This window comes from Kitasatospora sp. NPDC058184, from assembly GCF_042883725.1.
GTDB lineage: Bacteria > Actinomycetota > Actinomycetes > Streptomycetales > Streptomycetaceae > Kitasatospora.
Map to the genome: position 1 here is coordinate 111,443 of NZ_JBHVVE010000013.1, position 57,671 is coordinate 169,113.

The 57,671-nt window shown below is 73.7% G+C and carries 39 protein-coding genes and 1 pseudogene (2 of these 40 running past the window's edge); 15 read left to right on the plus strand and 25 right to left on the minus strand.

Annotation, left to right across the window (positions count from 1 at the left end):
* Together ACFVXH_RS24165 and ACFVXH_RS24170 are read left to right on the plus strand one after the other, a co-directional pair.
* Positions 1–986: the 3' portion of a M4 family metallopeptidase gene (locus ACFVXH_RS24165; RefSeq protein ID WP_074000728.1), read on the plus strand. Its footprint begins 34 nt before the window's first position; 986 of the gene's 1,020 nt are visible here — the last part of the coding sequence; the start codon falls outside the window, past its left edge; it ends in the stop codon at positions 984–986.
* Positions 987–1,110: 124 nt separating this feature from the next.
* On the plus strand, positions 1,111–1,377 hold the full coding sequence (locus ACFVXH_RS24170; protein ID WP_049651101.1) for a protealysin inhibitor emfourin: 267 nt from the start codon (positions 1,111–1,113) through the stop codon (positions 1,375–1,377).
* A 57-nt stretch (positions 1,378–1,434) separates the two neighbouring features.
* Here the strand turns inward: ACFVXH_RS24170 and ACFVXH_RS24175 are convergent, their stop codons facing one another.
* The 15 genes from ACFVXH_RS24175 to hrcA form a co-directional block, all read right to left on the minus strand.
* A complete protein-coding gene (locus ACFVXH_RS24175) occupies positions 1,435–2,139 on the minus strand; it encodes an alpha/beta fold hydrolase (RefSeq protein WP_074000727.1) in 705 nt (234 codons plus the stop codon).
* A 123-nt stretch (positions 2,140–2,262) separates the two neighbouring features.
* Positions 2,263–3,192: a GTPase Era gene (era, locus tag ACFVXH_RS24180; protein WP_049651090.1), complete on the minus strand. Its 930-nt coding sequence runs from the start codon at positions 3,190–3,192 to the stop codon at positions 2,263–2,265.
* A gap of 70 nt (positions 3,193–3,262) precedes the next feature.
* On the minus strand, positions 3,263–3,439 hold the full coding sequence (locus ACFVXH_RS24185) for a hypothetical protein (protein WP_158077653.1): 177 nt from the start codon (positions 3,437–3,439) through the stop codon (positions 3,263–3,265).
* Between the two features lie 160 nt (positions 3,440–3,599).
* Positions 3,600–3,953, minus strand: a complete 354-nt coding sequence (locus ACFVXH_RS24190) for a cytidine deaminase (protein WP_049651100.1) — start codon at positions 3,951–3,953, stop codon at positions 3,600–3,602.
* A gap of 28 nt (positions 3,954–3,981) precedes the next feature.
* Entirely contained in the window at positions 3,982–4,533 is a 552-nt protein-coding gene (locus ACFVXH_RS24195) for a DUF4383 domain-containing protein (protein ID WP_387827074.1), read from the minus strand.
* Positions 4,534–4,571: 38 nt separating this feature from the next.
* Positions 4,572–4,808: a hypothetical protein gene (locus tag ACFVXH_RS24200; RefSeq protein ID WP_063780135.1), complete on the minus strand. Its 237-nt coding sequence runs from the start codon at positions 4,806–4,808 to the stop codon at positions 4,572–4,574.
* A 33-nt stretch (positions 4,809–4,841) separates the two neighbouring features.
* Positions 4,842–6,167, minus strand: coding sequence for a hemolysin family protein (locus ACFVXH_RS24205; RefSeq protein WP_049651087.1), 1,326 nt, complete (start codon positions 6,165–6,167; stop codon positions 4,842–4,844).
* A gap of 19 nt (positions 6,168–6,186) precedes the next feature.
* Positions 6,187–6,681: an rRNA maturation RNase YbeY gene (ybeY, locus tag ACFVXH_RS24210; protein ID WP_049651086.1), complete on the minus strand. Its 495-nt coding sequence runs from the start codon at positions 6,679–6,681 to the stop codon at positions 6,187–6,189.
* Positions 6,682–6,695: 14 nt separating this feature from the next.
* The gene (locus tag ACFVXH_RS24215) at positions 6,696–7,721 is read right to left on the minus strand and encodes a PhoH family protein (protein WP_380775337.1); all 1,026 of its coding nucleotides are present in this window, start codon (positions 7,719–7,721) and stop codon (positions 6,696–6,698) included.
* 316 nt (positions 7,722–8,037) lie between these two features.
* Entirely contained in the window at positions 8,038–8,961 is a 924-nt protein-coding gene (locus ACFVXH_RS24220) for a ribonuclease Z (protein ID WP_049651084.1), read from the minus strand.
* Between the two features lie 6 nt (positions 8,962–8,967).
* Positions 8,968–9,321 carry a histidine triad nucleotide-binding protein gene (locus tag ACFVXH_RS24225; protein WP_049651083.1) on the minus strand — a complete coding sequence of 118 codons (354 nt, stop codon included), beginning with the start codon at positions 9,319–9,321 and terminating at the stop codon, positions 8,968–8,970.
* A 151-nt stretch (positions 9,322–9,472) separates the two neighbouring features.
* Complete coding sequence (locus tag ACFVXH_RS24230; RefSeq protein ID WP_380744173.1) at positions 9,473–12,718, minus strand: PDZ domain-containing protein; 3,246 nt, start codon at positions 12,716–12,718, stop codon at positions 9,473–9,475.
* Positions 12,719–12,870: 152 nt separating this feature from the next.
* A complete protein-coding gene (locus ACFVXH_RS24235) occupies positions 12,871–13,620 on the minus strand; it encodes a 16S rRNA (uracil(1498)-N(3))-methyltransferase (RefSeq protein WP_117487725.1) in 750 nt (249 codons plus the stop codon).
* An 87-nt stretch (positions 13,621–13,707) separates the two neighbouring features.
* The gene (gene dnaJ / locus ACFVXH_RS24240; RefSeq protein ID WP_049651911.1) at positions 13,708–14,844 is read right to left on the minus strand and encodes a molecular chaperone DnaJ; all 1,137 of its coding nucleotides are present in this window, start codon (positions 14,842–14,844) and stop codon (positions 13,708–13,710) included.
* A gap of 75 nt (positions 14,845–14,919) precedes the next feature.
* A complete protein-coding gene (gene hrcA, locus ACFVXH_RS24245; RefSeq protein ID WP_049651912.1) occupies positions 14,920–15,954 on the minus strand; it encodes a heat-inducible transcriptional repressor HrcA in 1,035 nt (344 codons plus the stop codon).
* A gap of 287 nt (positions 15,955–16,241) precedes the next feature.
* On the opposite strand from hrcA, the gene htpX reads away from it, so the two are divergent.
* The 3 genes from htpX to ACFVXH_RS24260 are packed head-to-tail and all read left to right on the plus strand — an operon-like array spanning position 16,242 to position 18,635.
* On the plus strand, positions 16,242–17,162 hold the full coding sequence (gene htpX, locus ACFVXH_RS24250; protein ID WP_049651913.1) for a zinc metalloprotease HtpX: 921 nt from the start codon (positions 16,242–16,244) through the stop codon (positions 17,160–17,162).
* A 29-nt stretch (positions 17,163–17,191) separates the two neighbouring features.
* Positions 17,192–17,776 carry a hypothetical protein gene (locus ACFVXH_RS24255; RefSeq protein WP_049651914.1) on the plus strand — a complete coding sequence of 195 codons (585 nt, stop codon included), beginning with the start codon at positions 17,192–17,194 and terminating at the stop codon, positions 17,774–17,776.
* Positions 17,777–17,807: 31 nt separating this feature from the next.
* Positions 17,808–18,635 (plus strand): DUF3097 domain-containing protein, encoded by an 828-nt coding sequence (locus tag ACFVXH_RS24260; RefSeq protein WP_387827082.1) that lies wholly within the window; start codon positions 17,808–17,810, stop codon positions 18,633–18,635.
* Between the two features lie 109 nt (positions 18,636–18,744).
* On the opposite strand, the gene hemW is transcribed toward ACFVXH_RS24260, so the two are convergent.
* Both hemW and ACFVXH_RS24270 read right to left on the minus strand, forming a co-directional pair.
* Positions 18,745–19,974 carry a radical SAM family heme chaperone HemW gene (gene hemW, locus ACFVXH_RS24265; protein ID WP_387827085.1) on the minus strand — a complete coding sequence of 410 codons (1,230 nt, stop codon included), beginning with the start codon at positions 19,972–19,974 and terminating at the stop codon, positions 18,745–18,747.
* A 59-nt stretch (positions 19,975–20,033) separates the two neighbouring features.
* The gene (locus ACFVXH_RS24270; RefSeq protein ID WP_387827088.1) at positions 20,034–21,956 is read right to left on the minus strand and encodes an AMP-dependent synthetase/ligase; all 1,923 of its coding nucleotides are present in this window, start codon (positions 21,954–21,956) and stop codon (positions 20,034–20,036) included.
* Positions 21,957–22,266: 310 nt separating this feature from the next.
* Here ACFVXH_RS24270 and ACFVXH_RS24275 point away from each other — a divergent pair, with 310 nt between their 5' ends.
* A complete protein-coding gene (locus tag ACFVXH_RS24275) occupies positions 22,267–24,000 on the plus strand; it encodes an ABC transporter ATP-binding protein (RefSeq protein ID WP_387827091.1) in 1,734 nt (577 codons plus the stop codon).
* Between the two features lie 185 nt (positions 24,001–24,185).
* Positions 24,186–26,084, plus strand: coding sequence for an ABC transporter ATP-binding protein (locus ACFVXH_RS24280; RefSeq protein WP_387827245.1), 1,899 nt, complete (start codon positions 24,186–24,188; stop codon positions 26,082–26,084).
* Between the two features lie 85 nt (positions 26,085–26,169).
* On the opposite strand, the gene lepA is transcribed toward ACFVXH_RS24280, so the two are convergent.
* Positions 26,170–28,038 carry a translation elongation factor 4 gene (lepA, locus tag ACFVXH_RS24285; protein WP_063780165.1) on the minus strand — a complete coding sequence of 623 codons (1,869 nt, stop codon included), beginning with the start codon at positions 28,036–28,038 and terminating at the stop codon, positions 26,170–26,172.
* 330 nt (positions 28,039–28,368) lie between these two features.
* Here lepA and rpsT point away from each other — a divergent pair, with 330 nt between their 5' ends.
* Together rpsT and ACFVXH_RS24295 are read left to right on the plus strand one after the other, a co-directional pair.
* On the plus strand, positions 28,369–28,638 hold the full coding sequence (rpsT, locus tag ACFVXH_RS24290; protein WP_030309778.1) for a 30S ribosomal protein S20: 270 nt from the start codon (positions 28,369–28,371) through the stop codon (positions 28,636–28,638).
* Positions 28,639–28,902: 264 nt separating this feature from the next.
* Entirely contained in the window at positions 28,903–29,751 is an 849-nt protein-coding gene (locus tag ACFVXH_RS24295) for a hypothetical protein (RefSeq protein WP_387827096.1), read from the plus strand.
* A 24-nt stretch (positions 29,752–29,775) separates the two neighbouring features.
* On the opposite strand, the gene holA is transcribed toward ACFVXH_RS24295, so the two are convergent.
* Positions 29,776–30,774: a DNA polymerase III subunit delta gene (gene holA, locus ACFVXH_RS24300; RefSeq protein ID WP_074000721.1), complete on the minus strand. Its 999-nt coding sequence runs from the start codon at positions 30,772–30,774 to the stop codon at positions 29,776–29,778.
* A gap of 74 nt (positions 30,775–30,848) precedes the next feature.
* Here holA and ACFVXH_RS24305 point away from each other — a divergent pair, with 74 nt between their 5' ends.
* Positions 30,849–31,142: a hypothetical protein gene (locus ACFVXH_RS24305; RefSeq protein WP_049657893.1), complete on the plus strand. Its 294-nt coding sequence runs from the start codon at positions 30,849–30,851 to the stop codon at positions 31,140–31,142.
* An 18-nt stretch (positions 31,143–31,160) separates the two neighbouring features.
* Here the strand turns inward: ACFVXH_RS24305 and ACFVXH_RS24310 are convergent, their stop codons facing one another.
* The 4 genes and pseudogenes from ACFVXH_RS24310 to ACFVXH_RS24325 all read right to left on the minus strand — a co-directional run bounded on the left by ACFVXH_RS24310 (position 31,161) and on the right by ACFVXH_RS24325 (position 50,445).
* Entirely contained in the window at positions 31,161–32,321 is a 1,161-nt protein-coding gene (locus tag ACFVXH_RS24310; RefSeq protein WP_387827100.1) for an acyl-CoA dehydrogenase family protein, read from the minus strand.
* Positions 32,322–32,370: 49 nt separating this feature from the next.
* Positions 32,371–39,297 (minus strand): annotated as a pseudogene (locus ACFVXH_RS24315) (amino acid adenylation domain-containing protein); the annotation flags it as partial.
* Positions 39,298–39,383: 86 nt separating this feature from the next.
* Entirely contained in the window at positions 39,384–48,902 is a 9,519-nt protein-coding gene (locus ACFVXH_RS24320; protein ID WP_387827103.1) for a type I polyketide synthase, read from the minus strand.
* A gap of 553 nt (positions 48,903–49,455) precedes the next feature.
* Entirely contained in the window at positions 49,456–50,445 is a 990-nt protein-coding gene (locus tag ACFVXH_RS24325) for an alpha/beta fold hydrolase (RefSeq protein ID WP_387827106.1), read from the minus strand.
* 180 nt (positions 50,446–50,625) lie between these two features.
* Here ACFVXH_RS24325 and ACFVXH_RS24330 point away from each other — a divergent pair, with 180 nt between their 5' ends.
* On the plus strand, positions 50,626–51,195 hold the full coding sequence (locus ACFVXH_RS24330) for a helix-turn-helix domain-containing protein (RefSeq protein ID WP_387827248.1): 570 nt from the start codon (positions 50,626–50,628) through the stop codon (positions 51,193–51,195).
* A gap of 215 nt (positions 51,196–51,410) precedes the next feature.
* Here the strand turns inward: ACFVXH_RS24330 and ACFVXH_RS24335 are convergent, their stop codons facing one another.
* A complete protein-coding gene (locus ACFVXH_RS24335; protein WP_387827109.1) occupies positions 51,411–52,736 on the minus strand; it encodes a tetratricopeptide repeat protein in 1,326 nt (441 codons plus the stop codon).
* A gap of 191 nt (positions 52,737–52,927) precedes the next feature.
* On the opposite strand from ACFVXH_RS24335, the gene ACFVXH_RS24340 reads away from it, so the two are divergent.
* From ACFVXH_RS24340 to cyaB, 4 genes are all read left to right on the plus strand, one after another.
* Positions 52,928–53,419 (plus strand): ATP-binding protein, encoded by a 492-nt coding sequence (locus ACFVXH_RS24340; protein WP_380741703.1) that lies wholly within the window; start codon positions 52,928–52,930, stop codon positions 53,417–53,419.
* Between the two features lie 97 nt (positions 53,420–53,516).
* Complete coding sequence (locus ACFVXH_RS24345) at positions 53,517–55,679, plus strand: B12-binding domain-containing radical SAM protein (protein ID WP_387827112.1); 2,163 nt, start codon at positions 53,517–53,519, stop codon at positions 55,677–55,679.
* A gap of 10 nt (positions 55,680–55,689) precedes the next feature.
* A complete protein-coding gene (locus tag ACFVXH_RS24350; RefSeq protein ID WP_387827115.1) occupies positions 55,690–56,760 on the plus strand; it encodes an aldo/keto reductase in 1,071 nt (356 codons plus the stop codon).
* Positions 56,757–57,311 (plus strand): class IV adenylate cyclase, encoded by a 555-nt coding sequence (gene cyaB, locus ACFVXH_RS24355; RefSeq protein ID WP_387827118.1) that lies wholly within the window; start codon positions 56,757–56,759, stop codon positions 57,309–57,311. Before ACFVXH_RS24350 ends, cyaB begins: the two co-directional genes overlap by 4 nt.
* A gap of 348 nt (positions 57,312–57,659) precedes the next feature.
* On the opposite strand, the gene ACFVXH_RS24360 is transcribed toward cyaB, so the two are convergent.
* Positions 57,660–57,671 carry the 3' end of a ComEC/Rec2 family competence protein gene (locus ACFVXH_RS24360; protein WP_387827121.1) on the minus strand. The gene runs 2,667 nt beyond the window's last position, so only the last 12 of its 2,679 coding nucleotides appear in the window; its start codon lies beyond the right edge, outside the window; the stop codon is at positions 57,660–57,662.

The following is a 57,671-nucleotide window of genomic DNA, read 5'->3' on the forward strand; positions in this document are numbered from 1 at the left end:
CGCCGTTCGTCCTGGACCGCCTCGCCGAGGCCGGCCACGAACCCGCCGTCCACTCCCTGGCCCTCGACGCGGCGCACCGCGCGGCCCGCCTCTCCCCGGCCCCGCCCGTCGCCGCCCCCGGTCTCAACCGGGTCGTCTACGACGCCGGCCACGGCCAGCGGCTGCCCGGCCGCTCCGTGCGCACCGAGGGCCGCGCGGCCTCCTCCGACAGCTCCGTCAACCACGCCTACGACGGCCTCGGCGCCACCTTCGCGCTCTACGCCGACGTCTTCGGCCGGCACTCGATCGACGACCGCGACCTGCGGCTGGACGCCAGCGTCCACTACGGCCGCGACTACGACAACGCCTTCTGGAACGGCCACCAGATGGTGTTCGGCGACGGCGACAACGTGGTGTTCGGCGACTTCACCGCCTGCGTCGACGTCATCGGCCACGAACTCACCCACGGCGTCACCCAGTTCACCGCCGGACTGGACTACCAGGACCAGCCCGGCGCGCTCAACGAGTCGGTCTCCGACGTCTTCGGCTCGCTGGTCAAGCAGTACGCGCTGCGCCAGGCCGCCGCCGACGCCGACTGGCTGATCGGCGCCGGACTGCTCGCCCCGGGCGTCCAGGGCGTGGCGCTGCGCTCGATGAAGGCGCCCGGCACCGCCTACGACGACCCGCGGCTCGGCAAGGACCCGCAGCCCGCGCACATGCGGGACTACGTGGACACCTCCCAGGACAACGGCGGGGTGCACATCAACTCCGGCATCCCCAACCACGCGTTCTACCTGCTGGCCACCGCGCTCGGCGGCTCGGCCTGGGAGCGCGCGGGCCGGATCTGGTACGACGCGCTGACCGGGCGCACGCTGCCCGCCGACGCCGACTTCACCGCCTTCGCCCGGGCCACCGTGGCCGCCGCCAGGTCCCGCTACCCCGACGACCGGTCGGTCGTGGACACCGTCACGGCCTCCTGGGCGCAGGTCGGGGTCAGCCCGGGGTGAGCGGGGCCGCGGACGGCCCCGGGAGTACGCCTGAAGGGTGGTTGAGACCGGGTTGAGGCGGGCTTAAGGTCACGGTCCGGGAAAAGCCCGGCAAACCCCCTCCCCGGGTAGCACCATGGACACCATGCGTATCCAGGTGACCCGGACCGGCGGCTTCGCGGGGATCGTCCGCCAGGCGGAGATCGACACCGCCGACCGCACGGACGCCCCGCACGTGCACGCACTCGCCCGCGAGGCCGTCGCGGGCGGGCTGCGCGCGCCCTCGTACGGGGTGCCGGACGGCTTCCACTACGAGATCACCGTCGACGGCCGGTCGGTGTACTGCGCCGACCCGAAGCTCACCGACTCGCAGCGCGAGCTGGTCTCCCTGGTGCTGCGCGAGGGCGCGTAGCACCAGGGAGCCCGCGGTCGGGGCCTTACAGGGCCTGTCGGGCGGCGGCCCCCGGACTCAGAGCCAGCCGTCGAGCGCCGCCAGGAAGCCGGCCGGGTCGTCCCGGTGGACGGTGTGGCCCGTGCCGGGGACGGTGCGCACCTCGAAGCCGCGGGCAGTGAGCTCCTCGGCGCTCGCCGCGTCCACCAGCATGCTGCCGTCGGCCAGGACCACCAGCGAGGGCACCGCCGGCCCGGCCGGCAGGTCCGAGCGCTGGTCGGCCAGGGCCAGCGCCGAGTCCTCGTCCCAGGCGGCCGCGGCGGCGATCTCGTCGTCCACGTCGGCCGGCTCCCAGGTCGGGCTGAGCGCCACGACCTGCTCCCGGGTGAGGTGCCGCAGCTGCGCCATCACCCGCGGGTCCATCCCGGTCTGGACGAACCGCCAGGCCGGGTCGACGTACACCGCGCGAGCCGGCTTCAGCCGCTCGACCGCGTCCGCCAGGACGATCCCGCCCAGCGAGTGGCCGATCGCGAGCTCGACACCGGCCGGCAGGCTCTCCAGCAGGTCCTCGGCGTACGCCGCCAGGGGGTAACGCTCCAGCGCGGTGGCGCCGGTGCCGCGCGGGCTGGCGCCGTGCCCGCGCAGGTCCACGGCGAGCACCCGGTAGCCCCTCCCCGCCAGGGCCGGGCCGACCAGCCGCCAGGTGCGGTGGTCGGACATGATGCCGTGCACCAGCACGGCCAGCCGGTCCCCGCTGCCCCACTCTCGGGTGTGCAACTCCATCGCGGTGTAACCCTTCTGACGTCGCGTACGGCCGGACCACGGCGAAGGCCCGCCCGGACGCACAACGTCCGAACGGGCCCCAGGCCTCCCGGCGGCCCGAACTCCCTCGTCGGGAGCCCGGGTTCAGAAGCCGAGCTTGCGCAGCTGCTTGGGGTCGCGCTGCCAGTCCTTGGCGACCTTGACGTGCAGGTCCAGGTAGACCGGCGTGCCGAGCAGCGCCTCGATGTGCTTGCGGGCGGTGGTGCCGACGTGCTTGAGCCGCGCGCCCTTGGCGCCGATCACGATCGCCTTCTGGCTCTGCCGCTCGATGTAGACGTTGGCGTGGATGTCCAGCAGCGGGCGGTCCGCCGGGCGGCCCTCGCGCGGGAGCATCTCCTCGACCACCACGGCCAGCGAGTGCGGCAGTTCGTCGCGCACGCCCTCCAGCGCGGCCTCGCGGATCAGTTCGGCGACCATGATCTGCTCGGGCTCGTCGGTGAGGTCGCCCGCCGGGTAGAGCTGGTCGCCCTCCGGCAGCAGCTTGGTGAGCAGGTCGGCGACCAGTTCGACCTGCTTGTCGCCGACGGCGGAGACCGGGATGATCTCGGCCCACTCGAAGCCCAGCTCGATGCCGAGCTGGTGGATGGCGATGAGCTGCTCGGCCAGGCGCTTGGAGTCGACCAGGTCGGTCTTGGTGACGATGGCGACCTTCGGGGTCTTCTTGATCCCGGCGATCTCCTTGGCGATGAACTTGTCGCCGGGGCCGATCTTCTGGTCGGCGGGCAGGCAGAAGCCGATCACGTCGACCTCGGCCCAGGTGGTGCGGACCAGGTCGTTGAGGCGCTCGCCGAGCAGGGTGCGCGGCTTGTGCAGACCGGGGGTGTCGACCAGCACGAGCTGGGCGTCCGGGCGGTGCACGATGCCGCGCACGGTGTGCCGGGTGGTCTGCGGGCGATCGGAGGTGATCGCGACCTTCGTCCCCACCAGGGCGTTGGTCAGGGTCGACTTGCCCGCGTTGGGCCGGCCGACGAAGCACGCGAACCCGGAGCGGTACGAGGAGGAAGGGGCATTCATGGGCTCCATTCTCCCTGATCACCGGAGCCCCGCCGTCCGGGCCCACCCCGCGGGGGTGTCCGGGGCGCGCTCAGCCCTTCTTCCCGGCCTTCCCGCCCTTGCCGGAGGTGGGGATCAGCGAGACCACCACCAGCACCAGCAGGAAGCCGAGCGAGCCGTACAGCCAGAGCTCGGACCCGGTCTCCTGCCATTTGCCCAGCCCCATCACGAACAGCACCAGCCCGGCGAAGAACGCCACCGCCCCCATGCCCCAGTCCCCTCACCGAGTCCACTCCCCCGGTGAGATTATCTGCAAGGCCTGGGCTCCAAGACCATGCCGTCCGACAGCGTCGTACGGGGCACGCGGCGGGGCCGCCGAAGGCCCGCCAACGGCCCCCGGCGGCCCCGTACGGGCCCCTCGACGGGCCTCAGCGCGCCTCGGCGGACACCCGCAGCGTCCCGTCCGGCCCGGCCAGCAGCACGGGCGTCCCGGCCCCGCCCAGGTCCCGTACGGCCGCCAGGTCCGTCTCGGCCGGCTGCTCCGCCTCGCTCACCACGGCCGCCGCCTCCAGCGACCGGGCACCGCTGGCCACCGCCATCGCCACCGCCGTCTGCAGGGCGCTCAGCCGCAGCGACTCCAGCGCGACCGTCCCGGCCACGTAGGTGCGCCCGGTCTCGTCACGCACCGCGGCCCCCTCGGCCACGCCGTTGCGGGCGCGGACCGAGCGGGCCAGGGTGATGATCTTCTTGTCTTCGGGGTCGAGCTCGACGATGTCACTCATGCCGCCGAGCATAGGCACCCGGCGCCGTTCAGTGGCCGACCGGGTGGGTGGGCCCCGGGTTCGGCTTGAGGACCTTGACGAAGGTCTTCGCGGCGCCGCTCGGCCGAGCCTCCTCGCGCTCGATCCGCTGCCGCCAGTACGGGTTGTCGTGCGGCAGGTGGCCGCTCACCCGGCCGTACATGCCGAAGGTCGTCAGGACGATGCCGAAGACGAACGCGAACAGCACGTTCGACATCCGGAAGTTGAGGATGTTGGCGTCCGGCCGCCCGAGCACCGTCAGGCCGTAGAAGCCCGACAGGACGAACAGCACGCCCACCGCCATGTTGAGGTTGGACGCGAAGTTCCCGCCGACCACCGCCCCCAGCACCAGGACCGCGCCCGCCACGATGGACAGGATGCTCAGCGCCCCGTTGGTCGACAGCCCGGCGATCCGGTCGCCGTGGGTGGCCAGGAAGCCCGGCTCGCCGGCCAGCCCCAGACACCCGAACACGATCAGGAAGACCCCCCCGAGCCCCGCCCCGACCCGCCACACCATGGCGAGCCGACGGTCGACGGTGGGCAGTTCGTCTTGCAGCTTCATGGCGACCTCCAGAGCTCGGCCATGGTCCAGCCGGGTGCCTAGCTGTAGGGATGGCTCCCCTGCATGTGCGGCACCTCGTGCATGTAGAGCGAGCCGCACTGCTGGCAGCAGCGCAACCCGGTGCCCCACTCCTCCTCGGGCCGCGTCTCGGCGTCGTCGGACATGGTCCGGCCGCAGAGCGCCACCGACAGGTCCTCGTCCCGCACCACGTGCCAGGACTTGACTCCGCCGGCCGCCCCCTGCGGGCCGTACTCCGCGCGAAGTTTGTGCGTCATGCCCTCCATGGTCGCTCGGCGACCGCCCACCCGCTACTCGCCCGCCGGCTCCTCGGCGTCCTCGGTGCGGCGGACGGGGGCGGCGACCATCGAGCCGATCCGGTTGCGGCGGCCCGCCGAGGACTCGGCGGTCAGCAGGATGCCGGACAGGCCGCCCTCCACCGGGTCGGGCAGCGGGATCTCGCAGGAGGAGCCGGGGATCGGCACCCGGCCCAGGTGCTTGGCCAGCAGGCCGCCGACGGTCTCGACGTCCTCGTCCTCCAGCTCGATGCCGAACAGCTCGCCCAGGTCCTCCACCAGCAGCCGGGCGGTGATCCGGTACGAGCCGTCCCCGAGGTCCTCCACCGGGGCGATCTCCCGGTCGTACTCGTCGGTGATCTCGCCGACGATCTCCTCCAGGACGTCCTCGATGGTGACCAGGCCGGCCGTGCCGCCGTACTCGTCGATCACGATCGCCACGTGCGAACGGCGCTGCTGCATCTCGCGCAGCAGGTCGCCGGCCGGCTTGGAGTCCGGGACGAAGACGGCCGGCCGTATCACCGCGCCGACCTCCTCGGACTCCGCCTCCCGGTTGATGTGGGTGCGCCGCACCAGGTCCTTGAGGTAGACGATGCCGACCACGTCGTCCTCGTTGTCGCCGACCACCGGGATCCGCGAGAAGCCCGAGCGCAGCGCCAGGGTCAGCGCCTGCCGGACGGTCTTGTGCCGCTCGATCATCACCAGGTCGGTGCGCGGCACCATCACCTCGCGCACGATGGTGTCGCCCAGCTCGAAGACCGAGTGCACCATCCGGCGCTCCTCGTCCTCGATCAGGTCGTCCTTCTCGGCGAGGTCCACCAGGGCCCGCAGCTCCGCCTCCGAGGCGAACGGACCCTCCCGGTAGCCCTTGCCCGGGGTCAGCGCGTTGCCGAGCAGGATCAGCAGCCGCGGGATCGGGCCCAGCACCGCGGCCAGCGGCAGCAGCACGAAGGAGGCCGCCGTCGCGGTGGTGAGCGGGTGCTGGCGCCCGATCGTGCGCGGCGAGACCCCCACCGCGACGAAGGACACCAGCACCATCACGCCGAACGCCAGCAGGACGGCCTGCCAGGTGGGCGTCACGTTGCGCACGCACACCACGGTGACCAGGACCGCCGCCGCCATCTCGCTGGCCACCCGGATCAGGGTGGCCAGGTTGAGGTAGCGGATCGGGTCGGAGGCGACGGTCAGCAGCCGCGCGGAGCCGCGCCGACCGCTGCGCACCGCCTCCTCCGCCCGGAACCGGGAGACCCGGGAGATGCCCGCCTCGGCGCACGCGGCCAGCCAGCCGAGCACGACCAGCAGCACGGCACCGAGGATGAAGCTCGTACTCTCACCACTCACAGGGGTTCGGGCTCCGCGCTCAGTGGGTGGTGGGGGCCGGGGAGATGCCGCCGAGGCCCCGGCCCGTCCGCCAGTCGTCCAGGATGCGCTTCTGGAGGGCGAACATCTCCTCCTCTTCCTCCGGCTCCTCGTGGTCGTAGCCGAGGACGTGCAGCACGCCGTGCACGGTGAGCAGTTGCAGCTCCTCGTCCATCGAGTGCTTGGAGGGGGCCGCCAGGCCCTGCTGCTCGGCGACCTCGGGGCAGAGCACGATGTCGCCGAGCAGGCCCTGCGGCAGCTCGTCGCCCTCCTTGCCGGGACGCAGCTCGTCCATCGGGAACGACATCACGTCGGTCGGGCCGGGCAGGTCCATCCACTGGATGTGCAGCTCCTCCATCGCCGCACTGTCCACCAGGATCACGGACAGTTCGGACTGCGGGTGGATCCGCATCTTGTCCAGTGCGAAGCGGGCGACGTCGAGGATGGCTTCCTCGTCGGCCTCCCAACCGGACTCGTTGGCGATGTCGATCGACATGACGGGCTGTGTGCTCAGCTTTCGGTGCGATGGGACTGGCGGGGTGCGCGGGGCGCCGTGGCCTTGCCGGGGCGCCGCTGGGCGGGCTTGCGGTCCGCCGGGGCGGCCTCCTCCGCCTCCTGGCGGGCGTCCCAGCGCTCGTAGGCGTCCACGATCCGGCCGACCAGCTTGTGGCGGACCACGTCGGTGCTGGTGAGGACGGAGAAGTGGATGTCGGGCACGTCGGCCAGGATGTCCTGGACGACCTTGAGACCGCTGCGGGTGCCGCCCGGGAGGTCGATCTGGCTGGTGTCGCCGGTGACCACCACCCGGGAGTTGAACCCGAGGCGGGTGAGGAACATCTTCATCTGCTCGGGCGAGGTGTTCTGGGCCTCGTCGAGGATGATGAAGGCGTCGTTGAGGGTGCGGCCGCGCATGTACGCGAGCGGGGCGACCTCGATGGTGCCGGCCGCCATCAGGCGCGGGATGGAGTCCGGGTCCATCATGTCGTGCAGCGCGTCGTACAGCGGGCGCAGGTACGGGTCGATCTTCTCGTAGAGGGTGCCGGGCAGGAAGCCCAGCCGCTCCCCCGCCTCGACCGCCGGGCGGGTCAGGATGATCCGGTTGACCTCCTTGGCCTGGAGGGCCTGGACGGCCTTGGCCATCGCCAGGTAGGTCTTGCCGGTGCCCGCCGGGCCTAGGCCGAAGACGATCGTGTGCTTGTCGATCGCGTCGACGTAGCGCTGCTGGTTGAGGGTCTTCGGGCGGATCGTCCGGCCCCGGTTGGACAGGATGTTCGCGGTGAACACCTGCGACGGCGCCGGGCTGTCCGGGTCCTGGCTGCGGATCATGGCGATGGAGCGCTCCACGGAGTCCTCCGTCAGCGGCTGGCCGGTGCGCAGCACCAGCATCATCTCGGTGAAGAGCCGCTGCACGAGGGCGACCTCGGCCCGGTCCCCGGTGGCGGTCACCTCGTTGCCGCGGACGTGGATGTCCGCGGCGGGGAAGCCCTGCTCGATCACGCGCAGCAGCGAGTCCGCGGTGCCGAGCAGGGTGACCATCGGGTGCTTCTCGGGGATCACGATCCGGGCGCTCACACGGCCGTCGTCGGTCGTTTCGGGGCGCGACTGTCCGTTGGTACGGGTCTGCGATGTGTCACTCATAGGTCGGCGCTGGGGCCTGCCTCATCCCATCCGTGGTCTCGGGTGCCGCTGGGTGTCTCCGGGGCACCAGGGTACGCCGCGAGCGTGATCGCCGTGGCGGGCGGCGGGGCCGCACCCGACGATGCTCCGGCAGATCGCAGGCCGGCGCGAGCCCATTTTTTTCACCGGGGACACTGCCGGGACTCTCCCGTGCCGCTCCGGTTCCCCGGGCCGGTCACGACGGGCGGCGGGCCGGCACCGGTACCCGGTCGAGGTCGGCGGCCAGCACCAGCTCCCCGTCGAAGTGCTTGCGGGCGTCGGCCAGGTGCTGGCCGAGGTCCGGGTAGCGCTGCGAGAAGTGGGTCAGCACCAGGGTGCGCACCCCGGCCTCGGCGGCGGCCTTGGCGGCCTGCCCGGCGGTGAGGTGGCCGTGCTCCTCGGCGAGCCGGGCGTCGGCGTCGGTGAAGGTCGCCTCGACGACCAGCAGGTCGGCGCCCTCGGCGAGCGCGTACACGCCCTCGCACAGCCGGGTGTCCATCACGAAGGCGAACTTCTGGCCCGGCCGCGGCTCGCTGACCTCGGCCAGGGTGACGGTACGGCCGTCCACCTCGATCGCGCCCTCGTGCTGGAGCCGGCCCACCGCCGGGCCGCGCACGCCGAGGGCGGCCAGCCGCTCCGGCACCAGCCGCCGACCGTCCGGCTCGGAGAGCCGGTAGCCGAAGGACTCCACCGGGTGGTCCAGCCGGACGGCGTCCAGCGCGAAGCGGGCGCCGGGCGCGGGCAGCGGTCCGGGCTCGTCGATCGGCCGGGGCCGCAGCACGGCCGTCTCGTGGTAGGCGGTGGAGTGCCGCAGCCGCTCGAAGTAGACCTCGCCGGAGGCCGGGAAGTAGACGTCGACCGGGTGCGGGACCCGGTCGAGGTTGATCCGCTGGATCACCCCGGCGAGGCCCAGGCAGTGGTCCCCGTGGAAGTGGGTGACCGCGATCCTGGTGATCTGGGTGGCCGTCACCCCGGCGTGCAGCATCTGGCGCTGGGTGCCCTCGCCGGGGTCGAACAGCAGGCCCTCGCCGTCCCAGCGCAGCAGGTAGCCGTTGTGGTTGCGGTGCCGGGTGGGCACCTGGCTGGCGGTGCCGAGGACGACGAGTTCGCGCTGGGACACCTGCGGTCAGACCATGCGCTCGGTCATCGACATGCCGCCGAGCACGTGGACGTGCGCGTGGAAGACGGTCTGCCCCGCGCCGGCACCGGTGTTGAAGATCAGCCGGTAGTCCTCGATGCCCTCGTCCGCGGCCACCGCGCCCGCCTCGGCGAGCAGTTCGCCGGCGGTCTCCGGCTCGGCGGCGGCCAGCGCGGCCGCGTTCGGGTAGTGCGCGTGCGGGATCACCAGCACGTGCACGGGAGCCTTGGGGGCGATGTCGCGGAAGGCGAGGGTGCGCTCGGTCTTGCGCACCACGGTCGCCGGGATCTCGCCCGCCACGATCTTGCAGAACAGGCAGTCGGGCTGCGGCTCGCCGGCCATGGCTCTCTCCTCGGGATCGGTGTGTCGGGTGGTGGGGCCGTACGGGCGCAGCCTAGCCGAGCCGGGCGACGGCCTGCTGGCGCTTCCGGCGCCCCGGGGCCGCACCCGCGGGGCGGGACGCCGGACCGGCCGGCGTCCCGCCCCGGAGCCGCTACGCCCAGGGCAGCGGCGGCGCGGTACGCGCCGGGGCCCCGGCGAGCTTCGCCAGGGCGAGCCGGACGCCCTCGGACAGCTGCGGGTCCTCGCCGGCCGCCCAGTGGTGCGGGGCGAACGGCACCTCGACGTCCGGGTCGACGCCGTGGTTCTCCAGGCCCCAGCCGTACTTCTCCAGCCACAGCGCGTACTTGGGCTGGGTGACGAGGGTGCCGTCGACCAACCGGTAGCGGCTGTCGATGCCGATCACCCCGCCCCAGGTGCGGGTGCCGACCACCGGGCCGATGCCGAGCACCTGGATGGCGGCGCTGACCACGTCGCCGTCCGAGCCGGTGAACTCGTCGGCGAGCGCGACCACCGGGCCGCGCGGGGCGTCCGCCGGGTAGGGCACCGGGTGGTCGGTGTCCCGGATGACGTCCCAGCCGATGATCCGGCGGGCCAGCTTCTCGATCACCAGCTGCGAGGTGTGGCCGCCCCGGTTCCCCCGGACGTCGACGACCAGGCCCTCCCGGGCCATCTCGGTGCTCAGGTCGCGGTGCAGCTGGGCCCAGCCGGCCGTCTGCATGTCGGGGATGTGCAGGTAGCCCAGCCGCCCGCCGGACAGCTCGCGCACCGCGGCCCGCCGCCCGGCCACCCAGTCGTGGTAGCGCAGCGCCTCCTCGTCGGCGAGCGGGACGACCACCGGGTGGCGCCGGTCGGTGCCGTCCTTCCCGGCCACCGTCAGCTCGACCGGCTGCCCGGCGGTGCCGGCCAGCAGCGGGGCCGGGCCGGTGACCGGGTCCACCGGGCGGCCGTTGACGGCGAGCACCGCGTCGCCCGGGCGGATCGCCGCGCCGGGCGCGGCCAGCGGCGAGCGGGCCCTGGGGTCGGAGGACTCCCCGGGCAGGATCCGGCCGATCCGCCAGTGCCCGCCGTCCCGGACGAGGTCGGCGCCGAGCAGGCCCTGGCGCCGGGCGGGCTCGGTGTACCGGCCGTACGGCATCACGTAGGCGTGCGAGGTGCCGAGTTCGCCGTGCACCTCCCAGAGCAGGTCGACCAGTTCGTCGTGCGAGCCGACCCGCTCGACCAGCGGCCGGTAGCGCTCCAGCACCCCGTCCCAGTCGACGCCGGAGAGGTCGGGGCGCCAGAAGTTGTCCCGCATCAGCCGGCCGTTCTCGGCGTACATCTGCCGCCACTCGGCGGCCGGGTCGACGGTGATCCGCAGCCGGGCGAGGTCGACGGCGGCCTCCTCGTCGTCGCCGCCCTTGTGGTCCGCCGGGACGACCCTCAGCTCGCCCTGGTCCAGCACGGCGACCCGGGTGCCGTCCGCGCTGACCGAGAAGTCGTCCACGCCGTGCACCAGCTGCTCGACCCGGCGCTTGCGCAGGTCGAAGCGCTCCAGCACCGGACGGGGCCGGTCGTCGTCCAACGAGGCGGCCTCGTCGCCGAGTTCGCCCGTCAGCGGGGCCCTGGTCCAGAGCACGCCGTCCTTCGCGGCGGCCAGCTCCTCGAAGCGGCCGCCCTCGACCGGGAAGGGGATGATCCGGTCGGCGATGCCGTCCAGGTCCACCCTGGTCACCGGCGCGGCGTCGGCGGCCGCCGCCTCGCCGTCCGCCTTCCGGGCCTTCGGCTCGTCCTCCTCCCCGCCGAGCGGGCGCCCGGCCCGCTGCGGCCCGAACGGGGAGGGCGTGTCGGCGGCCAGCGTGACCAGGTAGGGGCGGCAGCCGTTCGGGAAGGACAGGTCGAACACGTGCGCGTCGTAGACCGGGTCGAAGTTGCGCACCGACAGGAAGGCCAGGTAGCGGCCGTCCGCGGTGAAGGAGGGCGAGGTGTCCACGAAGCGCGGCTGGGTGACCTCGCCGACCGTCCGGGTCGCCAGGTCGGCCAGCACGATCTGGCGCAGCGAGTGCGGGCCCATCCCGCGCACCGGGCGCGACCAGGCCAGCCAGGCCGAGTCCGGGCTGAAGGCCGGGGTGCCGGGCTCGCCGTCGGCGCTGCGGTCCAGCTCGTGCACGGCGCCGTCGGCGAGCGTCACCAGCAGCACCCGGCCGTCGTGCGCGCCGAGCGCGGCCTGCTTGCCGTCCGGGGAGACCGTCAGCGCGTTGACCCGGCCGAGCCGCCCCGCGGCCAGCCGGCGGCGCTCGGCACCGTGCAGGTCGGGGGCGAACTCCAGGGCGTCCCCGCCCTCGGCGTCGGACACCCAGAGCACGCCCTGGGCGCCGTCCTCGCCGGGCACCACCCGGGCCAGCCGCCCGCGCACGCCCGGGGTCTCGTCCAGCACCCGGGCCGGGCCCTCGCGGTGGGTCAGCCAGTGCACACCGCCGCGCACCACCACGGCGCTGCCCCGGCCGGTGCGGTCGGGGGCGACGGAGTCCAGCCAGTGCGCGGCGGGCACCGGGCGGGGGCGGCGCCCGGCCCGCGGGCCGGCCAGCCGGACGTCCAGCCGGCGCGGCTCGGCACCCGCCAGGTCGTCCAGCAGCCAGAGGTCCCCGGCCCGGTGGAAGACCACCCGGGTGCCGTCGGTGCCGGCGCCCCGGGCGTAGAAGCCGTCCGGGTCGGTGCTGTGGCGGCGCAGGTCGGTGCCGTCCGGGCGGCTGGACCACAGCTCGCCGACGCCCTCGTGGTCGGACAGGAAGGCGATCCGGTCCCCGACCCACAGCGGGGAGTCCAGCTGCCCGTCCAGCTCCGCGTGGACCCGGGCGAACTCCTCCCGGCCGAGCCACAGCTTTCCGGCCCGCCCGCCCCGGTACCGCTTCCACCAGGCCGGATCGCGGCCGTTGACACTGCTCAGCAGCACCCGGTCACCACCCGGCTCGAAGGCGAGCCCGCCGACCGGCCCGTACGGCAGCCGCTGCGGCTCGCCGCCGTCCAGCGGCACGGCGTGCGCCCAGGTGCGGCGCAAGCTGGCCTCGCCGGCCCCGGTGGCGGCGATCGGACGGCCGTCGGCGGTCCAGCCCAGCACCCGGGTCTGGTGGCTGCCCCAGTGGGTGAGCCGGCGCGAGGGGCCGCCGTCCACCGGCACCACGTGCACCTCGGGGGCGCCGTCCCGGGTGGAGGTGAAGGCGAGGTGCCGCCCGTCCGGGGAGAACCTCGGGTGGTGGACCGGCAGGTGGTCCGCCGTCAGCCGCCAGGCCCGGCCGCCGTCCAGCGGGGCGAGCCAGAGGTCGTCCTCGGCGACGAAGGCGAGCAGGTCGCCGTGCAGGTGGGGATGGCGAAGGTAGGCGCCCGCCGAGGAGTTCGGGGAGGTGCTCTGGGAGTCCGTCACCCGGCCAGCCTAGGCAGGTACACGGACCGTCCGCGCCGTTTTTCCCAGACTCCCGGCACCGTCCGCGGGCGGCCGTGCCGCGGTCGCCGCCGGGGTGTACGGGGGCGCGCCGAGGGGCGCGCCGACGGCCTGCCGGGGGTGCGCCCGGGGTACTACGACCAGCGGCCGGTGCGCCCGAGCAGCAGCGCGCCGGCGGCCACCCCGGCGGTGGAGGTGCGCAGCACCGAGGGGCCCAGCCGGTACGGCCCGGCGCCCGCCCCGGCGAAGGCCGCCAGCTCCTCCGGGGAGACCCCGCCCTCCGGGCCGACCACCAGGACGATGTCCCCGCCCTCCGGCAGCACGGCGTGCGCCAGCGGTTCGGCGCCCTCCTCGTGCAGCACGGCGGCGAACGCGGCCCCCGCCAGGACGGGCGCCAGCTGCCGGGTGGTCATCGGCTCGCGGACCTCGGGGAAGCGCAGCCGGCGGGACTGCTTGCCCGCCTCCCGCGCGGTGGCCCGCCACTTGGCGAGCGCCTTGGCGCCGCGCTCGCCCTTCCACTGGGTGATGCAGCGCGAGGCGGCCCACGGGATCACCACGTCCACGCCGACCTCGGTCATGGTCTCCACGGCCAGCTCGCCGCGGTCGCCCTTGGGCAGCGCCTGGACGACGACGATCCGCGGCGCGGGCTCCGGCTCGCGGCGCACGGCGGCGACCCGCACGTCGATCGCGTCCTTGCCGAGCACCTCGGCGACCGTGCCGTCCACGCCGAGCCCCTGCCCGTCGGCCAGGGTCACCGCCTCGCCCGGCTCCAGCCGCTTCACCGCGGCCGCGTGCCGCCCCTCCGGGCCGTCCAGGCGCACCACGGCCCCGGGCGCGGCGGCGGCGATCCGCTCGGTCTCGACGACGAAGACGGGCGCGGTCATGACGGGGAACCTCTTTCGTGCGGAAGTGGGACGGACACGCGAAAGGGGTGCCGGGGTCATTGCCCCCCGGCACCCCTCCGCGGACGGCTACCGGCCGTTGAAGGCGTCCTTCAGCCGGGAGAAGAGGCCCTGCTGGCCCGGCGCGAACTGGCCGGACGGCCGCTCCTCGCCGCGCAGCACCGCGAGGCGGCGCAGCAGCTCCTCCTGCTCGGGGTCGAGCTTGCTGGGCGTCTTCACCTCGACGTGCACTATCAGGTCGCCACGGCCGCCGCCGCGCAGGTGGGTGATGCCCCGGCCGTGCAGCGGGATCGACTGGCCGGACTGGGTGCCGGGCCGGATGTCGACCTCCTCCAGGCCGTCCAGGGTCTGCAGCGGCACCTGGGTGCCGAGCGCGGCCGCCGTCATCGGGATGGTGACGGTGCAGTGCAGGTCGTCCCCGCGCCGCTGGAAGATCGTGTGGGTGGTCTCGGCGATCTCGACGTACAGGTCGCCGGCCGGGCCGCCGCCGGGGCCGACCTCGCCCTCGCCGGCCAGCTGGATCCGGGTGCCGTTGTCGACACCGGCCGGGATCTTGACGGTCAGCGTGCGGCGGGCGCGCACCCGGCCGTCGCCGGCGCACTCCGGGCACGGGGTCGGCACGACGGTGCCGAAGCCCTGGCACTGCGGGCAGGGGCGGGAGGTCATGACCTGGCCCAGGAAGGACCGGGTGACCTGGGAGACCTCGCCCTTGCCGCGGCACATGTCACAGGTCTGCGCCGAGGTGCCGGGGGCCGCGCCCTCGCCGCTGCACGTGGTGCAGGTGACGGCGGTGTCGACCTGGAGCTCCTTGGTGGTGCCGAAAGCAGCCTCCTCCAGGGTGATCTCCAGCCGGATCATGGCGTCCTGGCCCCGGCGGGTGCGCGAGCGCGGGCCGCGCTGGCCGGCCGCGGCGCCGAAGAAGGCGTCCATGATGTCGGAGAAGCCGAAGCCCGCCGCGCCGGCACCGAAGCCGCCCGCGCCGCCGCCCGGGGACAGCGGGTCCCCGCCGAGGTCGTAGACCTGGCGCTTCTGCGGATCGGAGAGCACCTCGTAAGCGGCGTTGATCTCCTTGAACCGCTCCTGCGTCTTCGGGTCCGGGTTGACGTCCGGGTGCAGTTCGCGCGCCAGGCGCCGGAACGCCTTCTTGATCTCGTCCTGCCCCGCATCCCGTCGGACGCCGAGTACCGCGTAGTAGTCCGTGGCCACCAAATGCTCCGCTTGTTCCGCCTGTAGTAGTGCTGCGACTGGTCACCGCCGTCGGATTTCCGACGGCGGCCTTTGCTAGGACTCGGCCAGGATCTGGCCCACGTACCGCGCCACCGCTCGCACCGCCCCCATTGTGCCCGGGTAGTCCATCCGGGTCGGACCGATCACACCCAGTTTCGCCACGCTCTCGTCGCCCGAACCGTAGCCGACCGAGACGATGGACGTGGAAGTCAGCCCCTCGTAGGTGTTCTCCCGCCCGATCCGGACCGTCATCGCGGCGTCCGCGGTCTCACCCAGGAGGCGGAGCAGGACGACCTGCTCCTCCAGGGCCTCCAGCACCGGCTGGATGCTGAGCGGGAAGTCGTGCCCGAAGCGGGTCAGGTTGGCCGTGCCGGCCAGCATGATCCGCTCCTCGTTCTGCTCGGCGAGCGTCTCGAACAGGGTCGCCAGGACCGTGCTGACGGTCGGCCGCTCGGCCGGTTCGAACTGCGCCGGCAGCTCCTCCAGCAGCCCCGGGACCTCCGGGAGGCGCCGGCCGGCGGCCCTCGCGTTGATCCGGGCCCGCAGGTCCGCCAGCACCGTCTCGCCGACCGGGCCCGGGCAGTCGACCATCCGCTGCTCGACCCGGCCGGTGTTGGTGATCAGCACCAGCATCACCTTGGCCGGGGCCAGCGCCACCAGCTCGATGTGCCGGACGGTGGAGCGCGTCAGCGAGGGGTACTGCACCACCGCGACCTGCCGGGTCAGCTGGGCGAGCAGCCGCACGGTGCGCGCGACCACGTCGTCCAGGTCGACCGCGCCGTCCAGGAAGTGCCGGATGGCCCGGCGCTCGGGGGCGCTCATCGGCTTGATCTCGGCGAGCTTGTCGACGAAGAGGCGGTACCCCTTGTCGGTCGGGATGCGGCCGGCGCTGGTGTGCGGCTGGTGGATGTAGCCCTCCTCCTCCAGCGCCGCCATGTCGTTGCGGACGGTCGCCGGCGAGACCCCGAGGTTGTGCCGTTCCACCAGGGCCTTGGAGCCGACCGGCTCCTCGGTGCCCACGTAGTCCTGCACGATCGCGCGGAGCACGGCGAGCTTGCGTTCGTCCAGCTGGCGGACCTCACCGGCCATGGGGCACGCACCTCCGTCTTCGCACGTTGTCCGACTGTGTCCCTTGCTGCTGCGGGCCGCTCCGAAGACCCTTGCCCTGGCACTCTGAACACGCGAGTGCCAAAACCGTACCTGCCAGTGTAAGGCCCGGGTCCTACGGCAGGAACGGCCGGACCGGGGTGATCCTCCCCGCAGTTCCGCTCACGGCCCGCGGGGCCCCGGCGGTTCGATCCTCCCGGCGCCGGGGTGGTGCCGAGAGGCCGTCCGGGTGGCAGCATCGAAAGCGACGGCGAATGGAGGAGCAAGCGATGTCGAGCTCGGGCCAGCACACCCGTTTCGCGCCGGACCGCGGCCTGACCGGCCGCATGGTCGCGACGATGTTCGTGATCGGGCTGCTGTACGTCGGTTTCACCGGCCTGCTGATCGCGCTGCTGCGCGGCGCCTGGCCACTGATCGTCCTGATCTCCGGCGGGCTGTTCGTGGCCCAGTTCTGGTTCAGCGACAAGATCACCGAACGGGCGATGGGCGCCCGCCAGGTGTCCCCGGAGCAGTTCCCCCAGCTGCACGGCACCATCGACCGGCTCTGCGCCCTGGCCGACATGCCCAAACCCCGCGTGGCGGTCGCCGACAACGACATGCCGAACGCCTTCGCCACCGGCCGCAACCCGCAGAACGCGGTGGTCTGCGTGACCACCGGGCTGCTGCGCCGGCTGGAGCCCGAGGAACTGGAGGGCGTCCTCGCCCACGAGCTGTCGCACGTCGCCCACCGGGACGTCGCGGTGATGACGATCGCCGGCTTCCTCGGCGTCCTCGCCGGGGCGATGACCCGGATCGCGATGTACGGCGGGTTCATGGGCGGCGGGCGCAACAACAACGACCAGAACGCGGCCGTGCTGGCGCTGATCATCCCGCTGGTGTCGGTCGTCGTCTACGCGATCAGCTTCCTGCTCACCCGGCTGCTGTCCCGCTACCGCGAACTCGCCGCCGACCGGGCCGCCGCCCAGCTCACCGGGCATCCCAGCGCCCTCGCCTCGGCGCTCACCAAGGTGACCGGGCAGATCGCGGCCATCCCCAGCAAGGACCTGCGCCAGGCCCAGCCGTACAACGCCTTCTACTTCGCCCCCGCGCTGAGCGCCCGGGAGGCCGCCTCGCAGCTGTTCTCCACCCACCCGAGCCTGGAGAAGCGGCTGGAGCAGCTGGCGAAGATCTCCGAGCAGCTCGGCCGCTGAGTCTCAGTTTTCGACCCGAGAGGACCGCCGTGGGAATCCTGGACGCCCTGTTCGGCCGCACCAAGCCCGTCAAGCCCGACCTCGACCAGCTGTTCGGCGTGCCGTCCGCCGCGCTCACCCTGGAGGCCGGGGCCGGGTTCACCCCCACCGGGCTCGGCTCGGTCTGCTTCGCGGCCGTCGAGGGCGCCGCCTTCGTCCAGGTCCAGCAGCAGGTCCGGGCGCTGCTGGACGCCGACACCGAGCGCGGCGGCGTCCCCGTGGAGGCCTCCAAGGACGGCTACGGCTATTCCTGGCTGCTCGCCCGGCACCGCCCCGAGGAACTGCCCGAACTGGTCAACGACCTGCACGCGGTCAACAGCGAACTGGAGGCGAACGGCTTCGGGCCGCAGCTGCTCTGCTCGCTCGTCGGCTTCCGCGACCCGGACGGGCGGTCGCTGGCCCTCGTCTACCTCTACAAGCGGGGGACGTTCTACCCCTTCGCCCCGATGCCCGGCGGCGGGGAGCGGCGCGACAGTCCGCTGGAACTGCAGGTCAACGCGATGCTGGGGAACGACCTGCGGCTGGAGAAGGACCTGAGCCGCTGGTTCCCGGTCTGGGGCGCGCCGGGCCTCTGACGCGCCGTCCGCCCTCCCTATGATCACCCGTATGCGCAGCCGCCAGTACGGACCCGACCTGACCCCGCCGTGGAAGAAGCAGGCCCCCGCCCCGGAGGTGCCCGCCGAGCGGGACCTGGTGGTCGAGGAGGCGGCGACCGGCTATTGCGGGGCCGTGGTGCGCTGCGAGAAGACCGCCGAAGGCTTCACCGTCACCCTGGAGGACCGGTTCGGCAAGCACCGGGTGTTCCCCCTGGTGCCGCGCGGCTTCCTGCTGGAGGGCCGGGTCGTCACCCTGGTCCGCCCGGCCGGCCCGGCCCCCGCCCGCACCCCGGGCCGCACCGCCTCCGGCTCCGTCGCCGTCCCCGGCGCCCGCGCCCGGGTCGCCCGCGAGTCCCGCATCTACGTCGAGGGCCGGCACGACGCGGAGCTGGTCGAACGGGTCTGGGGCGACGACCTGCGGATCGAGGGCGTGGTCGTCGAGTACCTGCGCGGCATCGACGACCTGCCCGCGATCGTCGCCGACTTCGCCCCCGGCCCCGGCCGCCGCCTCGGCGTCCTGGTCGACCACCTGCTCCCGGGCACGAAGGAGCACCGCATCGCCGCCCGGGTCACCGGCGACTCGGTGCTGGTCGTCGGCCACCCCTACATCGACATCTGGCAGGCCGTGAAGCCCTCCTCCGTCGGCATCCCCGCCTGGCCCGCCGTCCCTCGGGCCGAGGACTGGAAGGAGGGCACCTGCCGCCGCCTCGGCTGGCCGGTGGACACCCCCGCGGCCTGGAAGCACATCCTCTCGAAGGTCGACTCCTACAAGGACCTGGAGCCCGAACTCCTGGGCCGGGTCGAGGAACTGATCGACTTCACGGCCCTGCCGGAGTGACGGCGGGGAAAGTCGGCAGTCACCAGACTCACACCCATCGGATCCACAGGAACGGCCTCGCCGAAGAGGCTGGTCCGCTCGGAGAGGTGCGCACACGGTAAGCCCTCGGTCAGTCCACCAGGTCACGTACGACGGCGTCGGCCAGGAGGCGGCCCTGGAGGGTGAGGGTGGCGCGGCCCCGGGCGTAGGGGCCGGGGGCGAGGAGGCCGTCGGCGAGGTGGCGGTCGGCGGCCTCGCGGCCGGTGTCGGTGAGGAGGTCGAGGGGGATGCCGTCGACCAGGCGGAGCTCCAGCAGGATGCGTTCGACGCGGCGGTCCTCGTCGGCCAGCACCTCGCGGGCCAGGGCCGGGGTGCGGTGCTCGGCGAGGGCTTGGGCGTAGGCGGCGGGGTGCTTGGCGTTCCACCAGCGGACGCCGCCGACGTGGCTGTGGGCGCCGGGGCCGGCGCCCCACCAGTCGCCGCCGGTCCAGTAGAGCTCGTTGTGGCGGCAGCGGCCCTCGGGGGTGGTGGCCCAGTTGGAGACCTCGTACCAGGAGTAGCCGGCGGCGGCGAGCGCCTCCTCGGCGATCAGGTAGCGGTCGGCGTGCACGTCGTCGTCGATCATCGGCAGTTCGCCGCGCTTGACGCGGGCGGCGAGCCGGGTGCCCTCCTCGACGATCAGCGAGTACGCGGAGACGTGGTCGGGCCCGGCGCCGATGGCGGCGTCCAGGGAGGCCCGCCAGTCGTCGTCGGACTCGCCCGGGGTGCCGTAGATGAGGTCGAGGTTGACGTGTTCGAAGCCGGCCGCGCGGGCCTCGGCCACGCAGGCCTCGGGGCGGCCCGGGGTGTGGTGGCGGTCGAGCAGCTTCAGGACGTGCGGGCGGGCGCTCTGCATGCCGAAGGAGAGCCGGTTGTAGCCGCCCTCGCGCAGTTCGGCCAGGTACGCCGGGTCGACGGACTCCGGGTTGGCCTCGGTGGTGATCTCGGCGCCGTCGGCGAGCCCGAACTCCTCGCGGATCGCGGAGAGCATCTTGACCAGGTCGCGGGCGGGCAGCAGGGTCGGGGTGCCGCCGCCGAGGAAGACGGTGTGCACCGGCAGGTCGGCGGAGCCCAGCACCTTCCGGGCGTGGCGGATCTCGGCGACCACGTTGTCCGCGTAGGTCTCCTGGGAGGCGACGGCCCCGGAGGAGCGCAGCTCGGTGGCGGTGTAGGTGTTGAAGTCGCAGTAGCCGCAGCGGCTGGCGCAGTACGGCACGTGCAGGTAGAAGCCGAACGGCCGGTCGCCCAGCCCGTCGAGGGCGTGTGCGGGCAGGGAACCGTCGGACGGCACCGGATCGCCGTCGGGGAGTGCGGAGGGCATGAGCCCATTGTCCCGTACGGCCCGACCGAACCCGGCGGGCCGTACGGGGGCGGGGCCGGTCAGGCCTCGTTGGCGCCCGCGTACATGGCGGTGACCGCGTCGGCGTAGGTCCGCTCGACCACCGGGCGCTTGATCTTCAGGCTCGGGGTGAGCTCGCCGTGCTCGATGTCGAGGTCGCGCGGCAGCAGGTGGAACTTCTTGATCGTCTGCCAGCGCTGGAGGTCGCCGTTGACCCGCTTGACGAAGCCCTCGATCAGCTCGTGGACGGCCGGCTCGACGGCCAGCTCGGCGTAGGACTTCCCGGCCAGGCCGTGCTCGGCGGCCCACGGCAGCAGGACGGCCTCGTCCAGGCCGATCAGCGCGGTGCAGTAGTTGCGGCCGTTGCCGATCACCAGGATGTTGCTGACGAACGGGCAGACCGCCTTGAACTTGCCCTCGACCTCGCTGGGCGCCACGTACTTGCCGCCGGAGGTCTTGAACAGGTCCTTCTTGCGGTCGGTGATCCGCAGGAAGCCGTCCGGGCTGAGCTCGCCGATGTCCTCGGTGTGGAACCAGCCGTCCGGCTCCAGCACCTCGGCGGTCTTCTCCGGCAGGTTGTGGTAGCCGCGCATGACGCCGGGGCCGCGCAGCAGGATCTCGCCGTCCTCGGCGATCCGCACCTCGGTGCCGGGCAGCGGGCGGCCCACGGTGCCGATCCGCACGTCCTCGGCCCGGTTGACGCAGGAGCCGGCGCTGGTCTCGCTCAGGCCGTAGCCCTCCAGGATCGGCACCCCGGCGCCGATGAAGAAGTAGCCGATCTCCGGGGCGAGCGCGGCGCTGCCGGAGACCGCGCCGCGCAGCCGGCCGCCGAAGGCCGCCCGGATCTTCGCGTACACCAGCTTGTCGGCCAGCGCGTGCTGCACCCGCAGGCCGAGCGGGGCGCTCTCGGTGCCGGTGGCGATGCGGCTCTGCTGGACCGCCCGGGCGTGCTCGCGGGCGACCTTGGCCGCCCACAGGAAGATCTTGTACTTGGCGCCGCCCTCGGCCCGGGCCCGGCCCGCGATGCCGTTGTAGACCTTCTCGAAGATGCGCGGCGCGGAGGCCATGATGGTCGGCCGGATCGCCGGCAGGTTGTGGATGATCCGGTCCACCCGGCCGTCCACCGCCATCACGTGCCCGGTGGCGATCTGCCCGGAGATCAGCGTCTTGCCGAACACGTGGGACAGCGGCAGCCACATGAACTGCACGTCGTCGGGGCCCAGCAGGCCGCTGGCCTCCTGCGCCCGGCCCTCGTACGCCCAGCAGTCGTGCACCAGGCGCACGCCCTTGGGGCGGCCGGTGGTGCCGGAGGTGTAGATGAGGGTGGCCAGCTGCTCCTTGCCGAGCCCGTCGACGCCCTTCTCCACCGCGTCCGGGTGCTCCGCCAGGTACCGGGTGCCGCGCTCCTCCAGCTCGGCGAGGGTGAGCAGGTCCAGGCCGCCGGTCTCGGGGGCCTCGGCGGGCGCGTCGAAGAGGATCACGGTGCGCAGTTCGGGCAGCTGGTCGAGCTGCCCGACGGCCTTGGCCAGTTGGGCCTCGTTCTCGGCGAACAGCGCCCGGGAGCCGGAGTCGGAGAGGATGAACGCGGTCTCGTCCGCGTTGGTGCTGGGGTAGACGGTGGTGATCGCGGCGCCCGCGCACATGGCGCCGAGGTCGGCGACGATCCACTCCAGGCGGGTCGAGGAGGCCAGGGCCACCCGGTCCTCGGGCCGGATGCCGAGCGCCATCAGGCCTGCGGCCACCGCCTTGACCCGGACCGCGGTCTGCGCCCAGGTGAGCGAGCGCCACTGCTCGGCGCCGGGCGCGCCGTCGGCGGCCTGCTCGTCCACCGGCGAGGGGTAGCGGTAGGCCTCGGCGTTCGGGGTCAGGGCGACCCGCTCCAGGAACAGGTGGGCGACGGAGGCGGGGCGCCCGGCGACGAGGTCGGGCCTGCCGGAGTCGATCAGGGACTGCGCGGAACTCAACGAGGACCTCCGGTGGCGGGTGGCCGTCTGAGGGATTGTCGCGGCGTCCGTGGGGGCGGTCGCCGGGCCCCCGGTTCACCTGAGCGGTACCGGTCAGTAACAAAGGGGCAATCAGCAGCCTAGGGGGAAACCGGTCATTCCGTAAGGGGGCGGCGCCCGACGGCACGGCCCCGCGCGACCGGTGCCGCACCCCGCCGTTCGGCAAAGGCCCGGCAAACCTCCGGCTCCCGGACGCCGAATGACCTGTACGACGCTACAGAACACCGAGAATTGGGGTGCGAACCCGACCGGCGACGACAAGAGTGTGCTAGTGCTGATCAGACTGCTGAGGGCGTACCTGCGCCCGTACTCCCGACCGATCACCCTGCTGGTGCTGCTCCAGCTGGTGTCCACCCTCGCGGCGCTCTACCTGCCGACGCTCAACGCCGACATCATCGACGACGGCGTGGTCAAGGGCGACACCGGCTACATCCTGCGCGTCGGCGGGGTGATGATCGCGGTCACCGTCCTCCAGGCCCTCTGCTCCATCGGCGCGGTCTACTACGGCGCCCGCACCGCGATGGCCTTCGGCCGGGACGTCCGCGCCGCCGTCTTCGACCGGGTGCAGAGCTTCTCCGCCCGCGAGGTCGGCCAGTTCGGCGCCCCCTCGCTGATCACCCGCACCACCAACGACGTCCAGCAGGTCCAGATGCTCGCCCTGATGAGCTTCACGCTCATGGTCGCCGCGCCGATCATGTGCGTCGGCGGCATCATCATGGCGCTCAACCAGGACGTCCCGCTGTCCGGCCTGCTGCTCGCCGTCATCCCCGTGCTCGGCGTCGTCGTGGTCCTGCTGGTCCGCGCGCTGCGCCCCAGGTTCCGCAGCATGCAGGTACGGATCGACACCGTGAACCGGGTCCTGCGCGAGCAGATCACCGGCATCCGGGTCATCCGCGCCTTCGTCAAGGACGACCAGGAGCAGGCCCGCTTCGCCGACGCCAACGAGGACCTCACCCAGGTCTCCCGCCAGGTCGGCCGGCTGATGTCCATCATGTTCCCCGCCGTCATGCTGGTGGTGAACGTCTCCAGCGTCGCCGTGCTCTGGTTCGGCGCCCACCGCATCGACAGCGGCGCCATGCAGATCGGCGCGCTCACCGCGTTCCTCTCCTACCTGATGCAGATCCTGATGAGCGTCATGATGGCCACCTTCATGTTCATGATGGTGCCGCGCGCCGAGGTCTGCGCCGAGCGCATCCAGGAGGTCCTCGGCACCGACAGCAGCGTCGTCCCGCCCGCCACCCCGGTCACCGAGGTCCCGCACCGCGGCACCCTGGAACTGCGCGGCGTCGACTTCCGCTACCCCGGCGCCGAGGCCTCGGTGCTGCGCGGCATCGACCTCACCGCCGGCCCCGGCCAGACCACCGCCATCATCGGCTCCACCGGCAGCGGCAAGTCCACCCTGCTCGGCCTCGTCCCCCGGCTCTTCGACGTCACCTCCGGCCGGGTCCTGCTCGACGGCGTCGACGTCCGCGAACTCGCCCCCGCCGCGATCGCCGAGAGCGTCGGCATCGTCCCGCAGAAGCCCTACCTCTTCTCCGGCACCGTCGCCAGCAACCTCCGCTACGGCCGGCCCGACGCCACCGACGAGGAGCTCTGGCACGCCCTGGAGATCGCCCAGGCCAAGGAGTTCGTCGAGAAGCTGCCCGAAGGCCTGGACGCCCCCATCGCCCAGGGCGGCGGCAACGTCTCCGGCGGCCAGCGCCAACGCCTGGCCATCGCCCGGACCCTGGTCCGCCGGCCCTCCGTCTACCTCTTCGACGACTCCTTCTCCGCGCTCGACTACGCCACCGACGCCCGGCTCCGCAAGGCCCTCGCCCGCGAGACCTCCGACGCCACCGTCCTGATCGTCGCCCAGCGGGTGTCCACCATCCGCGACGCCGACCGGATCATCGTCCTCGACGAGGGCGCCGTCGTCGGCAGTGGAACCCACCACGAGCTGATGGCCGACAACCCGACGTACCGGGAGATCGTGCTCTCCCAGCTCACCGAGCAGGAGGCGGCGTGACCACGCCCGGCAACAAGCCCGACCTGACCAAGGGGCCCGCCCCGAGAGGCACCGCTCCCGAGGACACCCCGGTGGACGGCGCCCCGGCGAACGGCGCCCCGAAGGACGCCGCCAAGGACGCCGAACTGCCCAGCGACTCCCAGGCCGCCGCCGCCCGCCGCGGCCCGGCCGGCCCCGGCCGCTTCATGGGCGGCCAGGGCACCGAGAAGTCCATGGACTTCAAGGGCTCCGGCAAGCGCGTCCTCGGCCTGCTGCGCCCCGAACGCAACACCCTGATCGGCGTCCTGGTCCTCGGCGTGCTCGGCATCGGCTGCGCCGTCATCGGCCCCAAGATCCTCGGCGACGCCACCGACCTGATCTTCGCCGGTGTCGTCGGCGCCCGCTTCCAGACCGGGATGTCCAAGGACCAGGTCATCGACGGGCTGCGCGCCCACGGCGAGGGCGGCGTCGCCGACCTGCTCTCCTCCGTCCACTTCACCCCCGGCCAGGGCATGGACTTCGGCGCCATCGGCACCGTCCTGCTCTGGGTGCTCGGCATCTACCTCGCCTCCGCCGTCTTCGGCATCTTCCAGGGCCGGCTCGCCACCCGGGCCATCCAGGCCGCGAGCTACCGGCTGCGCCAGGACGTCGAGGCCAAGCTCGCCCGGCTGCCGCTCAGCTACTTCGACAAGCAGCCGCGCGGCGAGGTGCTCAGCCGGGTCACCAACGACATCGACAACATCGGCCAGTCCATGCAGCAGACCATGGGACAGGTCGTCAACTCGCTGCTCACCGTGGTCGGCGTGCTCGCGATGATGTTCTGGATCTCCCCGCTGCTCGCCGTGATCGCCCTGGTCTCGGTGCCCGTCTCGGTCGTCGTCGCCACCAGGGTCGGCAAGCGGGCCCAGCCGCAGTTCGTCCAGCAGTGGAAGTCCACCGGCCAACTGAACGCCCACATCGAGGAGATGTACACCGGCCACACCCTGGTCAAGGTGTTCGGGCGCCAGCACGAGTCCGCGGAGACCTTCCGGGAGCACAACGAGGCGCTCTACCACGCCAGCTTCAAGGCCCAGTTCATCTCCGGCATCATCCAGCCCGCGATGATGCTGATCGGCAACCTCCAGTACGTGCTGGTCGCCGTCGTCGGCGGTCTGCGGGTCGCCAGCGGCGCGCTGTCCATCGGTGACGTCCAGGCGTTCATCCAGTACTCGCGGCAGTTCAGCCAGCCGCTCACCCAGGTCGCCAGCATGGCCAACCTGGTGCAGTCCGGCGTCGCCTCCGCCGAGCGCGTCTTCGAGCTGCTGGACGCCCCCGAGCAGAGCGCCGAACCGGCCATGCCGGAACGGCCCGACGTGGTGCGCGGCCGGGTCGCCTTCCAGGACGTGACCTTCCGCTACGACCCCGAGAAGCCGCTCATCGACGACCTCTCGCTCAAGGTCGAGCCCGGCCAGACCGTCGCCATCGTCGGCCCCACCGGCGCCGGCAAGACCACCCTGGTCAACCTGCTGATGCGGTTCTACGAGGTCAGCTCCGGACGGATCACCCTCGACGGCGTGGACATCGCCGCGATGTCCCGCGAGGAACTGCGCTCCGGCATCGGCATGGTGCTCCAGGACACCTGGCTGTTCGGCGGCAGCATCGCCGACAACATCGCCTACGGCGCCGAGTCGGCCACCCGCGACCAGGTCGTCGAGGCCGCCAGGGCCGCCCACGTCGACCGCTTCGTGCGCACCCTGCCGGACGGCTACGACACCGTCATCGACGACGAGGGCACCAACGTCAGCGCCGGCGAGAAGCAGCTGATCACCATCGCCCGGGCGTTCCTCGCCCAGCCGTCCATCCTGGTCCTGGACGAGGCGACCAGCTCCGTCGACACCCGCACCGAGGTGCTGATCCAGCGGGCCATGGCCCGGCTGCGCACCGGCCGCACCAGCTTCGTGATCGCCCACCGGCTCTCCACCATCCGGGACGCCGACGTGATCCTGGTGATGGAGAACGGCTCGATCGTCGAGCAGGGCTCGCACGACCACCTGATCGCCGCCGACGGTGCCTACGCCCGGCTCTACCAGGCGCAGTTCGCCGAGGCCGTGGCCGAGGTGGACTGACGCTCCCCCGAAGACCGTCGGAGAACGCGGGAAGGGCCCGGGCTGATGCCCGGGCCCTTCCCGCGTCTCCGAACGCCTGCCGCCGTTACTTCTTCTCCTTCGGCGCCTCGGCGTCGGTGGACAGCGCGGCGATGAAGGCCTCCTGCGGGACCTCCACGCGGCCGACCATCTTCATCCGCTTCTTGCCTTCCTTCTGCTTCTCCAGCAGCTTCCGCTTACGGGAGATGTCACCGCCGTAGCACTTGGCGAGGACGTCCTTGCGGATCGCGCGGACCGTCTCACGGGCGATCACCCGGGAGCCGATGGCCGCCTGGATCGGCACCTCGAACTGCTGGCGGGGGATGAGCTTCTGGAGCTTGCCCGCCATCATCACGCCGTAGCCGTAGGCCTTGTCCTTGTGGACGATCGCGGAGAAGGCGTCCACCGCGTCGCCGTGCAGCAGGATGTCGACCTTCACCAGCTGGGCGGACTGCTCGCCGATGGGCTCGTAGTCCAGCGAGGCGTAGCCACGGGTCTTGGACTTCAGCTGGTCGAAGAAGTCGAAGACGATCTCCGCGAGCGGCAGGGTGTAGCGCAGCTCGACCCGGTCCTCGGACAGGTAGTCCATGCCCTGGAGGTTGCCGCGGCGGGACTGGCAGAGCTCCATGATCGCGCCGACGAACTCGTTGGGCGCGAGGATGGTGCCGCGCACCACCGGCTCGAACACCTCGGCGATCTTGCCGGTGGGGAACTCGCTCGGGTTGGTGACGGTGTGCTCGGTGCCGTCCTCCATGACCACCCGGTAGACCACGTTCGGGGCGGTGGAGATCAGGTCAAGGTTGAACTCGCGCTCCAGGCGCTCCCGGATGATCTCCAGGTGCAGCAGGCCGAGGAAGCCGCAGCGGTAGCCGAAGCCGAGCGCGACCGAGGTCTCCGGCTCGTACACCAGCGCGGCGTCGTTGAGCCGCAGCTTGTCGAGGGCGTCGCGCAGCAGCGGGTAGTCCGAGCCGTCCAGCGGGTAGAGGCCGGAGAACACCATCGGGCGCGGGTCCTTGTAGCCGCCGAGCGCCTCGGTGGCGCCCTTGTGCATCGAGGTGATCGTGTCACCGACCTTGGACTGCCGGACGTCCTTCACACCGGTGATGATGTAGCCCACCTCGCCGACGCCGAGGCCGTCGGCGACCTTCGGCTCGGGCGAGATGACGCCGATCTCCAGCAGCTCGTGGGTCGCGCCGGTGGACATCATCGAGATCCGCTCGCGCTTGGTGAGCTGCCCGTCCACCACACGGACGTAGGTGACCACGCCGCGGTAGGAGTCGTACACCGAGTCGAAGATCATCGCGCGGGCCGGGGCGTCCTTGACGCCGACCGGGGCCGGGACGGTGTTGACGATGTGGTCCAGCAGGTCCTCGACGCCCAGGCCGGTCTTGGCGCTGACCTGGAGCACGTCGGAGGGGTCGCAGCCGATGATGTGGGCGATCTCGGCCGCGTACTTCTCCGGCTGGGCGGCCGGCAGGTCGATCTTGTTGAGGACCGGGACGATCGTGAGGTCGTTCTCCAGCGCCAGGTACAGGTTGGCGAGGGTCTGCGCCTCGATGCCCTGGGCCGCGTCGACCACCAGGATGGTGCCCTCGCACGCGGCGAGGGAGCGGGACACCTCGTACGTGAAGTCCACGTGGCCGGGGGTGTCGATCATGTTGAGGATGTGCGTCGTCCCGGCGTTCGGACCGGTCTTCGGCGCCCACGGAAGGCGGACCGCCTGCGACTTGATGGTGATGCCGCGCTCACGCTCGATGTCCATGCGGTCGAGGTACTGGGCACGCATCTGCCGGGGGTCGACGACGCCGGTGATCTGCAGCATCCGGTCTGCGAGCGTCGACTTGCCGTGGTCGATGTGGGCGATGATGCAGAAGTTGCGGATCAGCGCCGGGTCGGTACGGCTGGGCTCTGGCACATTGCTGGGGGTCGCGGGCACCTTGGTCCGATTCTCCGTTGGTCCGGGGCCGGGGGTGTCCGGGTCATCGCTGACCGGTTTCCCGGGGACCGGACGGGCTCGTCCGATCGAAATAGTCCCTGCCATCTTCCCACGACCGCGGGGCGGGCCGCCGTTCGGGCACCCGGGGCCGTCCGGGGCCGCCCTCGCGAGCGGTCGGGGGCGGCCCTCGCGGGCGCCCGGGTTTGGGGCGGGCAGCGGGCCCCTGGTAGCGTGGGCTGCTGCACCCGGCCTCGGCATGCCCTCTCAGCTGGTCCGACGGCCACCGGGTGCGAACCCGTTCAAATCCTTAGACAAGACTGAGGCTCCTTCGTGGCGAACATCAAGTCCCAGATCAAGCGCAACAAGACCAACGAGAAGGCGCGCCTGCGCAACAAGGCCGTCAAGTCCTCGCTGAAGACCGCTCTGCGCAAGGCCCGTGAGGCCGCTGCCGCCGGCGAGACCGAGAAGGCCACCGAGCTGGCCCGCGCCGCCTCCAAGGCGCTGGACAAGGCCGTGAGCAAGGGCGTCATCCACGCCAACCAGGCCGCCAACAAGAAGTCGGCCATCACCAAGCGCGTCAACACCGCCGTCCAGGCCTGACGCCCCGGGGTCTTTCGACCCCCACCGCTTCGGAGCGACCCGGCCCTCTACCCGGCCCCCCGAGGCGCGCAAGACTCGCACCGCACGCGGCCTGCGTTCGCCACGCGGGTGCGGTGCACAGAAGCAGTGCGACAGGCGTCGCAGCCGGCCTCTCCCCGAGGCCGCTGCGGCGCCTGTCGCGTTCCGCGGCCCGGCGGCTATCGTCGGTCGGGTCCGACCGGGGTGCGGGGAGCACCTCGGCGCCAGGTCCAGGGGGGAACTTCCATGACGACGCCACCGCCGCCGCAGCCACCGAACGGGCCGGGATACGGCTTCCCGCAGCCACCGAACGGACCGGGGTACGGCTTCCCGCAGCAGCCGGGCGGGGGCGCGCAGCCCGTACCGGGCGCTCCCGGCCCCGCGGGCGCCGGCGGCTTCGGACCGCCGCCGGGGCTGCCCACCGCGCCCGGCCTGCCCGCCGCCCCCGCCCCCGGGCGGAGCGGGAACCTGCGGCGCAACGCCGTCTGGGCGTTCGTCGGCGCGGTGACCGTCTCGATCGGCTGGGCCGCCGCCGTGACGGCCGTCCCCGGCCTGGTCAGCAGCGACTCCTCGCCGCGCGACCTGCGCGGCTACCACCTCTCCGACGACTTCTGCGCCACCGGGAAGCCCACGAAGCTCCTGCAGACCTACTCCGTCTCGGACACCTCCAAGCCGACCCACCACACCGACCGGCACCCGGCGCTGGACAGCATGAACTGCTCGATGTCGCTCAAGCGCACCGGCGGCACCAGCGACAGCGAGTCCGCCACCCTCTACATGCGCGTCGACCTGCACAAGGCGGTCAACCCGGCGCCCGAGCTGGAGGCCAACAAGGAGCTCTACCGGGCCCGCGGCTACCAGGTCACCGACATCGCGGGGCTCGGCGAGGAGGCGTACTTCCTGTACAAGGACGACGGCTCGGACCAGTACCACAGCGTCTACGCCGAACTGGACATCCGCGACGGCGGGATGACGTACTACGTCACCTACTCGGCCGGCTACACCGAGGGCAAGGGCAAGCCGCCGACCAAGGAGGAGCTGCGCACCGCCCTCCAGTCCGACGGGCAGGACACCGTGCGGGCCATGAAGAAGTAGCGCCGGGCCCGCGGCGCCGGGCCGTCAGTAGGCGGGCCGGGAACCGGCCCGGGAGGCCCGGGCGACGGCGACCACCGCGCGCTCCAGGGCGTACGCCGGGTCGTCCGAGCCGCCCTTGACGGCGGCGTCGGCCTGGGCGATCGCGGTCAGCGCGGTGGCCACCCCGTCGCCCGTCCAGCCGCGCATCTGCTGGCGGACCCGGTCGACCTTCCACGGCGGCATGCCCAGCTCGCGGGCCAGGTCGCCCGGGCGCATGTTCCGCCCGGCGCTCGCCAGCCGGCCGATGCTGCGCACGCCGGAGGCCAGCGCGTAGGTGATGCCGGTCGGCGGCTGGCCGACGGCCAGCGCCCAGCGCAGCCGCTCCAGCGCCTCCGCGGCCCGGCCGGTGACCGCCAGGTCGGCGACCTCGAAGCCGGTCGCCTCGGCCCGGCCGCTGTAGTAGCGGGCCACCACCGTCTCGTCGATCGTGCCCTCGACGTCGGAGGTCAGCTGGTTGCAGGCGGCCGCCAGCTCGCGCAGGTCGCTGCCCAGCGCGTCCAGCAGCGCCTGGCAGGCCTCCGGGGTCGCGGAGCGGCCCAGGGTGCGGAACTCGCCCTTGACGAAGGCCAGCCGCTCGCTCGCCTTGGCCAGCTTGGGGCAGGCCACCTCGCGCCCGCCGGCCTTGCGCCCGGCGTCCAGCAGGCCCTTGCCCTTGGCGCCGCCGGCGTGCACCAGCACCACGATCACTTCTTCGGCCGGGGCCTCGATGTACGCCTTGACCTCCTTCACGGAGTCGGCGGAGAGGTCCTGCGCGGCCCGGACCACGATCACCTTGCGCTCGGCGAACAGCGACGGCGTGGTCAGCTCGGCCAGGCTGCCGGGCTGCAGGCCGCCGGGCGGCAGGTCCCGTACGTCGGTGTCCGGGTCCGCCGCCTTCGCCGCCGCCACCACCTGGGCGACCGCGCGGTCCAGCAGCAGCTCCTCCTGGCCGACCGCGAGGGTCAGCGGGGCGAGCAGGTCGTCGGGTGCACTCTTCCTGGCCATCGCCTACCAGCATCCCACGGGCCGCGGACACTCCCGCCCGACGGAGCGGGCGGCCCGACCTGGACAATGTCCGGGTGAGCGAGAACCACACCACCGACCTCCCGGCCGTCGACGACCCGTACGCCCGGCAGCTGCTCGTCCTGCCCGACCGCGACACCGCCGAGGAGGCCGCCGAGGAGCTCGGCGCCGCCCAGCCCGACCTCGGCGAGCTCGAAGTCGTCCGCGACGCGCTCGCGGGCGAGGACGACGCCGAGGACGCCCAGTGGCTGGTCGTGGCCGAGGCCCCGGAGAGCGGCTGGACCCCGGCGCTGCTGCACGCCCTCGACCGCCTCGCGGCCGGCTACGAGGGCTGGCGCGAGGAGGCGTGACGGCCTGAGGGCCCCTGATCAGAGGTGCGGGGACTCGGGCGCGCCCCCGAGCCGCAGCTCGCCGACACCGTCCAGGACCTTCTCCGCCGAGGCGACGTGGCGGCCCGCCGTGACGACGTCGCGCAGGCAGCGGTCGAGCGGGGTGCGCTCGGTGTAGACCGCGGCCGATCCCACGGCGTCGTACAGGAGTTGGACCGCCTCCCGGCAGGCCCGGTGGGCGAACCGGCGGGCCAGCGCCGCCGTGCCGCGCTCCGCCGCCAGGCCCGCCGCCTGGGCCGCCCAGGCCTGCTCCAGCGTGCGGTACACGTAGGCGTCCGCCGCGCCGATCAGCGACTCGGCGTGCGCGAGGTCGGCCCGGACCCCCGGGTAGGGCAGCGCGGTGCGCCGGGCGGAGAGCAGCTCCCGGGCGCCGGCCAGCGCGGCCCGGCCGATCCCCAGCGGCACGCCCGCCATCTTGAGGGCGAGGTTGTCGGCGCGCAGGTGGAGCGGCTCCACCCGGGTGCCGGACGGCGCCAGGGCGAAGGTGTGCCGCTCCGGGACGAACAGGTCGGCGACCTCGATGTCGTGCGAGCCGGTGCCGCGCAGCCCGGTGGTGTGCCAGGTGTCCAGCACCCGGACCTGCGCGGCGTCCAGCACGGCGACCCTCGGGGTGCCCTCCGGGGTCAGGAACCCGGCCAGCACCCGGTCGGCGTGGGTGATCCCGCTGACGTGGGTCCAGCGGCCGGTCAGCAGGTGGCCGCCGCCGTGCCGGACCGACCGACCGGCCGGCGGCAGCACCGTCGCGGTGATCAGGTCCGGGTCCGGGAACAGCTCGGCGAAGACGACCTCGGGCAGCGAGACCACGGCCAGCGAGGCGTTCAGCGCGACGGACGCGCACCAGGCGACCGAGGCGTCGCCCTCGGCCAGCAGGTCGATCGCCCGGGTGGTCTCCGGCACGGTCAGCTCGACCCCGCCCAGCCGCGGCGGCAGGGCGGCCCGCAGCAGCCCGGTGGCCTTCAGGCCCGCCAGGACGTCACCGGGGATCCGGCCCAGCCGTTCGGTCTCCGGCGCGGTGGCCGGCAGGCCGGCGGCGTAGCTCCGTACCCGGTCCAGGACCGAGGCGGCGGTGCGGGCCGTCCCGGTGCGGGACGTACCGGTCCGGGGCGTCCCGGTCCGGGGCGGCAGTTCGAGGGTGGTCATCCGGTCCTCCTGGTTCGGCGGGTGCGGTGGGGTTCTCCGGGGCGGCGGGTCACAGGTCGTTCAACGCCTTGTCGAGCTCGGCCGCCAGGGTCGGGAGGTACGGGGCGCGCATGACGCTGTAGTGGTCGCCGGGCACGTCGACGCTCTCCGCCCGGTCGCCGAGCAGCTCCAGCCACCGCCGGGTGGTGGCCGTGCTGGCCCCGTCCATCGCCCGCAGCAGCCGGACCCGGCCCCGGTACGGGACGGGCCGGTGCTCGGCCAGCGCCCGGCTGAGGCGCAGGAACCGGCCCGCGAGCCGCTCCAGGGTGGCGCCGTCGATCTCCTCCGGCAGGACGCCGGCCCGCCGGGCCCGGGTCAGCAGCTCCTCGACCGGGGAGCCGCCGTCGACCGGCTCGAACTCCTCCGGCCCGGGGTTCCAGTCGTGGCCGGCCAGCCCGGCCAGGTCGCGGGCGAACCGGGCCAGCAGCGCCGGCTCGGCGGCGGGCTCGGTGCGGCCGGGCGGTTCGAGCAGGTCCACGGCCGCGACCAGCTCGACCGCCGCGCCCCGGTCGGTGAGCAGCCGGGCGGTCTCCAGGGCGATCACCCCGCCCATCGACCAGCCGCCGAGCCGGTACGGGCCGTCCGGGAACCGCGCGGTGATCGCGTCGGCGTAGTGCGCGGCCAGTTCGGCCACGGTCCGCGGGGCGGTCCGCACCCCGGGGTCCGCTTCGGCGTCCGCTTCGGGGTACTGGAGGGCGTGGACCGGCTGGTCCCCGTCCAGCAGGGCGGCGAGCCCGGCGTAGCAGAGCACGTCGCCGCCGACCGGGTGGACCAGGAACAGCGGCGGCCGGGCCCCGGTGCCCCGGACGGTGACCAGGGCCGCCCGGCCCTCGTCGTCGGCCCGCTCGCGCAGCACCCCGGCGAGCGCCTCGACGGTCGGCCGGGCGAGCAGCGTGGTCACCGGCAGCGAGCGGCCGGTGCACTGCCTGATCCGGGCCATCATCCGCACCGCGAGCATGGAGTCGCCGCCGAGGTCGAAGAAGTTCGCCGTGACGTCGAAACCGGAAGGGTCCGGGGCGGCGACGGCGGGGTCCGGGGCAGTGTCGGCGGTCGCTGCGGGAGTGCCGAAGAACTCGGCCCAGATCCCGGCGAGCAGCCGCTCGGCCGCGTCGCGCGGGGCGACCGCCCCGCCGGGGCGCGGGGCCGCGAGCCCGGGCGAGGGAAGCCGCCGGCGGTCCACCTTGCCGTTGTCGGTCAGCGGCAGCTCCGGCAGCAGGACGATCCGGGCGGGCACCAGGTACCCCGGCAGTTCCCGGCCGAGCGCCGCGCGCAGCTCCTCCTCGGAGGCGTCCGCCACCGCGTAGCCGACGAGCCGTCGCGGGCCGCCGCGCTCGCCCTCGGCCACCACGGCCGCCGCCCGGACGTCCGGCCGGCGCAGCAGCGCCGCCTCGACCTCGCCGAGCTCGATCCGGTGGCCCTGGATCTTCACCTGGAAGTCCGCGCGTCCGAGGAACTCGATGTCGCCGTCCGGCAGGTAGCGGCCGAGGTCGCCGGTGCGGTAGAGCCGCTCCCCCGTCACCGGGTGGCGCGGGAAGGCCGCGCGGGTCTTCTCCTCGTCGCCGAGGTAGCCACGGGCCAGGCCGGTGCCCGCGATGTACAGGTCGCCGGGGACCCAGGCCGGGCGCGGCCGCAGCGCCTCGTCCAGCACATGGAAGCGCTGGTTCCGCATCGGCCGGCCGTACGGGATGCTCGTCCGCTCCGGGTCCACCTCGGTGATCGGGTGCAGGATCGACCAGATCGAGGCCTCGGTCGCACCGCCCAGGCCGACGACCCGCGCGTCCGGCAGGACCGCGGCGACGGCGCCGGGGAGGGTGACGGGGATCCAGTCGCCGCTCATCATCACCAGCCGCAGCGGGAACGGGCCGCCGAGTGCCCGCACGTGCTCGACGAACATCTCCATCAGCGCGGGGACGCTGTTCCAGACCGTCACCCGGTGCCGGGTCACCAGGTCCAGCCAGGCGGCCGGCTCGCGCTGCGCCGGGGCGTCGGGCAGGACCACGGCGCCGCCGACCGCGAGCAGGCCGAACACGTCGTAGACCGAGAGGTCGAAGTTGAACGCCGACAGCGCCAGCACCCGGTCGTCCCCGGTCACGCCGAACCGGTCGTTGACGTCCCGGATCGTGTTGACCGCGCCGGTGTGCTCGATCATCACGCCCTTCGGCACCCCGGTGGAGCCCGAGGTGAAGATGACGTACGCGAGGTCCTCGGGCCGGGCCGGGGAGGGCGGCAGCGGGCCGTCCGCGCCGGTGTCCTCCGGCTCGGTGTCGACGTGCAGCGCGCGGGTGCCGTCCGGCAGGTCGAGCCCGGCCGCGACCGCCGAGCGGGTCAGCACCAGGCCGATCCCGGCGGCCTCCACGATCATCCGCAGGCGCGGGCCGGGCACGGCGGCGTCGACCGGCACGTAGGCGGCCCCGGTCTTGAGGACGGCCAGCGCCGCGACGACCTGCTCCCAGCCCTTGTCCAGCACGATGCCGACCAGCGTGCCCGGGCCGGCGCCGTCCTCGATCAGCCGGCGGGCGATCCGGTCGGACCGGCGGTCCACCTCGCGGTAGCTGAGGGTCCGGGCGGCGGTGATGACGGCGGGCGCGTCCGGCCGGGCCGCGGCCTGCCGCAGGAACGCGTGGTGCAGCAGCTCGGCGGGGACGGGGCCGTCGGTGGCGTTGACGGCCCGGCGGACCGCCAGGTCGGCCTCCGGCGCGAGCACGGCCGGCGGGCGGCGCCACGCGCCCTCCTCGCACAGGCCGCGCACCAGGTCCCGGTAGGCCTCCCACATCCCGTCGACGACGCCCTCGGGGAACACCTCCTCCACCACGTCCCAGTTCAGGACCAGCTCCCCGGCCTCCTCCAGGGCCTGGTGGTCGAGCCACACCTGCGGGGTGCGCACCGAGCTGGAGGCCAGCTCGCCGGCGGTGCCGAGCGCGGTCAGCGCGGTGAGCGCCCCGCGCTGCTCCGGGCCGCCGTCGGCGCCGTCGGCGGTGTTGTCGGTGTTGTCGCCGTCGGCGGTGTTGTCGGCGCCGTCGCTCCGGGCGGAGAAGCCGATCGTGCTGGTGAAGACCACCGGCATGCCCGCCAGGCCCGTCCCGCCGCGGGTGCGGTTGAGTTCGCGCAGCACCTCGACGCCGCTGACGTGGCCGTGTTCGAGGTCGGCCAGCAGCTGGTCCTGGAGGCGCGCGGCGCCCGCGGCGAAGGCCTCGCCGGGGGCGGCGTCGACCTCCAGCAGGGTGGTGGCGCTGAGGTTGCCGACCACCCGGCCGGCGTCCTCGTGCAGCGGCCGCCGGTGGAACGCCAGCAGGTTGAGCGTGAAGCGCGGCGAGGCGCTCCAGGCGCCCAGCACCTGCGCGTACGCGGCGCACAGCGCGGCCGAGGGCGAGAGGCCCGCCGCCGCGGCGTGCTCCTTGAAGCGCCGCCACGCCCCGGCCCCGACCCGGGCCGTGCGGTGGACGAACTCCGGCCGCCGGGGCGCCGGGCCCGGGCGCAGCGGCAGGGCGGGCGCGGGCGGCAGCGAGTCGACGCGGGCCCGCCAGTAGGCGAGCGACCGCTCGCGCCCCTCGGCGTCCGCCCCGGCGGCGGCGAGCACGTAGTCGCGGTAGGTGACGGCCGGGGCGGGGGTCGCGGGCGCCCCGTGGCGATAGGCCTGCGCCCACTCCCGGAACAGCAGCCCGGAGCTGCGGCCGTCGATGATCAGCGCGTCGAAGTTGAGGTGCAGCCGGGTGGTGCGGGCGTCGAGCAGGGTGGCCCGGACGTCGAACAGCGGCCAGGCCTCGGTGTCGAAGACCTGGTCCCGCATCTCCCGGTGGATCGCGGCCAGCCGGCGCTCCCGCTCGGCGGGGTCGCAGGCCCGCAGGTCGACGGTGGCGATCCGGTACTCGGGGACCTCGGCGAGCACCCGCTGGTGCCCGTCCCGGGAGACGACCGCGCGGAGCATGTCGTGCCGGTCGACGAGCTGCCGGAAGGAGGCGGCCAGCCGGTCCGGGTCGGTGTCGGTCAGGTCCACCTCGACCAGGAAGGAGGTGGAGACGTTGCCGAGCTCGAAGGCGTCGGTCCGGCCGACCAGGTAGGCCTGCTGGAGGTCGGTGAGCGGGAACGGCTCGTGGCGGGCCGCCGGGTCGGCGACCAGCGCCGTCCCGGGCCGTCGGGCGTCAGCGCCGCTGCCGCTGCCGTCGTTGTCGCCGCGTGCGGCCCGGACGGCGTCGGCGATCGCGGTGACGCTACGGCCGTCCAGCAGGTCGCGCAGCGGCAGGTCCACGCCGAGCCGCCGGGCGAGGGTCTGCCGGATGTCCATCGCGATCAGCGAGTCGACGGCCAGGCGCCGCAGCGGCAGCTCCCGGTCGTCGCCGGTGACGGCCGCGCCGCGCGCCCGGCCGACGATGCCGGCCACCAGCTCGACGACGTCCTCGGCGGGTCCCTGCGTCGCGGGCGGCTCCGTCGCGGGCGTCTCCGTCGCGGGCGCGGTGGGCGGCAGGGCGTCCGGCACCGCCTCCAGGCGTACGCCGTCGGCGAGCGCCACCGGCGTACCGTCGGGGCCGACCAGCCGTACCTGCGCGACCAGCGACCCCTCCGGTGCCGGCGCCCCGGCGCGGCGCGGGGCGCTGGTCCAGAGCCAGTAGCGCTCACGCTGGAACGGGTACCCGGGCAGGCGCACCGGCGGCCCGGCGGGCTCGCCGTGCACGCGCGCCCAGTCGATCCGCGCGCCCCGGGTGTAGAGCGCGCCGAGGCTGTCGAGGAGGGTGCGCCGGGCGTCCTCCCCCGGGCGCAGCGACGGCAGGACCACGGCGTGCCCGGCCGCCCGGACCTCGTCGAGCAGCGGCGAGGCGGGCCCGAGCTCGACGAAGGTGCGGTGGCCGTCCCGCAGCAGCGCGGCGAGGCCGGCGGCGAACCGCTCCGACCCGGCGGCGTCCGGCCCGGCCGTCTCCGGCGCGGCCGCGTTCCGGACCGTACGGGCCGCCACCAGCGCGTCCTCCGGGCTCATCGTGCCCGTGACGCACGCGGCCACCAGCTCGCCGGTGCCGTGGCCGAGGACGGCGGCGGGCCGCACGCCCCACGAGCGCCACAGCTCGGCGAGCGCGTAGCCGACGGCGAACGGCGAGAGCCGGCCGCCGGGCGCCTCGGCGCACTGGTCCAGGGCGCGGCGGAAGACCGGCTCGGCCTCGGCCAGGACGGCGACCGCCTCGGCGTCCGGCCCGGCCAGGGGGCCGGTGGCGCCGGTGAGGAGGAACACCGGGCCCCGGCCGCCCTCCGGGGTCCGGGTGCCGACCCGGACGCCGGCCGGCGGCTCCTCCTCCCGGCGGGTCCGCAGGAGGAGGTCCCGCAGCTCGGCGGCCGAGGAGGCGACGGCCGTCAGCCGGTGCGGGAAGTGCGCCCGGCCGAGGCCGGTGGCCCGGCAGACCGCCGCCAAGCCGGACCCGCCGGCCGCACCCGGCCCGTCGTCCGCGCCCGGCCCGCCGTCCGCGAGCAACTCGGTGTAGCGGTCGGCGAGTTCGGCGAGCGCGGCCGGCGACTTGGCGGACAGGGTCAGCAGCCGCGGCCCGCCCGGACCGGCCTCCCCGTCCCCGGTCTCCCCCGCCTCCAAGGCGGCCGGGGCCTCCTCGATGATCACGTGGGCGTTGGTGCCGCTGATGCCCTGCGAGGACACCCCGGCCCGCCTGGGCCCGGCCGTCCCCGGCCAGGCGGCCCGCTCGGCGACCAGCTCGACCGCGCCCGCCGACCAGTCGACGTGCGGGGTGGGCTCGTCCGCGTACAGGGTGGCGGGGAGCGTGCCGTGACGCATCGACAGCACCGTCTTGATCACCCCGGCGACGCCCGCCGCCGCCTGGGAGTGCCCGATGTTGGGCTTCAGCGAGCCCAGCCTCAGCGGCCGGTCCCGGTCCTGCCCGTAGGCGGCCAGCAGGGCGCGCGCCTCGATCGGGTCGCCGAGCTCCGTGCCGGTGCTGCTCGCCTCCACCACCTGGACGTCGCCGGGCGACAGCCGGGCGTCCGCCAGCGCCTGCCGGATGACCCGCTGCTGCGCCGACCCGCTCGGCGCGGTGAAGCCGTTGCTGGCGCCGTCCTGGTTCACCGCGCTGCCGCGCACCACGGCCAGCACCGGGTGGCCGTGCCGCCGCGCGTCCGACAGCCGTTCCAGCAGCAGCACGCCCACGCCCTCGGAGAGCCCGCTGCCGCCGGCCCCGGCCGAGAACGGGCGGCACCGGCCGTCCGGCGCCACGCCCTGCATCCTGGTGAACTCGGTGAACAGCTGCGGGGTGGACATGACCGTCGCCCCGCCCGCCAGCGCCATCGCGCACTCGCCGCCGCGCAGCGACCGGACGGCCAGGTGCAGCGCGACCAGCGAGGACGAACAGGCCGTCTCCACGGTGATCGCCGGACCGCGCAGGCCGAGCGTGTACGAGATCCGGCCGGACGCCGCGCCGCCCACCGCCCCGGTGGTCAGGAAGCCCTCGGCCTCCTCGGGCACCTCGCCGCGCCCCAGCCCGTAATCGAGGTTCGACAGGCCGGCGAACACCCCGGTCTCGGTGTCGCGCACCGACTCCGGGTCGATCCCGGCGTCCTCGAAGGCCCGCCAGGCGGTCTCCAGCAGTAGCCGCTGCTGCGGGTCCATGGCCAGCGCCTCGCGCGGGCTGATCCCGAAGAAGCCGGCGTCGAACTCGGCCGCGTCGTACAGGAATCCGCCGGAACCGGTCAGGCTCCGGCCGCCGCCCTCGGGGTCGTACAGCCCCTCCTCCCAGCCCCGGTCACGGGGGAACGCGCCGACGCTCTCCCCGCCCTCGGCCAGCAGCCGCCACAGCGCGTCGGGCGAGTCGACCCCGCCCGGGTACCGGCACGCCATGCCGACGATCGCGATCGGCTCCCGCTCCCCCTCCTCCAGCTCGCGCAGGCGCCCGCGCGCCTCGTGCAGGTCGAGGGTGAGGCGCTTGAGGTATCCGAGCAGCTTCTCGTCCGATGCTGATGCCATGACGGATCGGTCCTCCGTGGGGATCTGGTGGGCTCGTGGTCGTAGGGGGTGGGGGGTGGGGCGGCGGACCGGGGTCAGATGAGCTCGCGGTCGATGAAGTCGAGGAGCTCCTCGGCGGTCGCGGCCTCGACGAGGGCCGCCACGTCCTCGTCGAGGGCCGTCGCGTCCGGGTCGCACTCCCCTGCGGCCGGCTCGGGCCCGGTTCCCTGAGCCGGCCCGGTCTCGTGGACGGGCGGGGCGATCCCGGCGTCCAGGACGGCGACCAGCTCGGGCAGCGTCGGCGCCTCGAACAGCAGGGTGAGCGGGAGCTTCAGCCCCGTCGCCGTGCCGAGGCGGTTGCGGAACTCGACCGAGGTGAGCGAGTCGAAGCCGAGCTCGCCGAACGGCCGGTCGTCCGGGATCGCCTCGGGCCGGGAGCCCAGGACGGCGGCCATGTGGGTCCGGACCAGGTCGGCCAGGGCGTCGGCGCGTTCACCGGCGGTCAGGCCGCCCAGCTCCTCGCGCAGCGGGCGGTGCCGCCGTGGCGTCGGGCCGTTCCCGCCCCGCCCCGCCCCGGCGGCCGCCACCACCTCGCGCAGCACCGGCGGGAGGTCCGGTCCGAGGTCGCGCAGGACCTCGCGGTCGAGTCGGGCGGGCACCAGGACGGCGTGCGGTGACGGCAGCGCCGCGTCCAGGAGGGCCAGGCCGTGCCCGGGGTCGATCTCCACCAGCCCGGCCCGGGCGAAGCGGGCGCGGTCGGCGTCGCCGAGGGCGCCCAGCATGCCGTCCGGGTCGCCCCACAGGCCCCAGGCCAGCGCGAGGGCGGGCAGGCCCTGGGCGCGGCGGTGCCGGGCGAGCCCGTCGAGGAAGGCGTTGGCGGCGGTGTAGCCGCCCTGGCCGGCGCCGCCGAGCGTCCCCATCACCGAGGAGACCAGGACGAAGGCGGTGAGCGGGTGACCGGCGGTCAGCTCGTGCAGGTGCCAGGCGCCGTCGGCCTTGACCCGCATCACCCGGTCGATCCGCGCGGGGGTGAGCGAGGCGACGGGCGCGTCGTCCACCACGCCGGCGGCGTGGATCACGGCGGTCAGCGGGTGCCGGGCGGGGACCGCCGCGATCATCGCGGCGACGGCGGCCCGGTCGGCGACGTCCACGGCCGCGAACGCCACCTCGGCGCCGAGCGCGGTCAGTTCGGCCGCCAGCTCGGCGGCCCCCGGCGCATCGCCTCCCCGGCGGCCGGCCAGCAGCAGCCGCCGGGCGCCGTGCCCGGTGACCAGGTGCCGCGCCACGGCCCGGCCGATGGCGCCCGTCCCGCCGGTGATCAGGACGGTTCCGTCCGGGTCGAGGACCGGCGGGACGGTGAGCACGACCTTGCCGACGTGGATGCCCTGGCGCAGCAGCCCGAAGGCCTCGGGCGCCCGCCGGACGTCCAGGTCGGTGACGGCGGGCCAGCCGAACGCGCCCCGGGCGAACAGCTCGACCGTCCGCTCCAGCAGGCGGGCGAGGTGCTCGGGCGGCAGCTGGAGCAGGTTGAACGCCCGGTAGCGCACGCCGGGGTGCGCGGCGGCCACCTCGGCGGGGTCGCGCTGTTCGGTCCGGCCGAGCTCGACCAGGAGCCCGCCGGGACGCAGCAGCCGCAGCGACTCGTCGACGAGCTCGCCGGTCAGCGAGTTCAGGACGAGCGCCATCCCCCGGTCGCCCGCGTCGGGGCCGGCACCCGGGCCCGCACCCGGGCCGGCACTCGGGCCGGCACTCGGGCCGGCACCGAAGCGGGCGCCGAAGCCGGGCTCGCGGGAGGAGGCGAGGTGGTCGTCGTCGAGGCCGAGGGCGCGCAGCGCGGGCCACTTGGCGGGGCTCGCGGTCGCGAAGACCTCCGCGCCCAGGTGCCGGGCCAGCTGGACGGCGGCCAGGCCGACGCCGCCCGCCCCGGCGTGGACCAGCACCCGGTCCCCCTCACCCACGCCGCCCAGTTCGACCAGGGCGTGCAGGGCGGTCAGGTGGGCGACCGGCACGGCGGCGGCCCGGGTGAAGGACCAGTCGTCCGGGATCCTGACCAGGGTGCGCTGGTCGGCCTGGGCCACCGTGCCGAACGCGGCCGGGAACAGGCCCGTCACCCGGTCGCCGACGGCCAGGCCGGTGACCCCGGGCCCGGTCGCGGTGACCACGCCCGCGCCCTCCAGGCCGAGCGGGCCCGGATCGCCGGGGTGCATGTCGAGCGCGCCCAGGACGTCGTGGAAGTTCAGCCCGGCGGCGCGGACCGCGACCCGGACCCGGCCGGGACCGGGCTCGGCGGCGGCCTCGGGGCAGGGGCGCAGCTCCAGGCCGGTGAGGGTGCCGCGCTCGGGAATGTCCAGATGCCAGGCCGCCGCGTCCTCGGGGGGCCGCAGCGCGGGATCGCCCACGGCGGACACCAGCCGGGGCACCAGGACGGCGCCGTCGCGGACGGCCAGCTGGTTCTCCTCCGGGGTCAGTACGGCGGCCGGGACCTCGGGGGCGCCTTCGGTCGCGGGAGTGCTTTCGGGCACGGTGGTGCCGGGGGCCAGGTCGACCAGGGTGAACCGGCCCGGGTGCTCGACCTGGGCGGTGCGCACCAGGCCCCAGACCGCCGCCTGGGCGAGGTCCCGGACGGTCTCGCCGGGCCGTACGGCGACCGCGCCCCGGGTGACCAGCACCAGGCGGGACCCGGCGAGCCGGTCCTCGGCGAGCCACCGGGCGAGCAGGTCCCGGGTGCGGTGGACGGCGGTCCTGGCCGCCGTCGCCGGGTCGGTGGCGTCCTGCTGTCCGTACGGTCCGTGCGGTCCGTGCGGTCCGGTCGGGCAGTCCACCACGGTGGGCGTGTCCGGGTCGGCCGCCGCGAGCAGCGCGTCCGGGTCGAGGGCGTCCCACGGGACGACCGGCACCGGGCCGGCCGGCGACGTCACCGGCTCCGACTCCCGCAGCGGTTCCCAGCCGAGGGCGAACAGCGAGTCGCGCGCGGCGGCGGCCGGGTCGGGGTGCCCCGCCGCGACCGGGCGCAGCTCCACCGCCTCGACCAGCCCCACCGGCTCCCCCGAGGCGTCGAGCAGGGCCAGCGGGAGGCCGCCGTCCGAGGCGGGCCCGGCCTGCACCCGCAGGGACGTCCGGCCGCCGGCCGGAGCGGCCGTCAGGGACACTCCGCGCCAGCGCACCGGCTGTACGGGCCGCCCCTCGTGGCCCGGGGCGGCGGCGATCAGACCGTGCAGGGAGGCGTCGAGCAGGGCGGGGTGCAGCCGGTAGGACCCGGCGTCGGCCTCCGCCGGCTCGGGCAGGACGGCCTCGGCGTACTGCTCGCCGCCGGCGCCCCGCCAGGCGGCCCGCAGGCCCTGGAAGGCCGGCCCGGGCTGGTGGCCGCGCAGGGCGAGGTCCTCGTACATCCGGGTCGCCGGCACCGGCGTCGCGCCGGTCGGCGGCCAATCGGTGGCGGCCCGGTTCCGGAGCGGGGCCGGGGCCTGGGCAGGGATGTGGTCGGCGCTCAGGGTGCCGGTGGCGTGCTCGATCCACTCGCCGCCGCCGGTCGCCCGGCCCGAGATCCGGCAGGTCCGCAGCCCGTCGACGTCCGCGCCGGACACCCGTACGCGCAGGTCGACGGCGCCGTCCGCGGGCAGCTCCATCGGGGTGGCGACGGTCAGTTCCTCGATCCGCGCCGTCCCGGCCTTCGCTCCCGCGTGCAGGGCCAGCTCCAGGAACGCGGTGCCCGGCACGACGACCGTCCCGGCCAGGACGTGGTCGGCCAGCCAGGGGTGGCTGCGGGCCGACAGCCGTCCGGTGAACACCGTCTCGCCGTCGCCGAGTTCGACGGCCGCGCCGAGCAGGGGGTGCTCGGCCGGCGCCTGGCCGAGGTCGGCCGTGCCGGTCGGCCCGGCCGCTCCGGTGAGCCAGTAGCGGCGGCCCTGGAAGGGGTAGGTGGGCAGGTCGACGTGGCCGGCCGCCGCACCGGTGAGGCGCTCCCAGGCGACGGGCAGACCGCGGACGTGGGCCTCGGCGGCGGAGGTGAGGAAGCGGCGCAGGCCGCCGTCGTCGCGGCGCAGCGAGCCGGTGACGATCCCGTCGACGCCGGCCTCCTCCAGGATCTGGCCGATGCTGCCGCCCAGCACCGGGTGCGGGCCGACCTCGACGAAGGTGGTGTGGCCGGAGGCGACGAGCGCCTGGACGGCCTCCTGGAAGCGCACGGTGTGCCGCAGGTTCCGGTACCAGTAGGCCGCGTCCAGCCCGGCGCCGTCCTGCCAGTCGGCGGTGACCGAGGACATCAGCGCGATCCCGCCGCCGCGCGGCGTCAGCGGCGCCAGCCCGGCCAGGAGCTCGTCCCGGATCGGTTCGACCGCCGGGCAGTGCGAGGCGAAGGCCGCCGGGATCACCCGGGCGTTGACGCCCTCGGCCCGGTACCCGTCGACCAGGGCGGCGATCGCGTCCGGGGCGCCGGCCACGGCGGTGACGGCCGGTCCGTTGACCGCGGCGATGCTCAGCGCGCCGAGGCGCTCCCGCACCCGCGCGGCGGGCAGCGGGACGACGGCCATCGCCCCCCGGCCCATCAGGTCGACGGCCAGGCGGCTGCGCAGCGCGATGGCGCGGGCGCCGTCCTCCAGGGAGAGCGCCCCGGCCACCACGGCGGCGGCGAGCTCGCCCTGGGAGTGGCCGACCACGGCGTCCGGGACGACCCCGGCCTCCCGCCACAGCTCGGCCAGCGACACCATCACCGCCCACAGCGCGGGCTGCACGACGTCGATCCGGTCGAGCGGGGACGCGCCGGTCCGGGAGTCGGTCAGGGAGTCGGTCCGGGCGTCGGACGCGGCGTCCGTCCGGGCTTCGGCCGGGGCGTCCGTCCGGGTTTCGGCCCGGCCATCGGCCAGGACGTCGGCCAACGACCAGTCGACGTACGGCGCGAGCGCCCGCTCGCACTCGGCCAGGCGGGCCGCGAACACCGGGCTCTCGGCGGCGAGTCGCGCCGCCATCCCGCGCCACTGGCCGCCCTGGCCGGGGAAGACTAGGACGGTCCGGCCGGGCTCGCCGGCCCGGCCGGTGACCAGGACGGGAGCCTCCTCGGCGCGGGCCAGCGCCGCCAGCGCCCGCTCCGCCTCCGGCCGGTCGGCGGCGACCACCACGGCACGCTCGTCCCAGGAGGTCCGGGCGGTCAGGGCCGGCGCGGCGGCGACCGGGTCGAGCGGCCCGTCGGCCAGCCCGCGGGCCCGCTCCCGCAGCGCCTCCGGGGTGCGGGCCGACAGCACGACCGGCACCACGGGCGGTGCCGGCGGTCCCCCCGCCGCCCCGGGCCCGGTCGGCTGCCCGGCCGGCGGCTCGGTCAGGATCACGTGCGCGTTGGTGCCGCTGATCCCGAACGAGGAGACGCCGCCGCGCCGGGGCTCCCCGGTCTCCGGCCAGGGCCGGGCCCGGTCGAGCAGGGCCACCGAGCCGGCCGTCCAGTCGACGTGCGGGGACGGCTCGTCGGCGTGCAGCGTGGCGGGCAGCGCGCCCCACCGGAGCGCCTGGACCATCTTGATCACGCCGCCGACGCCCGCCGCGGCCTGGGCGTGCCCGATGTTGGACTTGAGGGACCCGAGCCACAGCGGCCGCTCCCGGCCCTGCCCGTACGCGGCCAGCAGGGCGTTGGCCTCGATCGGGTCGCCCAGGGCGGTGCCGGTCCCGTGCGCCTCCACGGCGTCGACCTGCCGCGGCGCGAGCCCGGCGTCGGCGAGCGCGTCCTCGATCACGCGCTGCTGGGCGACCCCGCTGGGCGCGGACAGCCCGTTGGAGGCGCCGTCCGAGTTGACGGCGCTGCCGGCCACGACCGCCAGCACCGGGTGGCCGTGGCGGCGGGCGTCCGAGAGCCGCTCGACCACGACCATGCCCGCGCCCTCGCCCCAGCCGGTGCCGTCCGCCCCGGCGGAGAACGCCTTGCAGCGGCCGTCGGCGGCCAGCACCCGCTGGCGGGACAGCTCCACGAACATGCCGGGCGTCGCCATGACGGTGACCCCGCCGGCCAGGGCGAGCGAGCACTCCCCGGACCGGACCGACCGCACCGCCTGGTGCAGCGCGACCAGCGACGCCGAGCACGCGGTGTCCACCGTCAGCGCGGGCCCGTTCAGCCCGAGGACGTACGCAATCCGCCCGGAGACCACGCTCACACTGGTGCCGGTCAGCAGGTGCCCAGCGACGCCGGGCCCGGCCGCCTCCATGCTCGGCCCGTAGCCGGAGTGCATCGCCCCGGCGAACACGCCGGTCCGGCTGCCCTTCAGCGCGGTGGGGTCGATCCCGGCGCGCTCCAGCGCCTCCCAGGCGACCTCCAGCAGGAGCCGCTGCTGCGGGTCCATGGCGAGGGCCTCGCGCGGGCTGATCCCGAAGAACTCCGCGTCGAAGTCCGGGACGTCCCGGACGAAGCCGCCCCGGCGGACGTAGGAGGTGCCGGCCCGGTCCGGGTCCGGGTGGTGGAGCGCCGCCAGGTCCCAGCCCCGGTCGTCGGGGAAGTCGCCGATGGCGTCGGTGCCGGCGTCGACCAGGTCCCACAGGTCCTCGGGCGAGCGCACCCCGCCGGGGAAGCGGCAGGCCATGCCGACGATGACCACGGGGTCGTCGGCCTCGTCGTCGTTTCCGGTCTTGCCGTCGCTTTCGGCCTCCGGCTCGGCCTCGTCGTTCGCCCTCAGCGCGCCGATCGCGGCGGCCAGGGCGGCCGGGCTCGGGTGGTCGTACAGGACGGTGCTCTCCAGGTTCAGCCCCGTCGCGGCCGCCAGCCGGTCGCGCAGTTCGAGCGTCATGGCCGAGTCCAGGCCCATCTCGCGGAACGTCCGCCCGGGCCGGACGTCGGCGGCCGAGCCCGCGCCCAGCACGACGGCGGTCAGGCTCCGGACCAGCTCCAGGACCGACCGCCCGTCCAGGGCCGGAACCGGCGCCGGCGCCCGCGTCCCCTCGTCCGCCCGCTCGCTCCCGGTGGCCCCCGGCATCCCGGACGGCCAGTAGGAACGGCGCTGGAACGGGTAGGTCGGCAGGTCGGCGAGCGGCGCCGAGGCGGGCAGCAGCGCGGACCAGTCGACCGGGACGCCCCGGACGAAGGCCTCGGCCGCCGCCGTGAGGAACCGCCGGCGGCCGCCGTGGCCGCGCCGGAGCGTGCTCAGCGCGGCGCCGTCCCCGCCGTGCAGGTCGATCGCCTGCCGGACGCCCATCGCCAGCACCGGATGCGGGCTGATCTCCAGGAAGGTCGAGTGGCCCGCGTCCAGCAGGCGTTCGACGACCGGCCCGAACCGGACCGGCTCGCGCAGGTTGCGGAACCAGTACCCGGGGCCCAGCTCGGCGGTGTCGACCGGTCCGGCGGTGACGGTCGAGTGGAACGGCACGCCGGTGGAGCGCGGGGCGATCCCGGCGAAGGCGGCGAGCAGGCCGTCCCGCAGCTCCTCGACGGCCGCGCTGTGCGAGGCGTAGTCGATCGGGATCCGCCGGGTGCGCACCCGCTGCCCGTAGTGGGCGGCCAGCGCGTCGAGCGCGGCCGCCGGCCCCGCCACCACCGTGTGCGCCGGGCCGTTGACCGCCGCGACCGACAGCCCGGGGCCGCCGGCCGCCGCGCGGTCGACTCCCGCGGGCTCGAGCGCCGCGAGGTCCCGCTCCACCCGCTCGGCCGGGAGGTCCACCGACAACAGGCCGCCACCGCCCGCGATCCGGTTCAGCACCCGGCTGCGCAGGGCCACGATCCGCGCACCGTCCCGGAGCGACAGCGCGCCCACGGCGGTGGCGGCGGCGATCTCGCCCTGCGAGTGCCCCACCACGGCGGCCGGCTCCACCCCGGCCGAGCGCCACAGCGCGGCCAGCGACACCATCACCGCCCACAGCGCGGGCTGGACCACCTCGTCGCCCTCCAGCGGCGGCGCACCGGAGGCCCCGCGCAGGACATCGGCCAACGACCAGTCCACGTACGGGCGGAGGGCCTCGGCGCACTCGTCGATCCGCTCGGCGAAGAACGGGGAGGTCTCGATCAGCTCCGCCGCCATGCCCGTCCACTGCGAGCCCTGGCCGGGGAAGACGAAGACCGGCCGCACCGGCGGCCCCTCGTGCCGGCCCTCCACCACGGCCGCCGACGGCCGCCCGGCCGCCCGGTCCGCGAGTTCGGCGAGGAAGCCGTCCCGGCCGTCCGCGACGACCACGCAGCGGTGCTCGAACGCGGTGCGGGTGACGGCCAGCGACCGGCCCACCGAGGCCGCCCCGAGCGCCGGACGCGCCGCCACATGGGCGCGCAGCCGTTCGGCCTGCTCCCGCAGTGCGGGCTCGTCCCGCCCGGACAGGACCCAGGGCAGCGCCCCGGCCTCCTCCTTCTCCTCGGGGGCCGTGTCGGCTGCGTCCACGCCCGGCCAATCCGACAGGATCACATGACAGTTGGTGCCGCCGATCCCGAACGAGCTGACTCCGGCGACCAGTTGACCGTGCGGCGAGGGCCAGGCACCGGCCTCGGTGTTCACCCGCAGCCGCAGCTCGTCGAGCGGAACCCGCTCGCCGGGCCCGACGTGGTTCAGGCTGGGCACGAGCTCGCGCTCGGCGAGGCACAGGACGGTCTTGATGAACCCGGCGATCCCCGCCGCGCCCTCCAGATGGCCGATGTTCGTCTTCACCGATCCGACCAGCAGCGGATCGCCCTCGCCGCGCACCGAGCCCAGCGCCACACCGAGCGCCGCGGCCTCGACCGGGTCGCCGGCCCGCGTCCCCGAACCGTGCAGCTCGACGTACTGGACCTCGCCCGGCTCGACGCCCGCGTCGACGCAGGCCTCCAGGAGCACCCGCTCCTGCGACGCCCGGCCCGGGGTCGGCAGCGTCTGCGTCGCGCCGTCGTTGTTCAGCGCGCTGCCGCGGATGACGGCGTGGATGCGGTCGCCGTCCCGGACAGCGGCCTCCAGCAGCTTGAGCACCACCACCCCGCCGCCCTCGCCCCGGACGTAGCCGTTGGCGCGGGCGTCGAAGGTGAAGCAGCGTCCGTCCGGCGACAGCGTTCCGGCCCGCTCCAGCACCCGGGTGCTCTCCGGCGCGAGGACCAGGCTCACCCCGCCGGCCAGCGCCAGCTCGGACTCGCCGCTGCGCAGGCTCGCGCACGCCAGGTGCACGGCGGCCAGCGAGGACGACTGGCCGGTGTCCACCACCAGGCTCGGACCGTGCAGGCCCAGCGTGTACGAGATCCGGTTGGCGGTCACCCCGCGCTGCAGCCCGGTCAGAGTGTGCCCGGTCACCGCGTCGGGGCCCAGCCCGTGCAGCAGCGTCGCGTAGTCGTCCGCGATCACCCCCAGGAACACGCCCGTCCGGCTGCCCTCCAGGGCGCCCGGCAGGGTCCTGGCGTCCTCCAGCGCCTCCCACGCCAGTTCGAGGGCCAGCCGCTGCTGCGGGTCCATCGCCACGGCCTCACGCCGCGAGATGCCGAAGAACTCGGGGTCGAACCCGTCCACCCCGTCCAGGAACCCCCCGCGCGCCGGGCCCCGGCCGCCCCGCCGCCCGACCACCGCGTCACCACCGCCGCGCAGCAGCCGCCAGAACGCCTCCGGCCCGTCCGCCTGCGGAAAGCGGCAGCCGACCCCGACCACCGCGACCGCACGCGCCGGGAGCTCACGCCCGCCACGACAACCAGCACTGTCCATCATCGATGCCCCCCGCAGTGAGAATCAGACGGCCGACCACCGGAAGGCCCCGACGGACCACCGGGTCGTCGCCCCGGGTCCGCCCTTGAACCGGCGAGTTCGGTCGCGGGAGATCCCGGCCGCCACCTCGACGCCGATGCCCGCCCCACGAGGATGCGCCCGCCCGCACACCACCGGAACCCGTCCCGGGGGTTCATGATCGTGCGTTGCTGAACCCCGAAGGGGCCCGCACATACCCGACATACCGGGCACCTCGCGGCGAGCCGCCCGGAGGACCGTCCGAAGCCTCCGAGCCACGACCATCCACGGGCGGACACCCGCGGACCACCACTCCGGCACGCTCCGGGTCGACCCCGGACCGTGCCGCAACAGCGCCGGGCGGCCGCCCGGCGACCACGCAGGGCCGGGCCACGACCTCGGAGGAGGCCACAACAGCCAAGTACTGCACAGGGGTTGAGGAACATCCAGACCGGATCGCGACTGGTGCGCGACTGACAGGCCGTCGCCGAGGCGACCGGCCCGCTCGCACCGGGGGGCGCGCGGCACACCCGGCGGTTCAGTCCTGGAGAGAGGCGAGCCAGGCGGTCAGCAGACGGTTGACCTCCTCGGGGCGCTCCTGCTGGATCCAGTGCCCGCAGCCGTCCAGGATGTGGGTGGAGGCCAGGCCGGGGAGGGTGGTCGGGTAGGCCTCGATCGCGTCGGCCATCCAGGTCGTGGAAGCGTCCAGGGCGCCGCCGATGAACAGGGACGGCTGCCTGATCGGGGCTCCGGCGTACCGGGCGAGGTCCTCCCAGTCGCGGTCCATGGCGCGGTAGCGGTTGAGGGCCCCGGTCATGCCGGTGCGCTCGAACTCCCCGGCGTACACGTCGAGATCGTCCTCGGTCAGCCAGGCGGGCAGCCTGCCGCCGGGGAAGCGATCGCGCAGCCGGCCGCCGGCGCGGGCCACGAAGTGCGGGTCGGGCTCGCCCCGGGCGGGCATGGTGTCGGCGGACATGGCCGCGTAGAAGCCCGCGAGCCAGCCCCGGAGGTCGGGCTCCATCTCCGCTTCGGCCCGGCCGGGCTCCTGGAAGTACGAGACGTAGAACTCCTGGTCGCCGCCCATCCGCGCGAAGACGTCGGTGGGGCGGGGGCCGCCGGGCGGCGCGTAGGGGACGCTCAGCAGTGCGACGGCGCGGAAGACCTCGGGGTGGAGCAGGGCGGAGGCCGCCGCGATGCTGGAGCCCCAGTCGTGCCCGACGACCACCGCCCTCTCCTCGCCCAGGGCGCGCACCAGGGCGACGTTGTCCTCCACCAGGTCGAGCATCCGGTAGGCGTCCGTCGCGGCCGGCTTGGAGGAGCGGCCGTAGCCGCGTACGTCGAGCGCCACGGCCCGGTACCCCGCCGCCGCGAGGGCCGGGAGTTGGCGGCGCCAGGAGTACCAGGACTCGGGGAAGCCGTGGACGAGCAGGACCAGTGGTCCGGTGCCCTGCTCGACCAGGTGCAGGCGCCCGGCGGGTGCCTCGATGGTGCGGTGGCGCAGGTCGGTGGACGGCGCGGGCTGGTGCATCGCTTCTCCTCGGTTCACGGGCGGCCGCGGGTACCCGCCGATCATGCGGCGCGGCGGCCGCGCGACGCGAAAACCCTTGCCATCGTGGCAAACTGGCAGGACAAGGGCGGTGAAGGCGGCACGGCCGCAGGGAGCGGGGCGACGGTGACGGACGACGGCACAGCCGACACGCTGGCGGCCATGGGCCCCCGGCTGCGGACCGCGCGCGAGCGGCACGGCGCCACACTCACCGGCATCAGCCGCGCGACCGGCATCTCGCTGAGCACGCTGTCGCGGATCGAGACCGGCCGGCGCAAGCCGACCCTGGAGGTGCTGCTGCAACTCGCGAAGGCGTACGGCGTCTCCCTGGACGAGCTGGCCGGCACCGCACCCGCGGCGACCGGACCGCGAGCCCCGGCGCCGCGGCGCTCCGGCGGCGACAAGGCGGTGCTACCGCTGACCCGCTACGTCGGGGGCCTGCACGCCCACAAGCACGTCCTCCCCGCCGTCGACGCACCCCCGGCGCGGCCGCGGCAGGTCTCCCACGACGGGTACGAATGGCTGTGCGTCCTGTACGGCCGACTGTGGCTGGCACTCGGCGAACAGGACCTCGTCCTGAGCGCCGGGGACGTGGCCGAGTTCGACACCCGCACCGCCCACGGAGTCGCGAACGCCGGCCCCGGCGGACCGGTCGAATACCTGATCATGTTCGGACCGCAGGGAGAGCGCCTACGACCGCGCACCCCAACCCCCGACCGCGGCGCCCGGTAATCCGGAGCACAGCATCCGGGCCCCGCAGTAGTCACACAGGGAGCTGAAAGGAGCACCGGCCGAGCAGCTTGATGTGGCTCCGCACGAACGGTGAGAGCCGAACCACGCCCTCGTCACGGACGTCGAAAGCACGCCCTCCCAGGGCCGCCCGACCCGGCCCAGGTCGATCCGGCCGGCAACGGAGTCCTTGCGGTGACCCTGTTGACCGCAGGCCTTCAGACCGAACGCCCTGCGAGGAACAAGGCGGCCCGCTCGTCCAGTTCCGTAGCGCCGTGGACGGTCCGAATGCGCGCAAGGCGGGCGCGCATGTCCGTCACGGCGTCGTCCACCTTCACCGATCGGAGGCCTTCGGCCAGCACGAGGAACTCACACCACGTCGACAGGGCGGCTCCGTAGTTCTCCTGGCGGACCTGCACCGCCCCCAGGTCGGCCAGAACGATCGCATGGCTACGGCGCCGGTCGAGACCGTGAACGTCCAGGGCGACTTGGAGATGCTCCTGGGCCGTTTCGTAGTCGCCGAGTTGGGCGAGGATCATCCCCGAATGGTGAGCCCAGCGACCGATGCTGAAGTGGCTCGCCCAGGAGTCGCCGGGCGTCGGCGAGGATCGCTCGATGTGCCGCTGGGACGTGCCGAGGAAGCGGGTGGCCGTGGTCCGATCACCGTCCTGGGCCGCGGCGTCGGCGAGGGTGGTCTCGTAGTAGGCGAGGGCTTTCGGGTCGTCCAGGCGTTTCGCCTGGTCAACGCACTCCTCCGCGATCCGCACAGCGGCGGCCCGGTAGCCGAGATCGATGGCCTGCACGGCCAGGCCGCGGAGCGCGGTGGCCGCGAGTTCCGCGTCGCCGGCCTCGGCGGCCAGCCGGTACGAATGCGCGTAGTACTTCTGGGCGACGCCATGGTTGCCCTCGTCCTGAGCCATCCATCCGATGAGGTGGGTCAACTGGGCGGCCCCGGCGAAGAGTCCGCGCCCGACGGACTCGGACCAGGCGCCGTCCAGCCATGGACTGACGTTCTCCACGAGGTACTGGACGGCAAGGTGCCGCGCATGACCGCCGCCGAGTTCCGCCGCCGCGTCACCGAGCGACTTGACCATCTGCCGGACAGCAAGGACTTCACCCTGGCCGACCCGGACCGTCGCACCGGAGTTGGCCGTCACCCTGCGGGTGATGCTGTCCAGATCGGGCAGGCCAAGGGCCGCGAGCGCATAGCCGCTGGAGGAGGCCATGAATTCCCGGCGAAGCACTTCGCTCCTTCCCAGCGCGAGGACTGAGCTCACGGTATCGCCCACACCACCCTCGGGCACGTCAACCTGCGCCGCAGGCGCATCATCAGATGAGCCGAACCCAAGCACCTCACAGAGAAACGGCCACCAGTACTTCGGTGCCCGCCCCTGCTTCTCCCATCGGTAAACCTGTCCGCGGCCCGGCCCCTTCTCTCCTCTGCCCTCGACCTTTCCCAGTTCGATGGCGAGACGCTCCTGCGACCAGCCCCTTGCGCTACGTGCCCTTTTGATCATCTCGCCAGTGGAGACATCTTCCGACACGGCGCCCCTTCCCTGGACTACAAGTCGGCCTACAACTGGCTCACAAGCGGCATACAGGCTGGCACCTATTCGCGGACGGTGACGCGGCATTGACTGTACGTCAGCCGTCCAGGGCCGAAAGCCCTGGCTGGGTGGCTCTTCCCAGGTTCAAACACGGCCATGCCATCGATCCCCGCCCGAGGTGTTGCGTCATGAGCGTGCGTTTCCGCCGATTCGCCCTGCCCCGTGTCAACGAGTCGGTTCCCAAGAGCAGGGACCTGGTCGGCCACACGATCCGGGCCTGGATCTCCATGAGCGAAGAGGCGCACGACAACTTGAACCTGATCACCTCCGAGTTGGTTACGAACGCCGTCGAGCACACCACCGCGGACACCATCGTGCTCACCCTCCAGCTGAACACCCGGACCCGGATGGTGACCGTCGGGGTCCAGGACAGCAGTGCGGCCCTGCCGTCCGGCCGTCACGCGGCGCCCGACGACCAGTCCGGACGCGGCCTGTGGCTCATCGCCGCACTGGCGAACCGGCACGGAGCCCAGCTCACCTCAACCGGCAAGTGGGTCTGGGCCGAGGTCGCCCTCCAGCCCCTGGCCCGCGAACAGACCCGCCGCAACGTGCTGCGGCAGATCATCTCGGTCAACAAGGTCCGCCCGCTCATCCGGGCGCGGATCCTCTCGGCCGCCTAACCCCCCTCCTTCTCAACCCGCACGGAACATCCCCGTGCCGGGCCGATCCGTCACGCCTCCGTGACCCTCATCCCGCCGACTCCGGAGAGAGACACCAGTGACCACCCGCGTCGAACGCACGACACGCCCTCAGATCGATCGCCTGCGCGAAGCCCTGCAGCTCGCCGCGCCCGAGGCCCCGACTGTCTCGGCGACCGAGACCGACCGGCTTCTCGTGAACCCCGTCGAGCTCCGCGACCACCTCACCCAACACCTCGGCGACCACGCCAGCCGGGTCCTCGTGGCCGGGACTCTCGACAGGCGGCTCGTGCTGATCGAACAGCCGGACGCCCGCTGGGTCGTCGCCGACCTCTCGGGCCATAACCACGACACCCGCTACTGGCCGACCTGGATCACCGGGCACATCGAGATGGACACGCCGGACTCCTGGCTGTCCCTGGCCAACCTCGACGACGCCGCGGTCCATCGCTTCACCAAGCCGACCGTCCTGCTCGCCGCGCTCTACCACCCCGAGCACTTCCCGCTGCCCCGCTTCCCTCTCGGTGTCAGCGACGTGGCCAGGGCCGCCCGGTCCACGCTCACCGGGGAGGTCTCCCTCCTCGACATGCAGCTCGGCACCACGCTGAGCGGCCTCATCATGGCGGTGGCCGAGAACCGGCCGGACATCCTGGGGATCAGCGCGACCTTCGGCCAGCACGACCTCATGACCGAGCTGCTGGACGCCGCCTACTCCCTCGAATCCCAGCCGATGGTGATCGCCGGGGGCAGCCTCACCGCCCGCAACGAAGCCCTCCTCCTGGAGCGCTACCCCAAGCTCCTGGTCGCCCGGGGAGCCGGCGAGCCCACGATCAAAGACCTCCTCGCCCACTGGCACGGTGACATCCCGCTGAACAAGGTCCACGGCATCGGTTACAACGGAGCCGCACGCGGCGAGGGCACTCTGATCATCAGCCGCCGCCGCACCGCCAAACCGGTCAGCAACTCGCAGGACGACATCTTCCCCGAGCTGGACCTCCTGCCAGCCACTTTCGAGCACAAGGGCGTTGCCCAGGCCGAGGGCTCTCGCGGCTGCACCAACTACTGCTCGTTCTGTCCGCGCGGCCACAAGGGGACCTGGTTCGGAAGCCACCCGGAAGCCTTCCCGTGGCTCCTCGAGGAGATGGGGCACATCTTCGACAGGTACCCGCACGTCTCCCGGACGCTCTACCTGGTGGACGAGGAGTTCATCGGCCGCGACGATGGCGCGGTGCCCCGCGCCCTGAACATGGGCTCCACCCTCCACGACGCGGGCTTCACATGGGAGACCAGCTGCCGCGTCGACCAGGTCGTCCGCCTCGACCAGGACACCGCCTGGCACCGCGAGCGCGCCGACATGTGGCGCCGGCTCGTGCAACACGGCCTTCGACGCTGCCTGTTCGGCGTCGAGTCCGGAGTCGACTCGATCCTGGAGCGGTTCAACAAGGAGACCACCGGCGAGCAGATTGCCGTCGCCATCCGCACTCTGTCGGCGCTCGGTGTCCCCACCAGGTTCACGTACATCAGCTTCGACCAGCTCATGACGTTCGAGGAGCTGAAAGCCACCTACGCCTACCAGGGTCGGACCGACCTCCTCCTACGACCGATGCCCAACCTGCCGATCCGGGAGATCGTCGAAGGCGTCCAGGACCCGGAGTGGGTGGCCTGGGCATCCTCCGGCAGGCCCCTGCACAGCGGCATCTCCTACATGCTCGTCAGCATGGAGTGCCTGGTCGGGGCCGCCTACACCAAGCGGGCCCAGGCTGCCGGGCTCACCGGCGAGGTTCGGCCGTCCATGGGCCGGGTCGACTCCCGGTTCGCCGACTGGCGGATCGGCGTCGCCAGCCAGTGGGCCCAGCTCTGGGTCGACAGGAACTTCGCTTTGGACTACACCTTCAAGTCGCTGGAGAAGATGCTCGACGGCGACCCCCGCAGCATCGTCCGAGCCGCCCGGATCGTCCTCAAGTACGCCGCCTACCAGGTCTTCGGCCGCATGATCGACGCGATCGAGCAGACCCCGCCGGTGCCCGGCGAGAAAGGTGCGGAAGCGGCCCTCGGCGCCCGTGTGCGCACCGAACTGGAAGACGAGTTCAAGGCCCTCTCGAAGAAGATGGCCGGCGGCGTCGAGCACGTCCTGCGCAACATCCCCAAGGACTTCGCCGCCATCCTCGACAAGGAGTACCTGCGCTGGGAGCAGACCTCCGAGTGGCGCTCCATCAACGCCTCGGACCCCTGCGGAACCTGAGGAGACGACCATGAAGAAGCGCTACGTGCCCGGCCTCGGCCATGTCTCGGCGATCGGCGCCGGATGCTGGACCATCGGCGGCCTCGCTACCAACGACGGCGTCCCGGTCGGCTGGACCGGAGTGGACGAGGACGAGGCGTACAGTGCCCTCGTCCGCGCCCACGACCTCGGCATCACCCTCTACGACACCGCCGGCGCCTATGGCCTCGGCCAGTCCGAGCGCCTGGTCGGCAGGCTCCTGACTACTGCCAACCGCGACCGGCTCACCGTCTCCAGCAAGGTGGGCTATGTCCGCGGAAATGCCGCTCACCCGTACGAGCGAGACCAGATCCTCCGGCAGTTCGACGCCACCCTGGACAACCTCGGCACCGACTACCTCGACCTGTACTCCCTCCACAGCTCCGACTTCGGCCCCGACCATCGCTACCTCGGCGAGGCCGCCAAGACCCTCCGGGAACTGCGCGATCAGGGCCTGATCAAGGCCATCGGCATGCGAGCCCCGCACGAGTTCTGCCTGGCATGGGCCGAGGACGTCAGCCACCCGCGCTGTGCGGAGGCATCCGCGTTCATGCTGAGGTTCGCCGTCGTCCAGCCCGACGTGCTGACCGTCCGCTACAACATGCTCAGTCCCCTGTACGAGCCCATGGACGCCGACATCTTCGACCTCGCCAACGAGTGCGGCGTCGGCGTTCTCATCAAGCAGGCACTCGGGCAGGGGCTGTTGGTCGGCGCCCACCGCACGGATCTCCCGCGCACCTTCCCACTGGGCGACCACCGCCGAGGCGACCCGAAGTTCAGCCCGGCAGCCGTGGGGGCTGTGCGGCACGGTCTGAGGCAACTCGGAGCGGACTTCGGCTACACCCGGGCCGACCTGACCCGCATGGCTCTCCAATACGCCCTCCAGCGATCCGAAAACGCCTCCTTGCTCGTCGGTTTCCGCACCGCCCAGCAGATCAGCGTCAACGTCGCCGCAGTCGGCGATCCGCTCACAGCCCCCGAGATCGACCAGATCCAATCCGTCATGGCCCCCGTCCGCGAGACCATCGCCTCGCTGACCGACACTCAGGAGAAAAGTCCGTGAAGTACACCGAAGTCGAACAGAAGTTCAAGCTCCTCAGCGACCCCCAGGAGCTGAAGGACCAGCTCACCGCCCGGGGCGGCAAAGCCGGCCGGCCGACCCGCCAGGTCGACCACTACTACAACGCCCCCCACAAGGACTTCCTCTCCGGAGACGTGATCTCCGAGTGGCTCCGGATCCGCATCGAGGACGGCATCTCCTCCCTGAACTTCAAGCGGTGGTACCCGCTGGAGCGGAAGATCAAGACCCACTGCGACGAGTTCGAGAGCACCGTCTCCGACGCCACCGCTGTCCAGCACATCCTGGACTCCCTCGACTTCACCAAGCTCACCACGGTCGACAAGACTCGCGAAGAGTGGTTCATCGACAGCATCGCCGTCGCCTTTGACAGTATGGGCGACCTCGGAGACTTCATCGAGTTCGAGTACAAGGGTGAGGCCGAAACCGTTGAGGAGGCCACCGAGAAGATCGAATCCTTCATCGCCGGCCTCGACATCAAGCTCGGCGACCGCATCCACGCCGGCTACCCCCATCTCACCCTCGGGCTGGCCTGACGAACGGGCGCACGACCGTACCGATATACCTGCACCGGACCCTTTGGCGCCGTGCGGATGTTGCGGTGTTCTGCTCTTTACCTCCGATTGGTGAGGCTTTTTTCGCGGCGTGCTCCAGGCCTGCCTGGAGCACGCCGCAACCGCATTTCCAGGCCTTTGCACGCTCCTGCGAAACCTCTCTGCGGGCCACGTTGCCTCCGTGCTTGCGGCATTTCTCCGGCGCGCTCCGGGCCGGGCCCGGAGCGCGCCGGAACGTTTCTGCTGGCTTTGCGCCGCTCCTCCTCCCACCACCCCCCTTCTACTTTCCATGCCCCCACGTTGATTGGTGGAAGGAGGAGAGCGCGGGGGTCAGGTGGGCGG

Excerpts from the sequence above, each read along its gene's own strand:
- ACFVXH_RS24175 (WP_074000727.1), bottom strand. The coding sequence starts at position 2,139 with ATGGAGTTGCACACCCGAGAGTGGGGCAGCGGGGACCGGCTGGCCGTG.
- ybeY (WP_049651086.1), bottom strand. The coding sequence starts at position 6,681 with ATGTCGATCGACATCGCCAACGAGTCCGGTTGGGAGGCCGACGAGGAA.
- era (WP_049651090.1), bottom strand. The coding sequence starts at position 3,192 with ATGAATGCCCCTTCCTCCTCGTACCGCTCCGGGTTCGCGTGCTTCGTC.
- ACFVXH_RS24235 (WP_117487725.1), bottom strand. The coding sequence starts at position 13,620 with ATGACCGCGCCCGTCTTCGTCGTCGAGACCGAGCGGATCGCCGCCGCC.
- ACFVXH_RS24310 (WP_387827100.1), bottom strand. The coding sequence starts at position 32,321 with ATGACCACCCTCGAACTGCCGCCCCGGACCGGGACGCCCCGGACCGGT.
- ACFVXH_RS24320 (WP_387827103.1), bottom strand. The coding sequence starts at position 48,902 with ATGATGGACAGTGCTGGTTGTCGTGGCGGGCGTGAGCTCCCGGCGCGT.
- ACFVXH_RS24190 (WP_049651100.1), bottom strand. The coding sequence starts at position 3,953 with ATGAGTGACATCGTCGAGCTCGACCCCGAAGACAAGAAGATCATCACC.
- ACFVXH_RS24170 (WP_049651101.1), top strand. The coding sequence starts at position 1,111 with ATGCGTATCCAGGTGACCCGGACCGGCGGCTTCGCGGGGATCGTCCGC.
- htpX (WP_049651913.1), top strand. The coding sequence starts at position 16,242 with ATGTCGAGCTCGGGCCAGCACACCCGTTTCGCGCCGGACCGCGGCCTG.
- ACFVXH_RS24340 (WP_380741703.1), top strand. The coding sequence starts at position 52,928 with ATGAGCGTGCGTTTCCGCCGATTCGCCCTGCCCCGTGTCAACGAGTCG.
- hrcA (WP_049651912.1), bottom strand. The coding sequence starts at position 15,954 with ATGGCCGGTGAGGTCCGCCAGCTGGACGAACGCAAGCTCGCCGTGCTC.
- ACFVXH_RS24200 (WP_063780135.1), bottom strand. The coding sequence starts at position 4,808 with ATGACGCACAAACTTCGCGCGGAGTACGGCCCGCAGGGGGCGGCCGGC.
- holA (WP_074000721.1), bottom strand. The coding sequence starts at position 30,774 with ATGGCCAGGAAGAGTGCACCCGACGACCTGCTCGCCCCGCTGACCCTC.
- ACFVXH_RS24260 (WP_387827082.1), top strand. The coding sequence starts at position 17,808 with ATGCGCAGCCGCCAGTACGGACCCGACCTGACCCCGCCGTGGAAGAAG.
- ACFVXH_RS24330 (WP_387827248.1), top strand. The coding sequence starts at position 50,626 with ATGGGCCCCCGGCTGCGGACCGCGCGCGAGCGGCACGGCGCCACACTC.
- hemW (WP_387827085.1), bottom strand. The coding sequence starts at position 19,974 with ATGCCCTCCGCACTCCCCGACGGCGATCCGGTGCCGTCCGACGGTTCC.
- ACFVXH_RS24195 (WP_387827074.1), bottom strand. The coding sequence starts at position 4,533 with ATGAAGCTGCAAGACGAACTGCCCACCGTCGACCGTCGGCTCGCCATG.
- ACFVXH_RS24225 (WP_049651083.1), bottom strand. The coding sequence starts at position 9,321 with ATGGCCGGCGAGCCGCAGCCCGACTGCCTGTTCTGCAAGATCGTGGCG.
- ACFVXH_RS24185 (WP_158077653.1), bottom strand. The coding sequence starts at position 3,439 with ATGGGGGCGGTGGCGTTCTTCGCCGGGCTGGTGCTGTTCGTGATGGGG.
- ACFVXH_RS24215 (WP_380775337.1), bottom strand. The coding sequence starts at position 7,721 with ATGGTCACCCTGCTCGGCACCGCGGACTCGCTGCTGCGCGTGATCGAG.
- ACFVXH_RS24295 (WP_387827096.1), top strand. The coding sequence starts at position 28,903 with ATGACGACGCCACCGCCGCCGCAGCCACCGAACGGGCCGGGATACGGC.
- ACFVXH_RS24350 (WP_387827115.1), top strand. The coding sequence starts at position 55,690 with ATGAAGAAGCGCTACGTGCCCGGCCTCGGCCATGTCTCGGCGATCGGC.
- ACFVXH_RS24280 (WP_387827245.1), top strand. The coding sequence starts at position 24,186 with ATGGGCGGCCAGGGCACCGAGAAGTCCATGGACTTCAAGGGCTCCGGC.
- ACFVXH_RS24325 (WP_387827106.1), bottom strand. The coding sequence starts at position 50,445 with ATGCACCAGCCCGCGCCGTCCACCGACCTGCGCCACCGCACCATCGAG.